Raw genomic sequence first — 56,057 nt, forward strand, 5'->3', positions numbered from 1 at the left:
TCTTCTTGGCGGTAGGCGATAGGTGGTGGACCTTCTCCAAGACGAGGAATGGCGGCGGGGTGGCCGCACGTGGGATGGGCTGCAAGCCCTGAATCGGCCATGATCATGGGATGGACATGGGGAACCCGCAGGAGGTCAGGGACGAGTTCGAGGCGATGATGGTTGACGCCGAGCTGGCGACGCCAGGTCAGTTGCCTCAGCACAAGAAGGTCGGCAAGTTCGCGGCCAACGCCCGGCGGCTCAGGCTGGGAGAGATCACTCCGCAGGAGTTCGAGCGGATTATGCGGAAGGACGAGGAGGGCTGACGGCGCCTGGATCTCCTCCGACCACCAGCGCCGCTCCGCGTGGGTGCGGCGCTTCTTGCTGCGCAACGACCTCGGCGGGCTCGCGCTCGGACTCCGCGGGGTGAGCAGGTGGCGAGCCTCGGCCAGCTTCTCGGCGGCGAGCCGAGACAAGGTCTTCGTGCTCTTGGTGTTGTGCTTGGTCGACACTGGCAGTACTCCTTGAGCTTGGTGTCCTGATGCGCGCCAGCTGGCGCGCAGCGTTGTCGACCCACCGCCCAGCCCGAGTAGTGCCGGTGCCGAGTTGTCTTGACTGGTCGTTCGCGCCCTGATGGGCGCGCGATCAGATCGCCGGCGGTTCGCAGGTCAGCCGAACGACGGCGCGAGCAGTTCCGGCTGACGCTTCAGCAGGATGTCCCGCTCGATGAAGTTGATCGACTCATGGCGGGCAAGCTTCGCTCCGGCTTCCGCCGTTATCGCGGCCTCTGCTTCGTCCCACACCCGGTCGACCCTGGCTCGCTGTTCTGGCGTGAGTGGATCGCGATACAACCCTGTCCGGCTTACTCCTCGGTTCGCGCCGCTGCAGTTGTCCTGAGAGTTGGTCGGCCACGAAGTGGCCGGCTCGGAGAGTTGTGGTGAGAGTTCCTTGAGAGTTCGTGTGCCAGTAGTGGCACCGAGTCGTGTCGCCACTGGCACCGAGTGGGTCTCCGCTGGCACCGAGTCGCCCCCGCTGCCGGCACCCACTTCGGGTGCCACTGGCATCGAGTTGAGCCGCTCGGCGAGCGTCTGCCCACGTCCGGACGCACATAAGTGTCACTATGGTGTCTCCACCAGTGGCACTTTGGACTAGTTGCTGGCACTTTGCGGGTATACGGTCCGGAACATGAGCCGCATGACAGCCGGCAAGCGTCACGCCCAGGAGCTGGAGGCTCTGGAGCTGAGCAACGCCGGCCACTCCATCGACGTGATCGCTGAGCGCCTGGACATCAGCGCCAGGACCGCCGCGCGACGAGTCCGGGCCGCCCTCCAGCGCATCCCAGCCCAGGAGGCGGACACACTCCGCCGCCAGTCGGAGGCGCGCTTCAACGGCTGGATGCGCCGGGCCAATGTCCTCCTGGCGACGGAGGACCTGTCCATCCAGGACACAGTGAAGGTCTTGGGTCTTCTCCTGTCCCTGGAGCGGGAGCGGGTCCAGCTCTACGGCCTCCGCCTCCCCTCCGCCGTGGTGGTCCAGCATGAGCTGGGTCCCGGGACCCAGGACCTGGGACTCACGACGGTCCCGGGGGTCCACCGATGAGCCCCCTGGCGTTTGGACCCGGACGTGGGACCCACCGGGTCCTGGGGATCAGCGGGACCCAGGACCGCTGTAGGACCCACCGGGTCCCGCTGGGTCCCGGTCGGGTCCAGGAGGTCCCCGGTGAGCGGGCGGCGGTCCTTCGCCTGGCCGCTGATGCCGCTAACCGACTCCGTGAGGACGGTGTGACCCTCCCCCGGCTTCGCCCGGTGACGGAGCGCCAGGCCCGCTGCCCGGAGTGCGTCCAGGAGGCCGCCCTGGCCGCCGTGGCCCGCCTCCGTGGAGAGGATGAGGACTGGTGACCCGCAACGAAGAGGCCGCGAAGGCCGCCGCCCGCCGCCGCCGGCTGATGCTGGGCGTCCCGGAGGAGGCGGACGACTCCAGCGGCCAGGAGAAGGCGAAGGAGCCGGCCGGCGTCCCCGCGCTCAATGAGGCCGTGAAGGCCCTTGGTAACGAACTGTTCCCCACGCCCAGCGCACGCCGCCGGGCCATGCTCGGACTGAAGGAGAGCAACTGATGATCACGGATGAGCGGGTCCGCTACTCCCCGGAGCTGGGCGTCTGGACCGTGAACATGAGCGGCATGACCGCCGTGAGTCCCGCCCAGGCGGAGCGCATCCTGGGCTGGGCCATGTTCCAGGCCAGGGAGGCGGAGGCCGCGCTGGACGGTTGCACGTGCGACCCCGGGGACCAGTTCTGGGACGGCCCGAACCGCCGGGTCCCCACGTCGCCGCACGCCCACTTCGTGGCCCAGACCCGGGGGGCGGACAGCCGGCTCATGGTCATCGGCCACGGTGGCCAGATTCAGGCGGCTCCCATGACCGGCCAGGAGGTCCAGGGCCGGACCTGTCCGCTCCGCAACCAGGCTGGGGAGCGCCGGGCGGCGGAGCTGGTGGAGCGCGGCGGCCTGGAGGAGCTGTGGGGGCTCACCGTGGCCTTCCCCGCCGGAGCCGGCCCGCTCCAGCCGCTGGGCGCTGGCGAACCAGCGCCTGAGGTCTGGGAGGCGGAGCCGGTCCGCTTCAGCGCCGCTGGCCTCCACGTGAGCGTCCCGGGTCGTCACGTCCACCCCGCCGTCCAGCCCTCCCTGGCCGCGTACCGGGACCTGTCGCTGAAGGCGGCGGAGCTGGACCAGGCCGCCCGGGAGGCCCGGGACCGGGCCCAGAATGCTCCGCGTGACCTCCGCCGGGAGGCCGCCCAGGCCGCCATCTCCGGGCGGACGACGGACGCCGCGAAGGCCGCACAGTCCATCCGGGACCTGGAGCTGGAGGCGGAGGCCGCGAAGGCGGTAGCGGACGGCACGGAGGACGCCCTGGAGGCCACCCGGGCCGCTGTGCTGAAGGCGGTGGAGGGCAACCGGGCGGAGTGGCTGGCGTACCTCAGCGGCCAGGGCCGGGCCGCGCTGGGCCGCCTGGACGCCGCCCTGGCCACGCTGGACGCCGCGCTGGGTGACCTGGTGGCGGTGGACACCATGCGGGCCAACGTGGAGAAGCCGCTCCACGCGCGTCAGGTCTTCGCCCAGGGCTCCGCGCTCTCCGGCCAGGTGAACGCTTCGCGGGCCACCACGCGGGAGGCCCGGGAGAAGGTGGCGGAGACGTTGGCCCCGCTGTCCCGCTACGCCACGAAGCCGGAGGCGAAGGCGGCCAGGAAGGTGAAGGCCGCCGCCTGAGCCCCCGTACGGACCACGGCCCGCCCCCATGCCTCCGGGGGCGGGCCGTTCCGTGTCTGGTCTCCTGGCGCTCAGCTCTCCGGCGGCGGAGGTTCGTCCGCTCCCCTGGCCTTCCAGGGCTGGTGCTCCGTGATCCAGCGCTCCACGTCCTCCACCAGCCAGACGGTCCCGCCGGCCAGGTGATCGAAGGGCTCCGGGAAGTCGGGCCGGGTGGTGAGCTGGACTACCCGGACGCGCGACACGCCCAGGCGCTCCTGTAGCTCCGCGCTCCCATACAACCTCCGCTGCCAGGCCATCCCCTGAGCATCACTACGGCACCCCCTTGCGGACCTGAAAGCCCTCGTGGGATCACCCGTAGGCGCTGTTCAACATCAGTTATGATGCGTAGCCAGTCCACTTCCATACTTGACAGGGGGTAGGCAAATCCGGTCCCCTGGACGGGCAACACACCGGGTAGCGGTCCGGGTACGCGAGCGGGGCTCCGTGCCCGGACCTGCCGTTTCAGGAGGTGGAGCTGTGCCCATGGATGACGGTCCCGTGACCCCGGCCCTGGTCCTCTGGACCGCTAAGCGGGTCATCACCCAGCACCGGGAGCCGGCCCAGGACTCCCGCGCTACTGGCCGTTGCGCTCAGTGCCGGGACGCCGGATGCGACATGCTGAGCTGGGCTGTCGGCGTGGTGAAGGCTCACCGCCTGGCCGCCAATGCTCAGGCGGAATCGGGCTCCTGATACCCCAGCTCCGCCAGCAGTTCCCGCGACCGGAGCACTTCAATGCCCAGCCCCAGTGCCCGGGAGCGGAGGGAACCGCCCTTCTCTTCATTGGTCACCAGCGCGCACCCCTCCACCATGCACGTGTGGGCGATCAGGGCGTCATTGGCGTGGGTCAGGTCGCTCCTACCCGCCCTAAGCGCGTCGATGGAGGCAACATCGTTGCTGAGCCGTGCGCGATCCAGCGCGGATGCCCCGAGGATGAAGCCTCCCGTTGGCGTGTCCTGGACTAGCTGAAGGACCCTCTGGAGCTTCCCCCGGCGCTCCTCATCAGGAGTGGCCGCCAGCTCCTCCTCCAGGATGTGCGTCCCCAGTAGCTTCAACTCCCCGGACTCCACCGCCCGCTTCACCACTTCGAAGGCTCCGGGCAAATCCACCAGGGGATCAACGCCGTTGCAGTCCAGCACGACCCGTCTCATGGCCGGAGAGGCTACTAGCCCAGTCCGTCATTGCTCCGCCGCGCACTGACGGATGCCATTGCGCGACGGGGAAACTCAGCGCCAGATAATCTCGATCCCGTCCGTGCTGGACCCCGGTCCGCGCCGGCCCCGGTCCACCCGGATCTCCATGAGCAGGCGGACAACGGTCCGGCGCGCGTCCGGGCTGAGTGCGTCCCACGCCTTCTCCACGTCCGCCGCGCTCACCAGTTCCCCGAGCACGGATGCGCGGTCCGGCGGTGGGGCGGCGGCGGCCTCCAGCGCGGCCAGCTCGGGGCGGAGCTGGCCCGTGATCGTGGCGAGCTGGCGGGCCGTGATGACCCCGGCCGCGAAGCTGGCCGCAGCGTCGTCGAGCCGCTGCCGTACCTGCTCCGCCGCCTGAGCGGCCCGTTCCCGCTCTCCCCCGTCATCGTCCGGGGTGAGCAGGGCGGCGGCATCCGGTCGGCTCAGGCGCGCGATCACCACCGCCTCCACGTACTCCTCCAGCCGGTCCCGTCGCCGGCTCACCGTCATCAGATTGAAGCCAGCGAGGCGGTGGTGCAGGTTCGCCTCCCGCCGAGCGGAGGGAAGGTGGAACAGGACCGGCTACGCCCAGGTGCTCATCGCGTAGGGGCGTTCGTACTTGGCGATCTTCTCGGTAAGGACGTCCAGGCGTTCGCCGCTGGTGCCGTACTCGAGGAAGAACGGCACCGCCCGGCCGCGCTCGGTCCACATCCCGGCGCCGTCCGGGCGGGGCAGTCCGGCGGGTCCGTGGACCATCATCTGCGGGTTGCCGCCTTTGCGGTAGAGGACGCCGGGTTCGTGGTAGGCAGCTGCCAGCGGATCAACTTGCCGCCCGGGTAAGTGCGGGCGTGGGCGGCGAGGTCGATGAAGACCTGGTTGCCGGCGAGCAGGTGCGGGAGGTCCGGTCGGCGGGTGAGGGACTGTTTGCGGCGGCGAGCTTGGTCCCGGCGTGGTCGGCCGAGTCCGCGTTGGACGCGGACGTGGTCGTAGCCGAGCTGGTCCAGGACGTAGTGGTAGGGGTAGGAGCCTCCGTCGGCTTTGTTGGGCCGGAACCGGTCCACCGCCCGCAGCAGCGTGAGGCGGCGCAGGCGGCGTTGGGTGGAGTCCAGGGACGGGAACAGGGCGGCGGCGATCTGGTCGGTGGTGAACACGCCGTGGTCGTAGAGCCAGCCGAGGAGCCGGTCGTCGCGGGCGGTGATGCTGGCCTGAGGCCGCAGCAGCGGATCCGAGGTCTGTGTGGGTTTACGCATGGGCAGCCCCAGGGGGGAGACCCCAGAGCTGAGGGTCTGTCTGGAGCCGATCAGAGTCGTTGTGAGGGGGGTTGACCTGGGCTGCGAGCGAGGACGGAGGGTCAGGTTGGGGGTCAGGATCAAGGCGGACGGTCGAACGGGGATCGGCGCTGACTCCTACACTGCCGCGCACACCGGGCCCGGCGTGACGACACGGTGAGAGTGTGTGTGAGGCGGGCCGGTGACGGAAGCGGCGACGCGGCTGAGATTCGTCATGTGGGGTGATCACTGTTGTTGCTCCAAGGTCAGAGGTGTGGGTGTGCGGCGGGTGCACCGGCCGCTGTCGCGGACGGGAGCGCGTGGACAGGTCCGGTCAGGTTCTGTCAGCTCGCGGGCCTGCTGACAGGCGCGCAAGCTGGTCTGACAGTGGCGGCTCGCTCTGACAGAAGCCGCAGGTTGGGGTTCTGTCACGCGGCCTCCCCCGGTGACAGGTTCGGTGCGGGTGAGGTGGTCTCGGCGCGCAGGACGCGTACGAGCGCCGAGGCGGTGGCGTTGGACAACTGGTGTCCGTCCGCGCGTAGCTGTCGGGCGAGGGCCTTGCGGGACATCGGCGTTCCCTCGACGGTGAGGGTGCGGGCGGCGGTCCGGGCGGCCGGGACCAGCGCGGTGACCTCCGGACCGCCGTCATCGGCCGACGGCTGGCCGTCCGGGCGGTCCGGGACCACCTCAGATCGGTCTGCGGCGGCGGGGACCGCGGTCGTGCGGTCCCGGACGGCGGCAGTAATGGTGGCGAGCGGCTGGCGGTTGTCCGGGACCGACGCGTCGACGGTCAGTGGCGGTCCGGGCTCCGTCCGCACGGGCCGGACGGTCGACGGGGGTGGGGCGGGGTCGGCGCGGCCGAGGGCGATCTTCACCATCGCCAGAAACCGAGCGCTGGCAGGGCGGCGGCGATCCAGCCGATCAGCGACGCCTCGGCCTCGACGACTTGCGCCGCCAGCGACAGCAGCACCGCCGCGACCAGCATCGTGGCGGGGATCGCGACGTTCTTGCGCAGGCACCGGTTGCGGCGCAACTTCAGGCCAGCGGCGATCGAGGTCAACTCCAACACGATCGCGTCGGCCCAGGCCAGCCAGCCCGGCTGACCGTGCGCCGCGGCGACGGCATGTACGTGTGTGAAGGACGCCACGCCGGCCGTGGCCCGGCGCTCCCTGTACTTCATGCCCGAGGGTGCACAGGGGGTGGAGGTCCCTGCGGTTCACCACTCCGGACGCCACCGACGACCGACTGCACGAGGTTCGTACCGGGACGTCGCCGGCCGGTCAGCCGGACCCCGGTGAGGGTCGGCGGATGACCGTACTCACCCTCAACCACCTCAGCGCGGGGCACCGTCGGGCTCACCCCCGAGGAGGTGGACGCGCATCGACGTGAAGGCCGACGGCGGCGTCGAGCGGGCCGCTCGGAACACCCGGTGATCAAGCCCTCGTGGCGCTGCCGGACCTGCCGGATCGCCTGGCCCTGCTCGGCCGCGAAGCTGCGTCTCCTCGGCGAGTACCGTCATGACCGCCCGGCGCTGCTGATTCACCTGGCGTCCCTTCAGGAGGAAGCCGCGGGTGACCTCACGGCGCTGAACCCGAGCAACCCGCCGACGAACCTCACTGACCGCTTCGTCGACTGGCTCGCGTCCGCTGAATCCACTGTTAGCAGAGTTGTCACGCCAGCTGGCGGTCAGCGGTGGCGGCGCGTCCGCTCGCCGAGCGCGCCCGCCGTCACGACAAACCGCTCTCAGTCGAGCGACCGATTGTATTCGTGGAAACCGACGGCCTTTCCGTCCCGAACCATGATGTGAATGCAATGCCGGGCCGCGTAGGGCTCGTTGAAAGCGACACCCCGAGCCCAGTCCTCGATGACGACGCGATCCTCGGCGACGGTCTTGTGAATGACCTCGACCCTGTCGAATCGACTGGTGCCGGGGGTGAAGGCACTGAAGAATGCGACCAGTTTCTCCCGCCCTTCGGGCCCGGTGAAGTGGCCGGTCTGCGGCGCCGGCAGAATCAGGTCCACCTCCGCGCCGAAAAGGTCGAAGAAGCTCTTCCACGACCCGGTCTGGAACCCCTGGATCAGGGCGTCATACGCCTGGTCGCCGATCACCCGGACGTCGTCGTTCATCGTCTGTTCCTTCCGAGTAAATTCCGCACTGGGACATTCTGCTCGACGAGTGCCTGCCCACGGGCGCCGTTGGCTACGGCAAGGCGACTGCTACCTGGTGGTCGGCGGGCGGGATCACCCGCTCGCCCGGGTCCCGGGGATACCCGCCGTGCGCTCGGAGAAGGTCTGGGCGTCGGCGGGCAGCTCGGCTACGTCGGTATGGGCCATGACGCCACCGTGGTCAGCGGGCCTCCGGGTCCAGGCCCAGCACGGCCCGTCCCCCGTCCACCGGCAGCGTGACCCCGTTGATGAAGCTCGCCGCTGGCGACAGCAGGTACGCGACCGCCTCCGCCACCTCGTCGACCGTCCCGATCCGGCCCACCGGGTGCAGCCGGGTCAGCTCGGCGTCGATCCACTCGGCCTGGGTGGGCTCCCGGGCGGCCAGGAAGTCGCCGTGCCGCTCGGTGGCGATCGAGCCGAGCGCGACGGCGTTGGCGCGGATGCCGTGCCGCCCGTACTCGACGGCCAGCGCGCGGGTCAGCCCCTCCACGGCGGCCTTCGCTGTCGAGTACGGCAGGGCGCCCGAAACCGGCCGGCGGGCCTGGTGCGACGAGACGTTCACGATGGCGCCACCCGCGCCGGCGGCCAGGAACCGGCGCACGGCCACGGCGGCGCCCACCACGGCCGGGCGCAGGTTCTGCCCGATCAGGTCGAGCACCGCGTCGGCGGATGCCGAGTGCAGTGCCGCGTCCCGGAACACCGCGGCGTTGTTGACCCAGCCGGTCAGCGGCCCGGAACGCTCCGCCAGGTCGGCGGCGTGCTGGGCCACTTGTTCGTCGCCGGCGTCGCCGATGACCGCGACGAGCCGGTCGGCGGCCGGGTGACCGGCCAGCCAGTCGACCGCGTCGGCGTCACGCTCCACGACGACGGCGGTGGCGCCGGTCGCCACGAGTCGTTGCACCACGGCCCGGCCGACGCCACGGCCGCCGCCGGTCACCACGCACGACGTGGACACCGGCTCAGTCGCCCGGTCTGCGGTGGACGACGACGCAGGCCAACCCCGGGCCGGCGTGCGCGGCGACCACGGCGCCGGCCTCGGAGACGTACGTGTCGTGGAGCCGGTCGCCGAGCCGCTCAGTGAGCGCGGCGAGCAGCGCCTCGGCCCGCTGTGGCGCGGCCAGGTGGTGCACCCCGAGGTCCACCTCGTCGTCCCCGGCCGCCTCGACGGCCAGGTCGACCAGCCGGGCCACTCCCCTGCTGGCGGTGCGCACCTTCTCCCGCAGCACGATCGCTCCGTCCGGCATGTGCATGATGGGCTTGACCGACAGGGCGGTGCCGAGCAAGGCCTCGGCGGCGTTGATCCGGCCGCCCCGGCGGAGGAACTCCAGCGTGTCGACGTAGAACCAGACGGTGGTCCGGGCGACGGCGGCGAGGGCCGCGTCGCGTACACCGGACAGGTCGGCGCCGGCTTCGGCGGCGGTGGCGGCCGCGATGGCCGGGAAGCCGAGCCCCATGCCGGCCGAGCGGCTGTCCACGACCTCGACCCGGCCGTCCAGGTCGGCGGCGGCGAGCCGGGCCGCTTCGACCGTGCCGGACAGGCCGGCGGAGAGGTGCACCGAGACGACACCGTCGGCGCCGGCGTCGAGGAGCCGGCGGTACGTCTGGGCGAACTGCTCGGGCGCCGGCCGGGAGGTGCTGGCCGTGACCCGCCGGCCGCTCAGCGCCAGGGTGGCGTCGGCGGGCTGGGTCTCCACCCCCTCCAGTCCCTCCGCGCCGTTGAGCACGACGGTCAGCGGCACGACGGTCAGTCGGTGCGTCTGCACCAGGTCGGGTGGAAGGTAGGCGGTGGAGTCGGTGACGACCGCGACGGGCATGCCCGGCACGCTAGTCGATCGGGGCGTTGAACGCCGAGGCGCCGGCGCGCGCCGGGCAGTGGGGCCGGCCGGGACGGGGCGGTGTTCAGACCGCGTCGACGACGGCCGGGACGGTGATCAGGCCGACGTTGTGGGCCCGCAGCTGCCAACCCCGGACGTCGTCGTGTCGCAGCTCGGTCCAGTGGCAGTTGGCCAGCGAGCCGATGCTGCGCAGCACGCCGGCGTCCCAGCCGAGCAGGTGACCGACGCCCTGCCGGGAGCCGCCACCGTGGGTGGCGATCACCACGGTGCCGCCGGGTGCCGCGTCGGCGGCCTCCTGCAACGCGGCGGCGACCCGCTGGCCCAGGTCGTGCAGGGGCTCAAGGTCCGCGCCCGGGGCCGGGTCGCCGGCCCGCCAGCGGGCGTACTCGACGGGGAAACGCTCGGCGACCTCGGTGAGGTGCAGGCCCTGCCACTGCCCGAAGTGCCGCTCGCGCAGCCGGGCGTCGGTGCGGACCGGCAGGCCGGTCAGCGCGGCCAGCGCGGCGGCGGTCTCCGCGGCGCGGCTCAGGTCGCTGGACACGATGGCGTCCGGACGCAGCGACGCGAGCAGCGGGGCGGCGTCGCGGGCCTGGTCGCGGCCAAGCTCGTTGAGGGGTACGTCGGTCTGCCCCTGGACGCGGTTGGCGGCGTTCCAGTCGGTGTTGCCGTGCCGCCAGATGATCAGCCGGGTCATTCGGCCGTGGCGGACCCGCTGGCGTCGGCCTCGACCAGGTCGCGGTCGACGAACGGGATCGTGGGGCAGTCCTTCCAGAGCCGGTCGAGCGCGTAGAACTCGCGCTCCTCGGTGTGCTGGACGTGCACCACGATGTCGACGTAGTCGAGCAGCACCCAGCGGCCACCACGCTCACCCTCGCGCCGCACCGGCTTGGCCTTCTCCGGCAGCTCCAGCAGGCGCTCCTCGATGGCGTCGACGATGGCAAGCACCTGACGCTCGTTGGGGGCGGCGGCGAGCACGAACGCGTCGGTGATGGCGAGCTGGTCGCCGACGTCGATGATGGTGATGTCCTGCGCCTTCTTGTCGGCGGCGGCCTGGGCGGCGGCGATTGCCAGCTCGTGAGCGCGTTCGGAAACTGTCACCGTTCTCCTTCGATCAACCGTGCGATCCTCCAAGCGTCTCATACCCGGCGGCGCCCCGACTTGTCAGTTCTGGTCGATTAGCCGCATGAATGGGGGTGAATCGGGCGTGGTCAGCGCTGATACAGGTGCCGTTTGGCGATGTACTGCACCACACCGTCGGGCACCAGGTACCAGACCGGCTCACCCCGGGCCACCCGGTCACGGCAGTCGGTCGACGAGATGGCCATCGCCGGCACCTGGATCAGGCTGACGGTGTCCGCGGGTAGGTGCTTGTCGGTGAGCTGGAAGCCGGGCCGGGTCACCCCGATGAAGTGGGCCAGCTCGAAGATCTCATCCAGATCCTTCCACGACAGGATGCGTTGCAGCGCGTCCGCGCCGGTGATGAAGAACAGCTGCACCTTGGGGCCGTACTCGGCCTGGAGGTCGCGCAGCGTGTCGACGGTGTAGGTCGGCCCGCTCCGGTCGATGTCGACCCGGCTGACCTGGAACCGGGGGTTGGAGGCGGTGGCGATGACCGTCATCAGGTACCGGTCCTCGGCGGGGCTGACCGGCTCGTCGGCCTTCTGCCACGGCTGCCCGGTGGGGACGAAGACCACCTCGTCCAGGCCGAAGCGGTCGGCCACCTCGCTCGCCGCGACAAGGTGCCCGTGGTGGATCGGGTCGAAGGTGCCACCCATGATCCCGATCCGCCGGATGTCTTCCTCCACCCCGTGATCGTAGGCCGGGCGCCGCGGCGGACCGCCCCGGCCCGGCGGCCGGTGACGCTCGCGTCCGGCCATGCCGCGATCGGCGCGGCGCTGCCCCAGATCTGGGGCAGCTCTACAGGCGGCCGGACCCCCATCCGGGACCGACCGCGGCATCTGGGGGTCGCGGTACAAGCACTTGCAGGCATATACTCGCCGGCAAGTAATCGGGTACGAGCAAGAGGACGGGAGTCGTCGTGCCGAAGCGACGCAAGGTCGGCAACCTGTTGGCGCTGGCCGTGCTGTCCGCCCTGGTCCAGCGGCCGATGCACCCGTACGAGATCGCCACCGCACTTCGCGCCTGGGGCAAGGACCAGGACATGGAGTTCAAGTGGGGGTCGTTCTACACGGTGATCCGCAACATGGACAAACACGACATGATCGAGGCCGTGGAGAGCGTCCGCGACGGGCGGCGGCCGGAACGCACCGTCTACCGGATCACCGACGTGGGGCGGGCGGAGCTGGTCGACTGGGCCCGCGAGCTGGTCTCCACCCCGATGCCGGAGCATCCCCGCTTCCGGGCCGGCCTGTCCGTGCTCGCCGCGCTGCATCCCGACGAGGCCACCGACCTGCTGCGGCAGCGGCTCGACCTGCTGGACGACGCGATCCGCCAGGACCGCGCAACGCTCGACGCGCACCTGCGGGAGATCCCGCGGCTGTTTCTGGTGGAGTCGGAGTACGACCTGGCCATGCGGGCCGCCGAGGCGACCTGGCTACGAGCCCTGCTCGCCGAGCTGACCTCGGGCGACTACCCAGGGCTGGACACCTGGCGGGCCTTCCACGAGACCGGCGAGATGCCGGCGGAGCTGACCGCGCTGGCGGAGAGGACCAGCACCCCGGCCCCTGACACCCCCGACTGACGGACGGCTCCGGCGGGGTGCGCCAACACCCCGCCGGAGCCCTTACCTCGAACCGACACCTGGGAAGGCGCCCGGCCCGAAGCGGCAACCACGAGGATAACCGCGCTCCCTCCCAGGTCGGTTCGCACGCGCACGCACCGACGACACCCAGGGAGAGAGCATGACCACGGTACGAACCGCGATCGTCATCGGCGGCGGCATCGCCGGTCCGGTGACAGCGCTCGCACTGCGCCGCGCCGGCATCACCGCCACCGTCCACGAGGCGTACCCCGCCACCGCCAGCGGGGTCGGCGGCATCGGCGGCACCCTCGCGCTCGCGCCCAACGGGGTGGCGGCCCTGCGCACGGTGGGCGCGGACGAGGCGGTGACGGCGATCGCCACCCCGATCGAGCGCACCGCGATGGCCGTCGGACGCCGCCACATCGACCTGCCCACGCTGGCCGGGGTGCCACCGCTGCGGGTGGTGCACCGGGCCGAGCTGCACCGGGTGCTGCACGACCGGGCGGTCGCCGAGGGCGTCCCGTTCGCGTACGGCAAGCGGTTGGTCGCCGCCGAGCAGACGGAGAGCGGCGTGACCGCCCGCTTCGAGGACGGCAGCAGCGCCACCGCCGACGTCCTGGTCGGCGCCGACGGCATCCGCTCGACGGTCCGCGGTCTCATCGACCCGGCCGCGCCCGGTCCGCGGTTCACCGGGCTGCTCGGCTTCGAGGCGGTGGCCCGGCACGAGGTGGACGTCGAGCCGGGCACGATGACCTTCGCGTTCGGGCGACGCGGCTACTACCTCTACTGGCCGGAGCCCGGCGGCGGCACCCGCTGGGGTGCCAACCTGCCGCACCAGCGGCCGTTGAGCCTGGTCGAGGCCCGCGCGGTGCCGGCGGCGCAGTGGCTGGACACGCTGCGTACCAGCTACGGCGACGACGATCCGGGCCGGGAGCTGATGGCGACCAGCAGCGCCGACGAGCTCCAGGTCGTCGGCTCGTTGCAGATCATGCCGCCCGTGCCGCACTGGCACCGGGGGCGGATGGTGCTCGTCGGCGACGCGGCGCACGCGCCGTCGAACAGCTCCGGTCAGGGCGCGTCGCTGGCGATCGAGAGCGCGGTGCAGCTCGCCCGCTGCCTGCGTGACCTGCCGGACGTGGGGTCGGCGTTCACGGCGTTCGAACGGCTGCGGCGCGCGAGGGTGGAGAAGGTCGCCGCCAGAGCGGCGCGAATCAACCAGGCCAAGGCGCCGGGGCCGGTCGCCCGGACGCTGATGCCGCTGCTGATGCCACTGCTGACGCGCACCGCGATGGACCCGGAGAAGACGGTCGCCGACGAGCAGCGCTACGTCATCGACTGGGACGCCCCGGTCACGACGGAGCCGGCGCTGCGCTGAGCCGGGCGCGGGGTGGCCCGCCAGCCACCCCGCGCCTGCCGGTCTCAGGCCGCCGCGGCGGCCACCGCCGTCCGGGCGACCAGCGCGCGGCGCAGGTCGTCGTCGGCGTCGGTGATCACCCGACGCAGTCCGGGGGTCAGGTCGTCGCGGGCCAGCAGTGCCGCGGCCGCCTCCCGGGTCGGCTGTGCCACGGCGTAGCGGGGGAACGCCAGAGCGGCCACCCGGTCGGCCGTCCAGGGGGTGCGCCGGCGCGCGGCCGCTGGCATGTCCGCGAAGTACCGCTCGACGTACGCCGCGGTCAGCTCGCTCTGCTCGGGTTGCCAGAATCCCTCGGCGGTCGCCTCCAGCAGCCGGTTGGACAGCTCGGTGTCCCGCACGATGATCTCCCACGCCGCCTGCTTGGCGGCCGGGTCGGGCAGGGCGGCGCGGCAGCGGGCGGCCCGCTCGGCGCCGGTGGCGCTGGGGTCGGCGGCCGCCTCGGCGGCGATCTCCGCCTCGCCGGCCGCGCCCAGCACCACCAGCCGACGCAGCACCGCCCAGCGCAGCTCGGCGTCGACCTTCAGGCCGGCCGGCACGTCGCGCCCGGCGAGCCAGCCGGTGAGCAGGTCGGCGTCGGTGGTCGCGGCGATCCAGCCCCGCGCGGCGGCCAGCTGCAACGACTCCCCCGCCGGCGCGCCGTCGAGCAACTGCCGGCACGCCCCGGCGATCCGGGCCAGCGCGGCGGACCGGGTCAGCGGGTCGAGGTAGCGGTCGACCAGTGACCGGCTGAGGGTGAGCACGTCCTCCGCGATGGTCACCTCGGTCTCGGCCGGCAGCGCGGCGACCATCAGGTCGACCAGGCCCGTCACGGGCCGCTCGCCGTCGGTCGCCGCGTCCAGCGCCTCGCTCCACAGCACCGCCCGCGCCAGTGGGTCGGCCAGCCCGGGCAGCACCAGCGGTACGGCCTCCGCCGACGCCGGGTCGAGGCGCACCTTGGCGAACGTGAGGTCGCCGTCGTTGGGCAGCAGCAGCCGGGCCGCCGGGGCGCCGGTCAGCTCGCCGAGCACGGTCCGCCCGCCGTCGGTGGCCGGGTCGAGGTCCACCTCGTCGCGCACCACCGTGCCGTCCGCCGAGTAGCGGCCCACGCCGACCCGGTGCGGGCGCAGCACCGGGTGCGACTCGGGCGCGGTCTGCACCACGGCCACCTCGGTGTAGCGGCCGTCGGCGTCGACGGCGACCTCGACGCGCAGCGTGTTGACCTGCGCCTGGCGCAGCCACAGCTCAGCCCAGCCGGACAGGTCCCGGCCGCTGGCGGCGGAGAGGCTGGCCAGCAGGTCGGCGAGGGTGGCGTTGCCGAAGCGGTGCACGGCGAAGTGCGCGTTCAGGCCGGCGAGGAACGCCTCGTCACCGAGCCACGCGACCAACTGCCGCAGCACGCTGGCGCCCTTGGCGTACGAGATGCCGTCGAAGTTGAGCAGGCCCTCGTCGGCGTCGGCCACCTCCTTCGGGGCGACCGGGTGGGTGGAGGGGCGCTGGTCGGCGGCGTAACCCCAGGCCTTGCGGCGCATGGCGAAGGTGGTCCACGCCTGGTCGAAGCGGGTCGCCTCGGCGGTGACCCGGGTGCCCAGGTACTCGGCGAAGGACTCGTTCAGCCACAGGTCGTCCCACCAGCGCATGGTGACCAGGTCGCCGAACCACATGTGCGCCATCTCGTGCGCGATGGTGGTGGCCCGCTGCTCCCGCTGGGTGTCGGTGACCGCCGAGCGGAACACGTAGTCGTCGCGGAAGGTGACGATGCCCGGGTTTTCCATGGCGCCGGCGTTGAACTCGGGCACGAACGCCTGGTCGTACTTGCCGAACGGGTAGCGCTCGGTGAAGAGCTGGTGGAACCGGTCCAGGCACTGCCGGGTGATGGTGAAGAGCTCGTCGGCGTCGGCGTCCAGGTGCTCGGCGAGCGACCGGCGGCAGTAGATGCCCAGCGGCACGCCGTCGTGCTCAGCCCGCCGCACGTGGTACGGCCCGGCGATCAGCGAGAAGAAGTAGGTGGCCAGCGGCGCGGTCGGGGCGAACTCCCAGCGGCCGGGCGCGGGGTTGGCGGTCACCTCGGCGTTGCTGGCCACCGTCCACTCTGGCGGGGCGGTGACCGTGAGGGTGAATGACGCCTTGAGGTCGGGCTGGTCGAAGGCGGCGAAGATGCGCTGCACGTTGTCGAGGAAGGTCACCGCGTAGAGGTAGGTCTCGCCGTCGGCCGGGTCGACGAAGCGGTGCATGCCCTCCCCGGTGTTGGAGTACGCCATCTCCGCCTCGACGACCAGGGTGTTCGCCGCCTCCAGGTCGGTCAGCGGGAGCCGGTTGTCGGTCAACGCCTCGGGGTCGACGTCACGGTCGTTGAGGCGTACCGCCAGCAATGTGGCGGGTTTGACCTCGGCGAAGGTCGCGGCGCCGGGGGTCGCCCGGAACCGGATCTCGACGCGGGAGCGGAACAGGTCGCCGCCACCGGTCAGGTCGAGGTCCACCTGATAGGACTCGACAGTAATCGCCGCGCCACGCGCGGTCGCCTCTACACGGGTCAGGCTCGGCATCCGCTTATCCTGCCCGATGGGGATCCGCACGCGGTCACCACACGACCCTCGGCACCGGAGGAAAGAACCATGGCGCAGCACCCCAAGGGCGACTTCGACCTCTCTCGGGCGGTCTGGCAGCGGGCCGACGGGGACACGTCCGACAGCGCCGTCGAGGTCGCCTTCGTCGACGACCTGATCGGGATGCGCAACTCCGCCGAACCGGAGGGGCCGGTGCTGGTCTTCACCCAGGCCGAGTGGGACGCGTTCGTCGCCGGCGCGCAGGACGGCGAGTTCGACCTGGACTGACCGCCCACGCCAGCGCCGTGCCGGTGCCGGAGCGGCGATGCGGGGGTGTACCGATGCCCGCGACACCCCCACATCGCCGACTCGTGGCCGGCCGCCGGCGAGCCGTCAGCCATCGCAGGGACCGTCGCCGTCGCCCCAGCCGAGGCCGCCGGGGCCTGGGGCGTGGTGAAAGCCGGGATGCTCGGCCACGTCGACGCAGCGCTCGCCGTCCGGGCCGAACGCCCCGCAGAACAGCCGCTCGGCGCGATGCCAGGCATCGGCCGGCGACAGGGCCGCCGCGCCGATCGCCAGCTCCGGGCGGAGCAGGCTCAGCGCCTCCGCGTACGCCACCGCCAGCTCGCGGGCGTCGGCCATGCCGGCCGCCGTGAAGCCCAGGTGCACCGTGAAAAACCGGTGCGGCCGGGTGGGCCGCCGGGGCGGACCGATCAGCGCCCCCGGGTCCCGACCACGGCCCGCGCCGAGGCCCCGACCGCCCGCCGCTGCCGCCAGTGCGGCGATCTGTTGTCCCGCATTCCGCCCTCCCCCGTGATCCCTTGTCCCGGCCCGGCCGCAACACCGGCCCCAACCGCCCCGACCCTCGTCGCGCCGGCCACTCACCCGAAACTCAACCAGGTTCCCGCGCCGGTGGGAGGGGCCAGCGGACGCCGATCCGGTGGCCGCGCCGCACCCACCGGCCGGCGCGCGACCGATGCCGGCGGTGCTGATTCAGGAGCTCCGACCCGGGTAGACGCACCCGGCCGAGCAGACCGGCCGGCACCCGCACGTGAGGAGACCCGATGGCGACCATGCCGGCCGACCGCAGCCCGGACAGCACGCTCGCGTTCCTCCGCGCCGGCTACCGGTTCATCGGCGAGCGCTGCGACCGGTACGGCAGCGACGTCTTCCAGACCCGGATCCTGCTGGCCCCGACCATCTGCCTGCGCGGCCGGCCGGCCGCGACGCTGTTCTACGACGCCGAGCGCTTCCAGCGGCGGGAGGCGATGCCGCTGCGGGTCCAGCGGACCCTGATCGGCCGGGGCGGCGTACAGGGGCTGGACGGGCCGGAGCACCGGGACCGCAAGGCGATGCTCATGTCGATCATGACGCCGGCCGCCATCCGGCAGCTCGGCCAGCTCTTCGACGACGAGTGGCAGGCCCGGATTCCGGCCTGGGAGGGCGCCGCGCCGGTGACGCTCTACGACGAGCTGGGCCGGCTGCTGACCCGGGTGGTCTGCGCCTGGGCCGGGGTACCACTGGCCGCGTCACAGGTCGACCGCCGTAGCGTCGAGCTGCACGCCATGATCGAAGCTCCGGCGATGGTCGGCCCCCGGCACTGGCGGGGCCTGCTCGCCCGCCGCCGGGCCGAACGCTGGATCGCCGACCTCATCGAGCGGACGCGGACCGGCATTTCCCCGGCTCCCGCCGGCAGCGCGCTGCAGGTGATCGCCGAGCACCGGGACGCGCGGGGCCGGCTGCTCCCCCGGCGGATCGCCGCGGTCGAGCTGCTCAACGTGCTGCGGCCGACGGTCGCCGTGGACCGGTTCATCGTCTTCGCCGCGCTCGCCCTGCACGACCATCCCGCCTGGCGGCAACGGGTCCGCGACGACGACGAGGCCACCGAGCAGTTCGTCCAGGAGGTACGCCGGTACTACCCGTTCTTTCCGGCCGCCGCGGCCCAGGTCCGGCGCTCCTTCGACTGGCAGGGCCACCACTTCCCGCGAGGGCGGCGGGTGCTCCTCGACCTGTACGGCACCAACCATCACCCCGCGCTCTGGTCCGAGCCGGAGCTGTTCCGCCCGCAGCGGTTCGCCGGCCGTCCCGTGGACGCGTTCCAACTGATCCCGCAGGGCGGTGGCGACCACTGGACCGGGCACCGCTGCGCCGGCGAGTGGATCACCATCGACCTGATGAAACGGGCGGTCACCAACCTGACCAGCGTCATGCGCTACGAGGTCCCGCCGCAGGACCTGGCCCTGGACCTGCGCCGGATGCCCGCACTACCCCCCAGCGGCCTCACCCTCACCAACATCCGCCGCACCGCCTGACTCACCGCCCCGCCGACCGTGCTGATGATCGGCGGGGCGGGGTGCGGTCAGGGGTCAAGGGTGCAGGACGCTGCGGAGGCAGCCGTCCTGCTTCTTCTCGAACAGCTCGTAGCCGAGCGCGCCCTGCTCCAGCGGGAGCGGATGGGTGGCCAGGTAGCCGGGGTCGATCTCACCGGCGGCGATCCGGTCGAGCAGCATCGGGATGTAGCGCTGCGCGTGCATCTGCCCCATCCGCAGCACCAGGGCCTTGTTCATCGCCGCGCCGAGCGGGAACTTGTCGATCAGACCGGCGTACACGCCGACGATGCTCACCGTGCCGCCCTTGCGGCAGGCCATGATCGCCTGGCGGACCGACGTGGGTCGATCGGTCTGCAACCGCGCCGACTGCTTCACCCGGTCGTATGCGTAGGTCGGCCCGACGTCGTGCGACTCCATGCCCACCGCCTCGATGCAGGCGTCCGGCCCGCGCCCGGCGGTCATCTCGCGCAGCGCCTCCAGCACGTCGGTGTCCGCGTAGTTGATCGTCTCGACGCCGACCCGGTCGGCCGCCGTGGCCAACCGGTCGGGAAATCGGTCGATCATGATGACCCGCTCGGCGCCGAGGAGTTGCGCCGACCGGGCCGCCATCTGACCGACCCCGCCGGCACCCCAGACGGCGACCACCTCGCCGCCGGTCAGCCCGCAGAAGTCCGCGGCCATCCAGCCGGTGGGCATCGCGTCGGAGGCGAACACCACCGAGTCGTCCGGCACCCCGTCGGGCACCGCGAACGCGCCGACGTCGCCGAACGGCACCCGGATGTACTCGGCGTGCGAGCCGGCGTAGCCGCCCGCCGCGTGCGAGTAGCCCAGGATGCCGGCCGGCGAGTGCCCCCACAGCTTCTCGGTGAACACCGGCTGCGGGTTGGAGTTGTCGCACAGCGAGTACTGCTCGGTCCGGCAGTACCAGCAGCCACCGCAGGCGACCACCGAACCGACCACCACCCGGTCGCCGACCCGGTGCCGCCGTACGCCCGGCCCGGTCTCCACCACCTCGCCCATGAACTCGTGGCCGAGGATGTCGCCCTCCCGCATCGCCGGCAGGTACCCGTTGATCAGATGGAGGTCCGAGCCGCAGACGCTGCTGGCCCGGACCCGGACGAGGATGTCCCCCTCGGCGCGGATCTGGGGCTCCGGCACGTCCCGGACCGCCAGCTTGCCGACGCCTTCCCAACAGAGCGCCCTCACGCCCGTCCTCCCGTCATCAGCTTCTCCCGCATCCGGTCGGTCGCCTTCTCCTGGGCCGGGCTCCGGCCGGACGGTTCGCTCCGGGTGTCGATCACCTGGCCGCACTCGATCAGCGACTTCACCCGGCGCAGCGCGTCCCGCAGAGCCAGGTCCGGATCGTGGCCGCCGGCCAGGCCGACCACCCGGCGCAACCGACTGGAGCGGTAGCGCAGCTCGGCACGAATCTCGGTGCCCCGACCCTGCGGGGCATCGGTCAGCTCGATCCGCCCCTCCTGCGGCACCGGGTCGTCCTCGACCCGCCAGCGCAGCGTGCCCGGCCCGTCCACGGTGATCTCCGCCCGCCATCCGGTGTCACCGCCGCCCGGATCACGGGTGACACACCGCCAGCGCCGATCGTCGAGCTGTTCCAGGGTGGCCCACTCGGCCAGCGCCCGGTCCAGCCGCTCCCGGTCGGTCCAGAACCCGATCACCGCGTCCCGGGGCCGGTCCACGGTCACCCCGCGGCGCACCACGTACCAGCCGTGCTCCCGTTCGGGCTGGTGCCGGTGTCGACGGCGGGCCACCGCCCGCCCGACGCCGACCGCGGTCGCCGCGGTGACGCCGAGCAGGGCCCACGTCGTTCCCTTGCTGGTCATCTCGCCTCCTCCACCCGGGCGTCCGGGGACGGACAGCCCATACCGGCAGCGCTACCCGGACTCGGTCCGTCGAAACGACGTACCGGTTTGACCGGCCCGATCGCGGGCACGTGCTGCGGGCGGCCGTGCACCCGGCGGCCGTTCACCACCTGTCCGGGAGGCACCGTTGCCCTTCGACACCGGCGAACACGGCCGGCCCGTGCACCGAGGCGGCCACCTGCCGCCGCACCGCCGGCCGGTGGAGGCGTGAGCGCGCCGACCCGCCGGGCCGGCGGACCCGACGACCCGCACCTCGGCGAGGCCCCGCGCACCCCGCGCGCCGCAGGTGACCCCGGCCGCGGCCGGGACGGTACGACGCCACCCCCACTGCCGATGGCGTACGTGCTGCCGCTGCGCTGGACCGTCGACACCGACCTGGCCGAGCTGACCGACTACCTGCGCTGGCTGGGCGGCCGCGTCGAGGTGATCGTGGTCGACGGCTCCCCACCGGACGTCCTCGCCCGGCACGCCGCGGCGTGGCGCGGGCTGATCCGCCGGCACCTCCCACCCGACCCCACCCTGCGTGGGCTGAACGGCAAGGTGACCGGGGTGCTCACCGGCGTCCGCGCGGCCGGCCACGAACACGTGGTGATCGCCGACGACGACGTCCGGTACGACGAGGCCGGGCTCCGCGCGGTGCACCAGCTGCTCGGCCGGGTGGATCTGGTCCGGCCGCAGAACTACTTCGCACCGCTGCCCTGGCACGCCTGGTGGGACACCGGTCGGACGCTGCTCAACAGGGCGCTCGGGGCGGACTACCCGGGCACCCTGGCGGTGCGCCGCAGCGCCTTCCTCGGCATGGACGGGTACGACCCGGACGTGCTCTTCGAGAACCTGGAACTGATCCGCACCGTGCGGGCGTACGGCGGCACCGAGGCCGCGCCGGCCTGGCTCTACGTACGCCGACTGCCGCCGGACGCCGCGCACTTCCGCGGCCAACGGGTCCGCCAGGCGTACGACGATCTGGCCCAGCCGGCCCGCCTGCTGACCTCACTCGCGGTCCTGCCCGCGCTGGCGACGGCGGTCGCGGCCCGCCGGCCCGGGCTGCTGCTCGGCGCGGCGGCCGGCACCGTCGCCCTGGCCGAGCTGGGCCGCCGCCGCGCCGGAGGCGACACGGTCTTCCCGCCGAGCACCGCGCTGGCGGCCCCGCTCTGGCTGCTGGAACGCGGCGTGTGCGGTTGGCTCGCGGTCGGTCAGCGGTTCCTGCTCGGAGGAGTCCGCTACGGCGACACCCGCCTGCGTCGGGCCGCCCACTCGACCCGCACGCTGCGGTCCCACTGTCAACGCGACAGCTCGCGGACACCGAGGTGGCCGCGAGCTGTCGGGGATGGTGCGCGGGGTGCGGTCAGGGGCTGACCTGCTGGCGGGACTGCTGGGTCTGGTCTTTGACGTCCTGCGCGGCCGACTTCGTGTCGTCCTTGACGGCGTCCACGGCGCCCTGGGCGGTGGACTTCACCGACTCGGCGGCGTGCTGGGCCGGTTCGCGCAGCTCGTCCTTCAGGTCGCTGGCCACCTCGCTCAGCTTCTCCTTCACCACCCCGCTGTGCTCGCTGGCCTTCTCCCTGATCTGGGTCGCGGCCTGCTGTTCCCGGCGGCTGGCCGGGATCAGCGACGAGGCGAGCCAGCCGACGCCGAACGCGATCAGGCCGGCCGCCAGCGGGTTGCCCTCGGACTTCTGCCGGATCACCCGCGGCGCGCTGTGGGCGGCGTCGCTGACGGTGGAGGCCGCCGAGTGCGCGGCGTCGCTGACGCTGGAGGCCGCCGACGAGGCGCGGTCGCCCACCGAGTGGGCGGCGTGGCCGGTGCCGTGGCCGAGGTCAGACGCGGTTCCCATGACCTTGTCCCTCACATTCTGCAGCGCGGAACGCGCCCGCTGCTTACGGTCGTCGACGATCCGACTCGGGCTGACCTTGTACGCCAGCGCGTCCACGTCGGAGCTCAGGCTGTTGCGGGTGGCTTCGATCTCCCGGCGGATCTGGTCGGGATCGGTGCTCATCGGGTGACTCCCTCCGGGTGGGGCTTGAGCGCGTCGGGGATCCGCTGCACGCTGTCGTTGGTCTGCTTGAGGCCGCGTACGTGCTGGGCGTTCTTCTTGGCCATGGAGTAGAGGACCGCGCCGATCACGGCCCAGATGACGGCCACGATCAACGCGGCCCAGCCGGCGTCCATGACGTTGGACAGCCCGGCCCAGAGGGCCAGCGACAGGAAGAGCGCCACCATGTAGCCGCCGAAGCCGGCGCCGCCGAAGAGCCCGGCGGCCTTGCCGGCCTTCCTGCCCTCCTGGCGGATCTCGGCCTTGGCCAGCTCGACCTCCTGGCGCATCAGCGTCGACAGGTCACTGGTGACCTGGCGCATCAGCTCACCCAGCGAGCTGCCCTTCACCTCCGCCGCGGTGTGCGGGGCACCCGCGTCGGGGTGGTAACCGGAGTCCAGTCCGGACCCCTGCGTCGGCATGGTCATGCCGTCGCCTCCCTTCGGATGACTCGGTGGCTCACGGGCGGGTGTTGCCGCTGGACGGCACGCCCGGCAGCGGGTCGGTCTGGCTCACCGGCGGCAGCGGCTGGCCGGTGCCGGTCGGCTCGACGTACCCGCCGGAGGTCGGCTCGGCGTACGTGCCGGGCGTCGGGTCGAGGTAGCCACCCGTCGGCACGGGGTCCGGCACCGCGCGGGGCGCCGGCGGCGGCGTCGGAATCACCGCGGTCTGGTCCGGGTCGTACGCCCCGGCGCCGCGGTAGCTCGGGGAACCACTGCCGGAGTCGTCGCCGGCGGCGGAGATGCTGCGGGTCAGGCGGCCGGCCAGCACGCCGAGCACCGCCGCGCCGACCAGGAAGGTGCCCGGGTTGCGCCGCGCGTAGTCGCGTACCTCGGTGATCAGGTCGCCGGGCTCGCGCTCCTCGAGCCAGCCGGCCACGCCGTGCACCCGGTCGGCGGCCTGACGGGCCAGCTCACTCACCGGGCCGGCCTGGCCACCCTGCTCGGCCATCGAGCGCATCTCGTCGGCGAGCGAACGCAGCCCGCCGGCCGCGCGGCGCTGCTGCTCGCCGGTCTGGCTGGCGAGCTGGCTGCGCGCCACGCCGTAGAGGTTGCGGGCCTGCCGGGCCGCCTCACGGCCAACCTCGGTGCCCTGCTCCTTGGCGGTCTGCGCGACCGCGCCACCGGCGTGCGCGGCCTCCGATCCGACCTGGCGGGCTTGCTCGCGGACGCCTCCGCCGTTGGTCGACTCCTGCCCGTACGTGGAAGACGTGGGTGACAGATCGTAAGTCATGATTTCCCTTCCGCTCGGAAAGTCGTCGCGGTTGTGCTGGGGGGATGCGACCGCGCTACCGCGGCCGCTGACGATTCACCTACCCTCCGTTTCCCCTTCCATGCCTCTTCGTGCATTTCTCTGCGCGGTCGGTGGGATCGACTTCAAAATGGAGGATCGTCGGGCTGCGTCACGTCGCCGCCGCGGACAGCGAGGTTCGCGGGGCCGGCAGATCCACGGAGGGGGCAGCGATGGCACGAGGCGCGCGAGGCGGCCGACCGACCGGCCCTCGGCCCCGGGTGCAGGTGGCCGCGCTGATCGTGGCCGGGGTCTTCCTGCTGATCGGCATCCTCGGCTTCATCCCCGGCGTCACCACCGACTACGGCGAGCTGCGGTTCGCCGGGCACCACTCGGGCGCCCGGCTGCTCGGGCTGTTCCAGATCTCGATCCTGCACAACGCGCTGCACCTGCTGTACGGGTTGGCCGGCCTGGTGCTGGCCCGTAGCGTCGGCGGGTCCCGGCTCTTCCTGGCCGGCGGGGGTGCCAGCTACCTGGCCCTCTGGCTGTACGGCCTGGCGGTCGAGGCCATCGACGAGGAGGGCGGGGTGAACATCCTGCCGGTCAACGCCGCCGACAACTGGCTGCACCTGGCACTCGGCTTCGGCATGCTCGCGCTCGGGCTGCTGCTCTCCAACCAGGCTGGCACCGGCGGACGCCTCGACACTCCGCTCGAGCGGCCCTGACCTGGCGCACCAGCGGTTTGGCGGTCATCCCGGCGTGGGTATGCCAGGGGCGATTCGCGAAAGAGGTGTGACATGCCCCGTTGGCTGCGCGACAACGCGCTGACCGTCGCCATGCTCGGCGCGTTCCTGGTCTTCCTGGTGTTGCAGAGCGTCTTCGGGTGGCAGACCCACAACGAGGAGCTGACCGAGTTCGGCGTGGCGCCGCTGAGCTGGCCGGCCTACCTGACCAGTGGGCACTTCGCGGAGGCGGTCTTCGAGAACTGGGAGTCGGAGTTCCTCCAGATGGGCGGCTACGTGCTGCTCACCGCGCACCTGGTGCAGCGGGGTTCGGCCGAGTCGAAGCCGGTGGAGCAGACCGACCGGCCGGAGGACGACGAGCGCCGGGCCACCCCGCAGTCGCCCTGGCCGGTACGCGTCGGCGGCCTGCCGCTGGTCGTCTACCGCAACAGCCTCTCCATCGCGCTGCTGCTGATCTTCCTGGGCTCGTTCGTCGGCCACCTTCTCGGTGGCACCGCCGCGTACAACCAGGAGCAGGCGTTGCAGAGCGGGGCGCCGCCGATCGGGGTGTGGGACTTCCTGGGCACCAGCGACTTCTGGTTCCAGTCCATGCAGAACTGGCAGAGCGAGTTCCTCGCGGTCGGCGCCCTGATCGTGCTGAGCATCGTCCTGCGTCAGCACGCCTCGCCGGAGTCGAAGCCGGTCACCGTCGCGCACGCCAGCACCGGCGCCTGAGCGCCGGCACCGCCGTGCGCGGTGGCGAGGGCCGTCAGGCCGCGACCGGCAGCCGCTTGGCGAAACAGACGCTGTACGGGTTGTGCACGTACTCGCCATAGACCGGGATCGGGTCGTAGCCGCACGCGGTGTACAGCCCGATCGCGGCCGGCAGGTAGGTGCCGGTCTCCAGGCAGACCACCGAGTGCCCCTGCCGGAACGCCAGCTCCTCCAGCGCGGCCAGCAACTGGCGGGCGATGCCCCGACCCCGGTACGCCGGCCGGACGTACATCCGCTTGACCTCGCCGGTGGCGGCGTCGATCGACTGGAGCCCACCGCAGGCGACCGCCCGGCCGTTCACCACCACCGCGAGGTAGCGGATGTCGTCATGGGTGACGGTGACCTGCCCGTCCAACCCGCCGTCGGCCTCGCGCAGCTCACGCTGCTGCGCGATGACCAGGGCGGCGATCTCCGGATCGGTGGCGGGCCGAGACTCGATCAGCATCACCCCACGTTAGGCGGGGTGGATTTCGCGGAGGTTTCCGGCAATCAACCCGATCACGGAGCGCGACGGGCTATTCGGCGTCGTCCTCGTCGCCGATGTCGACGATGTCGTCGGACGCGTCGGCACCCACCTCGTCCCCGGAGCGCACCCGGCGAGCCTTGCGGGCGGCGAGCCGTTCCGCCGCACGCGCCCGGTTCGACCTCGCCTCCAGCCGGACGTCGGTGCCCCGGTTGCCGGGCGTGAACTCCACGCCGGCGTAGAGCGTCGGCTGCCAGTCGAACTCGCGCTCACCGATCCGGACCAGGTCGCCGGGCTGCGCGCCGGCCTTGGCCAGCTTGTCCTCCACCCCGAGCCGGGCCAGCCGGTCGGCCAGGTAGCCGACCGCCTCGTCGTTGTCGAAGTTGGTCTGCTTGACCCACCGCTCCGGCCGGACGCCCCGGACGGTGAACGAGCCGTCGGTCTCGGCCGTGATGGTGAAGCCCTCGTCGTCCACGGCCGTCGGCCGGATCACGATCCGCGTCGGCTCGGCCGGCGGCGCGGCCTTGCGCTGCGCGTCGACCAGCTCGGCCATCGCGTAGGTGAGCTCCTTGAGCCCCTCCCGGGTGGCCGCGGAGACCTCGAACACCCGGTAGCCGCGCTCCTCCAGGTCGGGGCGCACGATCTCGGCGAGGTCGCGGCCGTCCGGCACGTCGACCTTGTTCACGGCCACCAGCCGCGGCCGGTCGGCCAGACCGCCGTACTCGTTCAGCTCGGCCTCGATGGTCTCGATGTCGGCGACCGGGTCGCGGCCCGGCTCCAGCGTCGCCGAGTCGATGACGTGCACCAGCACGGCGCAGCGCTCGATGTGCCGCAGGAACTCCAGACCCAGCCCCTTGCCGGTGGCCGCGCCGGGGATCAGGCCCGGCACGTCGGCGACGGTGAAGGTGTGGTTGTCCACCCGGACCACGCCGAGGTTGGGCACCAGGGTGGTGAACGGGTAGTCGGCGATCTTGGGCTTGGCGGCGGAGATCACCGAGATCAGCGACGACTTGCCGGCCGACGGGAAGCCCACCAGGCCCACGTCGGCGACGCTCTTGAGCTCCAGCACCACGTCCAGCTGGTCGCCGGGCTCACCCAGCTCGGCGAAGCCGGGAGCCTTGCGCTTGGCGTTGGCCAGCGAGGCGTTACCCCGCCCGCCACGCCCGCCGCGGGCCACCTCGAAGGTGGTGCCGGCGCCGACCATGTCGGCCAGCACGGTGCCGTCGAGGGTCTGCACCACGGTGCCGTTGGGTACCTTGAGCACCAGGTCGTGACCGTTGGCCCCGTCCCGGTTCGACCCCGCGCCACCCTTGCCGCTGTCGGCCTTGACGTGCGGGCGGAAGTGGAAGTCGAGCAGCGTGGTCACCTGCGGGTCGACCACCAGGGACACGCTGCCGCCGTGCCCGCCGTTGCCGCCGTCCGGCCCACCGAAGGGCTTGAACTTCTCGCGGTGGATCGAGGCACAACCGTGCCCGCCATCGCCGGCCTGCAGATGCAGAACGACCCGGTCAACGAACGTCGCCACGACGTCAATCCTTCCAGCGAGGTCCGACCCCGCACTGCGAAAAAAGCGAAGCGGGCCGGGACCCGGAGGTCCGCGGCCCGCAAAGCCCGAAAGCTACTGCTGCGGAACGATGCTGACGGTCTTGCGACCGCGCTTGGTGCCGAACAGGACCGCACCGGCGGACAGCGCGAACAGCGTGTCGTCGCCGCCACGGCCGACCAGGTCACCGGGGTGGAACTTGGTGCCACGCTGCCGGATGAGGATCTCACCGGCGCTGACAACCTGACCACCGAAGCGCTTCACGCCGAGTCGCTGGGCCGCGGAGTCACGGCCGTTACGCGAGCTGGACGCACCCTTTTTGTGAGCCATTGGAGGACGACCTACTTCCCGCTGGAGATGCCGGTCACCTTGACCTGGGTCAGCGGCTGGCGGTGACCCTGGCGCTTGTGGTAGCCGGTCTTGTTCTTGAACTTGTGGATCTTGATCTTCGGGCCCTTGGTGTGCGCGGCAATCTCGCCGGACACCGCGACCTCGGCAAGCTTCGCCGCGTCGGTCACCAGGTCGTCACCGTCGACGAGGAGCACCGCGGTGAGCTTCACCGCGTCACCGGGAGCACCGGTGAGCTTCTCGACCTCGATCACGTCGCCCTCGGCGACCTTGTACTGCTTGCCGCCGGTCTTGACGATCGCGTACATCGGAGGCGGACTCCCTGTCGTTGAGGCTGCTGGCGGTCGTCCCCGCGGCGGCTCGCCGGGTAGCAGTGCACGGCGGCGCGGGCACACGGGAACTCGGCACACCAAAAGTGCGCCGCAGGCAAGAGTACGCCATCGCAGGCCCGTACCCCAAACCGGCCCGCCCTGGTCAGCGCGCGCAGAGCTGGTCGAGGCGCTGCTGGAGCCGGTCCAGCTCGGTCTCGTCGATCGACTCGACGTCGGCGCCGAGCGCGGCGACCTCGGTGCCGATGTCGGTGAGCAACGTCTTGAGCTGCGGGTCGGTGGCCGGGGCCGACTGCTCCCGCAGCGCGGTCCGCCAGCCGGTCAACGCGGCCTCTGCCTGCTTGCGGGCGGCCTCGGCGGTGGTGCTGTCCCCGGCGCCCACCGCGGCGATCATCCGGCCCAGCTCCGCCACGTACGTCTGGAGCGCGGTGGCGCCGGCCCGCTGCGCGGCGGCGCAGACCTGCGCGGTGTTGCCGCCCGCCGCGCCACCACCCACCGGCGTGCCGGCCGGCCCCGTCGGCGTACCGGTCGACCCGCCCGGGGCGCCCCCGGGCCCGGCGGCCGGGCCGGAACCCCCGCTGGTCGCGCCGGCCGGGCCCGGTCCCTCGCCGCCGGGTCGGTCGGTGGAGCAACCCGCCCCGGCGGAGAGCGCGGCGACCAGCGCGGTGACGGCGAGCAGACGACGCATGTTCTTCTCCTGACCGGGGGTGGCCGATCGCGGACCGGGGGTGGCCGGACCGGCGAGGTCCCTCCCCCGTCACTTTGCCGGGGAAGGGACCTCGTCAAACACCGTGCCGGTCAGGTGGTCAGGGGCGGGTCCGTCGGCGGGCGCCGGCCCTGCGGGAACGGCGCCGGCCCGCGCCGCCCTCGGTGCTCTCCTCGTCGGCGTCGCCGTCGGCGAGAGCGTCCGGGTCGTCCGCGGCGGCCAGCCGGGCCGACTCGCCCTGCTGGCTGTCGGAGACCGCCGGCGCGGCGGCGGTGTCCGCCTCGTAGCGGGACAGGTCGTAACCCATCGTGTCCACGTAGTCGGCGTCCGGTTCGGTGCTGGTGTCGCTCTCGACGACCTCGACCACCGCCTTCTCGGCCGAGGCGCTCTTGCGCGCCCGACGGCGGGACGACGCGCTGCCCTGCTCGGCGGGCGGGGCGGCGGCGACCGACGAGGCGACCGCCTTGACCTTCTCCGCCGCCCCGTTGGAGCGTGCCTTCTCCGGCACCGGCTCGGTGTGGATGATGACGCCCCGACCCTTGCAGCACTCGCAGGTCTCGCTGAACGCCTCGAGCAGGCCCGCGCCGATCCGCTTACGGGTCATCTGCACCAGGCCGAGCGAGGTGATCTCGGTGACCTGGTGCTTGGTCCGGTCCCGGCCCAGGCACTCGGTGAGCCGGCGCAGCACCAGCTCACGGTTCGACTCCAGCACCATGTCGATGAAGTCGATCACCACGATGCCGCCGATGTCGCGCAGCCGGAGCTGGCGGACGATCTCCTCCGCCGCTTCCAGGTTGTTACGGGTGACCGTCTCCTCCAGGTTGCCCCCGGAGCCGGTGTACTTGCCGGTGTTGACGTCGACGACCGTCATGGCCTCGGTACGGTCGATCACCAGCGAGCCACCGGAGGGCAGGAAGACCTTGCGGTCCAGGCCCTTGATGATCTGCTCGTCGATCCGGTACTCGGAGAACACGTCACTCGTGCCGACGTGCCTGCGCACCCGGTCGACCAGGTCCGGGGACACGTGCGACAGGTACGACTCGACCATGTCGTACGACTGCTCGCCTTCGATCACCAGCTCGCGGAAGTCCTCGTTGAAGAGGTCCCGGACCACCCGGATGACCAGGTCGGGCTCCTCGTAGAGGAGCACCGGCGCACCGCCCTCGGCGGCCTTGGCCTGGATGTCCTCCCACTGGGCCTGGAGGCGCTTGACGTCGCGGGCCAGCTCGTCCTCGCTGGCGCCCTCGGCGGCCGTCCGGACGATCACGCCCGCGCCGTCCGGAACGAGCTTCTTGAGCACGTCGCGGAGCCGCTTGCGCTCGGTGTCCGGCAGCTTCCGGCTGATCCCGGAGGCGTTGCCGTTGGGCACGTAGACCAGGTGCCGGCCGGAGAGCGCGATGTGGCTGGTCAGCCGGGCGCCCTTGTGCCCGATCGGGTCCTTGGTGACCTGGACCAGCACCGAGTCGCCGGAGCGCAGCGCCTGCTCGATCGAGCGGGCGCGCCCCTCCAGGCCGGAGGTGTCCCAGTTGACCTCGCCGGCGTACAGCACCGCGTTGCGGCCCCGGCCGACGTCCACGAACGCCGCCTCCATGCTGGGCAGCACGTTCTGCACCTTGCCCAGGTACACGTTGCCGGCCATGGTGCCGGAGGAGTTGCGGGTCACGTAGTGCTCGACCAGCACGCCGTCCTCCAGGACGGCGATCTGCGTACGGTCACCGCGCTGACGCACGGCCATCACCCGGTCGACCGCCTCCCGGCGGGCCAGGAACTCCGACTCGCTGAGGATCGGCGGCCGGGTACGCCGCTGCTCCCGGCCGTCCCGGCGGCGCTGGCGCTTGGCCTCCAGCCGGGTCGAACCGGACACGCCTTGCACCTCGTCGACGGTCCGGCGCGGCTCGCGGATCTTGACCACGGTCGGCACGCCGTCGTCGGCGGCACCCTCCGTGTCGCCGGCACCCCGGCGGCGGCGACGCCGGCGGCGGCGGGTCAGCCCGTCCCCGCCCTCGGACTCCTCGTCCTCGTCGCCCTCGGCCTCAGCCTCGGCCTCGGCGGTCTCTTCCTCCTCGGCCTGCGCGGCCTCGTCGGACTCCTCGTCCTCGGCGTCGTCGGCACCGCCCTTGCCCCGGCCACGGCCACGGCGACCACGCCGGCGGCGGCGGCGCGCGGCGGCGCTGTCCTCGTCCTCATCCGCCTCGGCGGCCTCCTCGGCCTCCTCGGTCGGCTCCTCCTCGGCCTCGATCGCCTCGACCGGCTCCACCGGCTCGGCCTCGCGGCGACCGCGCCGCCGCCGGCGGGACGGCTCGGCGGCCTCCTCCGCAGCCGGCTCCTCGGCGAACGGAGTGGGCTCCACCGGCCGGGTCACCGGCACGGCGTCGGGCTGTGGAGCCATGAACAGCACGGTGGGCGCGGAGAGCGCCGCCCGCCGGCGGCGGGTGCGCGGCTGCTCCGGCTCGATGGTCTCGGCCGGCTCGATCGGCTCGTTGGCCAGACCGGCCACGGCCACGCCCGGCGGCACCTCGCCGGAGCGCTCCTGCGCGCCGCTGGTCCGGGCCGGTTCGGCGGCGGTCCCGCCCGCGGCGAGGTCCGCCTCGTTCAGTTCGGCTTCCGCCTCGCGCAGGTCGGACTCGGCCGGCGTCTCGGCGACCGGCTCCTCGACAGCGGCGGGCTCCTCGACGGCGGGGGGCTCCTCGACGGCGGCCGGCGTGGCCTTCTTGCGCCGGGTACGGGTCACCTTGACCGGGGGGACCACCTCGGGAGAGGCCTCCTCGGCGGAGGCCGCGACGAGCGGCTCCTCGGCGGTCTTCTCCACGGGGGTGGCCTTGCGGCGGCGCCGGGGGGCCTTCGGAGGGGTGTCCAGGTCGCCGGAGACCGGGGCGAAGACCTCCGCCTGCGGCGGCTCGTCGCCGCCGGCACCGCCGGTGGGCGCCTCGACCGGGGCTTCGGTCTGCTCCGGTTGGTCGAGCGGGGCGGCCCGACGGCGGGTCGCCCGGGTACGCCGCACGGGCGCGGCGGGCTCGGCGCTCTCCGCGCCGGCCGATTCCAGCGCGGCCGATCCGGCAGCGGTGGTGGGGTTCGCGACGGCGGCGCCGTCGGCGGTGGTGGTGCTCTGGTCAGCGGTTTCGCCGGCCGGCTGTGAACCGGTCCGTTCGCCGCCCTCGGGCTCGTTCTCGAGCATGGACGTTCTCCAGTTCTGGCTGCCCCGGGCGCGGGTGAGCGCTGCCACGCAGGGTCGCCGCAAAAGTGTTTCCGCCGGGCGCGCGTGGTGCGCGACCGCCGAAGTCTGCCTGCCAGAGCACTGACCGTCGGTCAGTGCCCAACGATGGCTGCCCCGTCGCGGTCCGCATCCAACGGATCCACGATCGCACCCTGCGCGGTCAGCGTGCCCTGAGCCAGCCGGGTCACCCTCGGCGAGACCGGCGGCTCCAGGTCGGCCACCACGCGGAGGCCGGAAAGGACGTCATCGGGCCGTACGGACGGGGTGACCTGCCGCACGACCAGTTCGAGTATCGCACACGGTACGGCCGGCGCCCCGGAAGGCGTCGGCGTCGACGCGAGGACATCGATCGATATCACGGCCGCGCGGGCGTCGAAGGTACGTCGGCCCTGCTTGGTCATCCGCTCGACCAGCACCTCGTCGGCGGCGGTGAAGGCGTCCACGGCGGCGCGCAGCACGGCGGGGTCGACCTCGGGCATCTCGATGTGCCAGTGCGACGCCTCGATCCGGTCCGGCAGGCTGCCCCCGTTGGCGATCACGGCGTCCAGCACGTCCAGCCCGGGCGAGAGCGCGGCGTCCAGCGCGGCCCGCAGCGCCTCCGGGTCGACCGGCGCCTGGAGGCCGATCTCCAGGTACTCCGCCTCGCTGGCCACCCCGGTGGGTGCGGCACTGGCGTAGGAGATCTTCGGGTGCGGGGTGAAGCCCTGGGAGAAGGCGATCGGCACGCCGGCCCGGCGCAATGCCCGCTCGAAGGCCCGGGCGAAGTCCCGGTGCGAGGTGAACCGCAGCGGCCCGCGCTTGGCGTACCGGATGCGGACGCGCTGGACGACCGGCGCCTGCCCACCCTCCGGCTGTGGTTTCTTACTGATCGTCTCGCTCCTCGGAACTCAGCACCCGTTGATCATGAAGTTATTGTCGGCGACACGCCGTACGGCCGGCAACAACTTCATGATCAACGCGGGCGACCGGGTGGGGCCGGATGGGGCCGGGTCAGGCGGTGGGGGTTTTGAGGCCCTTGATGGGGGTGAGCGGCAGGAGCTTCTTGCCGGTGGGGCCGATCTGGATCTCGGTGTCCATCGAGGGGCAGACGCCGCAGTCGAAGCACGGGGTCCACCGGCAGTCGTCCTGCTCGAACTCGCTGAGCGAATCCTGCCAGTCCTGCCAGAGCCAGTCCTTGTCCAGGCCCGAGTCCAGGTGGTCCCAGGGCAGGACCTCCAGCTCGTCGCGCTGCCGGGTGGTGTACCAGTCGAGGTCCACCCCGAACGCCGGCAGCGTCTCGGCCGCCGCGTCCACCCAGCGCTGGTACGAGAAGTGCTCGCTCCAACCGTCGAACCGGCCGCCGTTCTCCCACACCCTGCGGATCACCGAGCCGACCCGGCGGTCACCCCGGGAGAGCAGCCCCTCGATCAGCGACGGCTCACCGTCGTGGTAGCGGTAGCCGATCGCCCGGCCCAGCGAGCGGTCCGAGTTGATCGCCTGCTTAAGAATCTTGAGCCGGTGGTCGATGACCTCCGGGCGCTCCATCGGAGCCCACTGGAACGGGGTGTGCGGCTTGGGCACGAACCCGCCGATGGAGACCGTGCAGCGGATGTCCTTGGAGCCGGTGGCGGCCCGACCGGCCTTGATCACCTCGTGCGCCATGTCCGCGATCTCCAGGACGTCGGCGTCGGTCTCGGTGGGCAGGCCGCACATGAAGTAGAGCTTCACCTGCCGCCAGCCGTTGGTGTACGCGGTCACGACGGTGCGGATCAGGTCTTCCTTCGACACCATCTTGTTGATGACCTTGCGGATCCGCTCCGACCCGCCCTCGGGGGCGAACGTCAGGCCGGTACGCCGCCCGTTGCGGGACAGCTCCTGCGCGAGGTCGATGTTGAACGCGTCCACCCGGGTCGACGGCAGCGACAGCGAGACGTTGGTGCCCTCGTACTGCTCGGCCAGGCCGGAGCACATGTCACCGATCTCGGAGTGGTCGGCCGAGGAGAGCGACAGCAGGCCCACCTCGGAGAAGCCGGAGAACTCCAGCCCCTCGCGCACCATCTGCCCGACCGTGGTGATCGACCGCTCGCGCACCGGCCGGGTGATCATGCCCGCCTGGCAGAACCGGCAACCCCGGGTGCAGCCCCGGAAGATCTCCACCGCGTACCGCTCGTGCACCGTCTCGGCCAGCGGGACGAGGGGCTTCTTCGGGTACGGCCAGGCGTCCAGGTCCATCGTCGTGCGCTTGTGCACCCGGAACGGCACGTCCGCCCGGTTCGGCACGACCCGCTGGATCCGCCCGTCCGGGAGGTAGTCCACGTCGTAGAAGCGCGGCACGTAGACGCTCTCGGTGCGGGCCAACCGCAGCAGCAGCTCGTCGCGGCCACCCGGGGAACCCTCCGCCTTCCACTCCCGGACGATCGCGGTGATCTCCAGGACCGCCTCCTCGCCGTCGCCGAGCACGGCGGCGTCGATGAAGTCGGCGATCGGCTCCGGGTTGAACGCGGCGTGCCCACCGGCCACGATCACCGGGTCGGCGTCCGTGCGGTCGGCGGCCAGCATCGGAATGCCGGCCAGGTCGATCGCGGTGAGCAGGTTGGTGTAGCCCAGCTCGGTGGAGAAGGAGATGCCGAACACGTCGAAGTCGCGCACCGGCCGGTGCGCGTCGACGGTGAACTGCGGCACGCCGTGCGTGCGCATCAGGTTCTCCAGGTCCGGCCAGACCGCGTACGTCCGCTCGGCGAGGGTGTCGGGCAGCTCGTTGAGCACCTCGTAGAGGATCTGCACGCCCTGGTTGGGCAGGCCCACCTCGTACGCGTCGGGATACATCAGTGCCCAGCGCACGGTCGCCGCGTCCCAGTCCTTGACCACCGCACCCAGCTCACCACCCACGTACTGGATGGGCTTGGAGACCTGCGGGAGCAGCGGCTCCAGCCGAGGCCAGACGGAATTGGTCGCGGCCGCGCGCGGCGTCGTGGACGGGGCACTCATGATGCCCAAGGGTACGCGCCCACCCGGCGGTGACCGCGCGCACGCCGCCGATGGCGGTGAGCGCCGCCCCGCCGCGCCGCCCGGTCGGCGACGGTGGCGGCGCGGTACTAACCTCGGACCGGCGCGAGAGGAGATTGCCGCGATGCCGGAGCCCCAGCCGGGAGCAGGCCGTCCGGCCGACGGGAGCACCCCGGGCACGGAGCCGGACCGCGATCCGGCGGTCGCCGACGAGCCGACCTCCCGACCCGTACCGCCGAACCAGCCGGACCCCTCGGACGAGCCGGAAGCACCGCGCCGCCCGCAACCACCGGACCAGCCGGAGCCGCCGACCGACCAGGCAGGCGGTTCCGACGTGGCCGGTGACGCGGACGGCCCCGGTCGGGCGGACGAACCGCGCCCGACCGACCGAACCGCACCCACCGGCGCGGCCGAATCCCCTACCGACACGGCGGTCGACCTGCCGGCCACCGCGGTCGATTCGCCCGCCACCGCGGCCGACTCCCCCGCCACGGCGGCCGGATCCGCTGCCACCGCCGCGGTCCCCGCGCCCCGATGGAGTGGATCCGCGCCGGTGCCGCCCCCTCTTCCGCGCAGGCGGACCTGGGGCGAGTCGGCCGAGCCGACCCCGCCGCCGCCCCTGCCCGACGAGCCGCCGGAGCACCGGACCCCGGTCGACCCGTGGGCCGGCGTGGACACCAGCGGCTGGGACCTGCCGCACGCCGAGCTGCCCCCGCTGCCGCCGACACTGCCCTACCCGGCGCCGCCGGCGACCCGGCAGTGGTCCGGTCCGCCCGCTCCCCCGGTGGGCCCGCACCCGGTGTCGTCACCCGCCGTCCCACCACCGCCCCCGCCGCCGGCGGCCCGGCCCGCCCTGCCGGCCCGACCCACGGCACCGGCCCGGCCGGTGTCACCGCCCGCGCCGCCGAAGCAGCGCCGGGGCCGGCGATCCGCCGCGCCACCACCGGTGACGCCGCCCCCGGGCTGGCAGGCGCCCAAGGGGTACGTGCCGGTCCCGGTCCGCCGGCGACGCCGCTGGCCGTGGCTGCTGCTGCTCACCCTGGCCTGCTGCTGCGGCTGCCCGGCCTACTACGGGTTCCCGATCTCGGCGCAGTACCCCGCCCGGGCGGCGCTGCCCGAGCAGGTGGCCGACCTGAGCCTGCGCCAGGACGACGGCAGCGCCGAGACCGCCCAACAGTTGGAGAAGGAGGTACGCCAGGAGCACTGGCTGGCCGAGGACACCTTCGCCGGCGTCTACGCCACCGCGGACGGCAAGCGGGTGACCGTCTTCGGCGGCACCGGCATCCGGCTGACCCCCGAGGCGGACGCGGACGCGGAGATCAGCCGACTCACCGAGCGCTACGCGCTGGATGCCGCCGAGACGGTGAAGACCGGCGTGCGGGGCCGGCACGAACGCTGTGCGGTCGGCCGGTCCGCCGCCACCGACGTGGTGGTCTGCACCTCCGTCGACCACGGCAGCATCGCCACCGGGGTGTTCACCCGACTCTCCGTCTCCGACAGCGCGGCCCTGCTGGACACCCTGCGCGGCCAGATCGTCCAGCCCAAGCAGGGCTGAGGAAGGGCCCGTCAGGCGTTGCGGGTCGGATCCGGGTGGGCGCGCGGCGGAGCGTAGCGGGGCACGTACTCCTGGCCGGTGAGCTTCTGGATCTCGCTCATCAGCTCGTCGGTCATCTGCCGCAGCGAGGTGCGGTCGGCCGGCCGGCCGGTGAAGTCCAGCGGCTTGCCGAACCGGACGGTGATCTTGGCGGTGCCGGGGCGGGGCACCCGGGCGCCGATCGGCTGGGCCTTGTCCGTGCCGATCATGCCGACCGGAATGATCGGCACACCGGCGGAGATCGCCAGCCGGGCCGCGCCGGTCCGCCCCCGGTAGAGCCTGCCGTCCGGGGAGCGCGTGCCCTCCGGGTAGACCACCACCAGATCGCCGCCCTTGAGTGCCGGGATGGCCGCGTCGAACGCGGACAGCGCCGCCCGCCCGCCGGCCCGCTCGACCGGGATCGCGCCCAGGCCGGTGAGGACGAACTTGGAGATCGCGCCCTTCACCCCGGTGCCCTTGAAGTACTCCGACTTCGCCCAGAACGCCAGGTGCCGGGGCACCACCGTGCCGAGGAACAGCTCGTCGGCCACCGAGAGATGGTTGCCGGCGAAGACCGCACCGCCGGTGTCCGGCACGTGTTCCAGCCCCTCCACGGTCGGGCGGAACGCCAACCGCAGCGTGGGCGCCACGGTGAGCTTGCCGATGGTGTAGAGCAGGGGCACTGGTCCTCCGGCAGATCAGGTGCGAACAGGCGGTGTCACGGTAGCGGACGCCGCCACACTTCCCCGACGGAGGTGGCGAGGCGCCCGCGCCCCGGCGATGCTGCGGTTAGGAAGGGGCCCTGCCTCTACATCAGAAGTTGAGAAGGGCCCCTTCCTCACACACGGGTGGTCATACCCGGCGGACGACGACCGTCACCCGGTCACCCTCACCGACCTCGCCGGCGAAGCCGTCGAGGCCCTCGGCGAAGTCGACCGAATCGGCCAGCACCTCCCCGGCGACGAAGTCGATGTACGCGGCCACCGCCGCGCGCACCTCCTCGGAAGCCGACACCGACACCACAATCCGGTCCGAGACGTCGAGGTCGGCGTCCCGGCGCGCCTGCTGCACCACCCGGACCACGTCGCGGGCCAGCCCCTCGGCGGCCAACTCCGGGGTGACCTCGGTGTCCAGCACGACCACGCCCTCACCGCCGGGCAGCGGCGCGGAGTGCTCGGCGTCGGCGGCGACCAGGCGCAGCTCGTACTCGCCCTCGGCCAGGGTGACACCGGCGGCCACCGGTGCGCCGTCGATTAGCTCCCAGTCGCCCGCCTTGACCGCCTTGATCACCTGCTGGACCTGCTTGCCGACCCGCGGCCCGAGCGCCCGGGGCACCACGGTCAGCACCTGCTGGCAGTACTCGGACAGCTCCGCGCTGAACTCCACCGCCTTCACGTTGACCTCGTCGGCGACCAGGTCGGCGAACGGACGCAGCTGATCCGCCGCCGGCGAGGCCACGGTCAGCTTCGACAGCGGCAGCCGCACCCGCAGCCCCTTCGCCTTTCGCAGCGACAACGCCGCCGAGGCGACCGCCCGGGTGGCGTCCATCGCGGCGACCAGCTCGTGGTCGGCCGGGAACTCGGTCGCCTCCGGCCAGTCGGTCAGGTGCACCGAGCGCTCCCCGGTCAGCCCGCGCCAGATCTCCTCCGCGGTCAGCGGCGCCAGCGGCGCCACCACCCGGCAGAGCGTCTCCAGCACCGTCCACAGGGTGTCGAAGGCGTTCGCGTCGCCGGACCAGAACCGGTCCCGGGACCGACGCACGTACCAGTTGGTCAGCGCGTCCAGGTAGGACCGGACGGTGGCGCAGGCGCCGGAGATGTCGTACGCCTCCATCTGCGCCTGGACCGTCGACACCAACTCGTTCGTCTTCGCCAGCACGTACCGGTCGAGCAGATGCGTCGAGTCGGTGCGGCGCCGCGCCTGATACCCGTCCGCGTTGGCGTAGAGCGAGAAGAAGTACCAGACGTTCCACAGCGGCAGCAGCACCTGCCGGACGGCATCCCGGATGAGCGTCTCGGTGACCGCCATGTCGCCGCCGCGCAGCACCGGCGAGGACATCAGCATCCAGCGCATCGCGTCCGAGCCGTACGCGTCGAAGACGTGGTAGACGTCCGGGTAGTTGCGCAGGCTCTTGGACATCTTGCGCCCGTCCGAGCCGAGCAGGATGCCGTGGCTGAGGCAGTTGCGGAACGCCGGCCGGTCGAACAGCGCGGTGGCCAGCACGTGCATGGTGTAGAACCAGCCGCGGGTCTGCCCGATGTACTCGACGATGAAGTCACCCGGGTAGTGGTGCTCGAACCAGTCGGCGTTCTCGAACGGGTAGTGCACCTGGGCGAACGGCATCGAGCCGGACTCGAACCAGCAGTCCAGCACCTCCGGCACCCGGCGCATCATCGACGTGCCGGTCGGGTCGTCCGGGTTGGGGCGGACCAGCTCGTCCACCGCCGGCCGGTGCAGGTCGCTCAGGCGTACGCCGAAGTCCCGCTCGATGTCGGCCAGCGAGCCGTAGACGTCCAGTCGCGGGTAGTTCGGGTCGTCGGACTTCCAGACCGGGATCGGCGAGCCCCAGAACCGGTTCCGGCTGATCGACCAGTCCCGGGCGTTGGCCAGCCACTTGCCGAACGAGCCGTCCTTGATGTGCCCCGGCGTCCAGTTGATCTGCTGGTTCAGCTCGACCATCCGGTCCCGGAAACGGGTCACCGCCACGAACCACGACGACACCGCCTTGTAGACCAACGGGGTCTCGCAGCGCCAGCAGTGCGGGTACGAGTGGGTGTAGGTGTCCTGCTTGAGCACCACCCCCCGCTCCTTGAGCTCCCGGATCACCGGCTTGTTGACGTCGAAGACCTGCTCGCCCTGGTACGGCGGGACCAGCGCGGTGAACCGGGTGTGGTCGTCGACCGTGACGATGGTGGGGATGCCGGCGGCGTTGCAGACGTTCTGGTCGTCCTCACCGAACGCCGGGGCGAGGTGCACGATCCCGGTGCCGTCCTCGGTGGTGACGAACTCCGCGCCGAGCACCTGGTAGGCGTTGTCCCCGGCCTGCTCGACGAGGAAGTCGTACAGCGGGGTGTAGCGGCGCCCGACCAGGTCACGGCCGTACACCGTGCCGACCTGCTCGTACCCCTCCAGCTCCTTGCCGTACGCGGCCAGCCGCGCCGCACCGATCACGAAGCGGTCCCCGTCGCGCTCCAGCACCGCGTACTCGATGTCCGGGCCGACGGCGAGCGCCAGGTTGGACGGCAGGGTCCACGGCGTGGTGGTCCAGACGCCCAGCTTGACCGGCCCGCGCACCAGCTCCGGCGCGGACTCGTCGGGGGTCAGCCCGAACCACACGGACAGGGTGGGGTCGTGCCGGTCCCGGTAGACGTCGTCCATCCGGGTCTCGGTGTTCGACAGTGGCGTCTCGCACCGCCAGCAGTACGCCAGCACCCGGAAGCCCTCGTAGATCAGACCCTTGTCGTGCAGGGTCTTGAAGGCCCACATGACGCTTTCCATGTAGTCCAGGTCGAGGGTCTTGTAGTCGTTGGCGAAGTCGACCCAGCGGGCCTGCCGGTTGATGTACCGCTCCCAGTCCTGGGTGAACTCCAGCACCGAGGTGCGGCAGGCCTCGTTGAACCGGGCCACGCCCAGGTCGATGATCTCCGCCTTGCTGGTGATGCCGAGCTGCTTCTCGGCCACCACCTCGGCGGGCAGGCCGTGGCAGTCCCAACCGAAGCGCCGCTCGACGTGCCGACCGCGCATGGTCTGGTAGCGCGGCACCACGTCCTTGACGTAGCCGGTGAAGAGGTGGCCGTAGTGCGGCAGGCCGTTGGCGAACGGCGGGCCGTCGTAGAAGACGTACTCGTTCTTGCCGTCGTCCCCGGCCGGGCGGGCCTCCACCGACGCCTCGAAGGTCTTGTCAGCCGTCCAGTGCTCCAGCACCCGGCGCTCGACCGCGGGCAGGTCCGGGCTCGCCGAGACACCGGCGGCGGTCGGTTCGTGCAACGGATAGGCCATCGGGGGTCGCTCTCCTCGCAGCTCACTCATCGGTGGGTCTGCGAGGACGAACCTTCCGGGGTACGCCTCGACGACGCTCCCCGGGTGGCCCGCGGTACCACCCCGCTTGGCGGTCAGGATCGACCGCCCGCTCATTGGCCGGCTGTGACGGGCCGGACCCGTCCGGTTCTACTGGGCCGGTTGCCCGGCTGTTCTTCCGGAGGCTCACCGGTGATGGCCGGGTCATCGCCTTACGGTGCTCAACGATACTCGACCCGCCCACCGCCCCGCCGCCGAGTAATGACGGGGCGTCCCGCCACCGGGCTAGGCTCACCGGGTGATCCGGATCGAGCTGGACGAGCCGACGCTGACCCGCACCCGGATCGCGACCAGCCCGCTCTGGGAGGCCAAGTGCAGCCTCTACCTGCTCGACCGGTACCCGGACGAGGCGCCCTGGCCCTACACGGGCTGGGCGCGGCACGCCCATCGGGTGCTCGCCGAGCTGCCCGAGGCCGCCCCTGCCCGGCTCTACTCGAAGACCGGCTCCTGGTACCCGGATTTCCTGGGTCCGGTGCCACCCACCGCGAGCCCGACCATCGCCGAGGAGTTGGCCGTGCTCCGGGCCACACCGGCCTCGGTGATCGCCGAGCAGATCCCCCGCTACCACCGTCCAGACGACCTGCCGGGTTGGTTGCGTCCGTTCGTCACTGACCGGCAGGCGGCCCTGGACCGGCTCGCCGACGGCCTCCAGGCGTACTGGGACGCGGCGATCGCGCCGTGGTGGCCGGCGATGCGGGCGGCGCTGGACGAGGAGGTGCTGCACCGGGCACGGGCGCTCGCCGCGCACGGCCCGGACGCGCTGCTGGCCGACCTGCACGAGCGGGTGCGCTGGGAAAGGCCGACGCTGACTCTGGTCAAGCCGTCCGAGGGGCAGTTCACCGCGGTCGACCAGCGGCTGCTGCTGATCCCGTTGATCTTCTCTCGAGGAGCGCTCACCTTCTCCACCGATCACCCCGAGATCCTCGCGGTCTCGTACCAGGCCCGGGGCTCGGTGCTGCTGGCCGATCGGCCGGCCGCCGAGAAGCCCGCGGCGGATCCGGCCACCGACCGGCTGGCGGTCCTGGTCGGTCGGGGGCGCGCCCAGGTGCTGCGGGCGCTGACCCGACCGGCCACCACCGCCGGCCTCGCCGCCACCCTCGGGCTGGCGCCGAGCACCGTCTCGGAGCAGCTCTCCGCGTTGCTCACCGCGGGCGTGGTGCACCGTCGCCGGGTCGGCCGGCGGGTGCTGTACGGCCTGGAACCGGCCGGCGTGGCCCTGGTGCAGCTGATCGGCGACGAGCCGGCGACCGCCTCGGCCTGAACATTCGGCCCGTTCCGAATTCGTTTCCCACCCGCCCCGGCCACTCCTAGCCTCCGGGCATGAGCGAACACACGATCGAGGCGGTCGGGCTGCGCCGCACGTACCGCAGCCGGACCGGATGGTTACGACCACAGCGCCGGGAGGTGGAGGCGGTCCGCGGCGTCGACCTGACGGTCGGCAACGGGGAGCTGTTCGGCCTGCTCGGGCCGAACGGCGCTGGCAAGACCACGACCATCAAGCTGCTGAACACGCTGCTCATCCCGACCGCCGGGGAGGCCCGGATCTGCGGCTTCGACGTGGTCCGGCAGACCCGGGAGGTACGCCGGCGGATCGGGTACGTCTTCGGCGGTGACCGGGGGCTCTACGACCGGCTCTCCGCGCGGGACAACCTGCGCTACTTCGCGGAGCTGTACGGCGTGCCCGGGCGGGAGCAGAAGCGGCGGATCGCCGAGCTGCTCGACCTGGTCCGGCTGACCGGTCGGGAGAACGACCGGGTGGAGGGTTACTCCCGGGGCATGCGGCAGCGGCTGCACATCGCCCGGGGCCTGCTGCACCGGCCGCGGGTGCTCTTCCTCGACGAGCCGTCGATCGGGGTGGACCCGGTGGCGGCCCGGGAGCTGCGGCAGACCGTGGCCGACCTCGCCGCCACCGGCACCACCGTGCTGCTCACCACCCACTACATGGCCGAGGCGGACGAGCTGTGCGGCCGGATCGCGGTGATCGCGAACGGCACCATCCAGGCCCTCGGCACTCCTGCCGAGCTGCGGCACCACGCCGACGGCCGGCAGGTGCTGGAAGTGGAGGCGTACGGGGTGGGTGACGGCCAGCTCGCCGTGATCCACGCTCTGCCGGGCGTGCGCGAGGCGAGCGTGGTCGTCACCGGTGCGGCGCAGGTGCTGACCGTGCAGTCCGACGCGGGGGTGGACGTGCAGGCGGACGTGCTGCGCGCGCTGGACGGGGTGCGGCTGGGCCGGGTCACCGCCCGGCAGCCCACCCTGGAGGACGCGTACGTGGCGACCGTGAACCGGGTCGACGCGCAGTCTCGCCGGGTCGAGGCGGTGGCCGCGTGAGGACGTTGCGGATGATCGCGGTCGGGGCGCTGCTGCACGCCAAGCAGCTCAGCCGGTCGCCGTTCGAGATCGCCACCGCGCTGATCGTGCCGGTGGTGCAGGCGACCCTGGCCGTCTACCTGTTTCGGGCCGGCGGCGAGCCGGGTCGGCTGCTGGAGGCCGCGGTCGGGGCGGGGCTGATGGGTGTCTGGTCGTCGGTGCTGTTCGGTTCGGGTGGCGCGATCCAGAACCAACGCTGGCAGGGCACCCTGGAGATGATCATGTTGGCGCCCCGGCCACCGGCGCTGGTGGTGCTGCCGATCACGCTGGCCACCGCGCTCACCGGCACGTACGCGATGCTCGCCACGCTGGCCTGGGGCCGGCTGCTGTACGGCATCCCGCTGACCTTCGCCCACCCGCTGGCGTTCGCGGTGGCGGTACCCGGCTGCATCATCGGGCTCGGCATGTTCGGGCTGCTGCTCGCCTCCACGTTCGTGCTGCTGCGCAACGCCAACGCGCTGACCAACACGCTGGAGTACCCGATCTGGCTGGTGTCCGGGATGCTCGTGCCGATCACCGCGCTGCCCGGCTGGACCGGTCCGATCGCCGCTGTGCTGCCCACCACGTGGGGAGCGCGCGCGGTCCGCGAGGCGGCCACCGGCAGCGGGCCGGTCTGGCCGTCGCTCGGCATCTGCCTGGTGATCAGCCTGGCCTGCCTGGCGCTCGGCGCGATCATGATGACCCACGTCGAGCGGCGGGCCCGCGCGGCGGCCACCCTCGCCCTGGCCTGAGGAGGCGACGATGACCGCTCTGCTCCGCCTGATCGGCACCGGTGGCGTGATCGCCTACCGGGCCCTGTTCAACTGGACCACCCCGGCGATGTTCGTCGGCACGCTGCTCGTCGGCCCCCTGTTCCAGCTGCTGTTCTTCGCCTACCTGGGCCGGCAGCTCGGTGTCGCCGACGACGGCTTCTACATCACCGGCAACGCGGTGCTGGTGGCCTCGCTGGCGTGCGTGTTCGGCGGCACCATGGCGGTGTCGAACGAGCGGCGCTTCGGCACGCTCGGGCACGTGCTGCTGTCGCCGCGCAGCCGCACCGCGGTCTTCCTCGGCCGGGTCCTGCCGTACGCCGCCAACGGGCTGCTGATCGCGGTGACCACCATGACCGCCGCGTCGCTGCTGCTCGGCCTCCGGGTACCGGTCGACGCGCTGCCGGGGCTGCTGCTGGCCCTGGCGGTCGCGGCGCTGGCCTGCGGCTTCTTCGGCCTGACCCTGGGTGCGATCGGGCTGCGGTTCCGCGACGTCTGGCTGGTCTCCAACGTCTCGGTGGCGCTGCTTCTCCTGCTCACCGGGGTCAACGTCCCCGCCGCCGGGCTGCCGGCCTGGATGCGCGTCACCGGCGAGCTGCTGCCGATCACCCACGCCGCCGAGGCGGCCCGCCGGTTGGTCGCCGGCGAAGGATTCCAGGCAGCCGCACCCCAGCTCGCCGCCGAACTGGCCATCGCCGTCGGCTACGCGGTCCTCGCCGCCACCCTGCTCAAGCTCTTCGAAGCCGAGTCCCGCCGTCGGGCCTCCCTCGACACCCTCTGACCCGGGGTCGTCCTTCCTAGCTACTGTTGATCATGAGGTTGACGGGTGAGTGGATCGCCGATCCGCCCGCCTACCTCATGATCAACGGCGGTCGGGGCAGGACGGGATCGGGTGGACCGGCAGGACGCCGGCACTTCCCGTCGACGAGGGCACCTCCTCGGCGCGCCGGGGGGCCGCCTTGACGTGGCCCTCCGGGCCTGACCAGAATTCGCCGGGTGACCGCGATCAGTTACGCCGAATACCGCGCGATGCGACGATTCCCCGCCCTCGACGGGCTCCGCGCGATTGCGGCGGTGATCGTCGTCGCCTTCCACTTCGGGGGGCCGCGGTGGACCTGGCTCTCCGGCTGGGTGGGCGTCCAACTGTTCTTCGTGCTGTCCGGTTTCCTGATCACCACGCTGCTGCTCCGCGAGGAGGAGGGGCGTGGCCGCGTCTCGCTGCGGTCCTTCTACATTCGCCGCTTCTTCCGGATCCTGCCGGTCTACTTCGTGGTGCTCGCCGCGACGTACGCCCTCGCGCACCTCAACGGCGGCGGCGCGAAGGTGCGCGAGTCGATGCCGCACTACCTGCTCATGGTCAACGAGTTCGCGCCGAACTCGGCGGTCTTCCTGCACTCGTGGACCATCGCCATCGAGTGGAAGTTCTACCTGGTCTGGCCGCTGCTCGCGTTCGTGTTCGTCACCGCCGCCGTCGTCCGCCGGATCGCGGTGACGCTTCTGGCCATCGCGGGCCTGGTCGCGATGATCCCGTTCGCGACCGCCTGGCCCTACTGGCCGATCCACTACGTGTCGATCCTGGTTGGCTGCCTGCTGGCGGTCGTCATGCACCACCCACGGGGGTACGCGCTCATCCGGCCGTTGACCCGTCCCGTGGTGTCCTTCGCGGTGGTGGTCGGGTTCGTCGCCGTCCACCTGTCGCTGCCGTACTGGCCGCCGGCCGCGGACGGCCACTCGGAGATGATGATCGGCGTCTACGCGGTGGCGGTGGCGATTCTGCTTCCGGCCATGCTCGCACCCGGGCTGCCGACGAAGCTGCTCTCCTGGCGGCCGCTGGTGTTCGTGGGCGAACGCTCCTACTCGCTCTACCTGGTGCAGTACATCGCCATGGCGATGGTGGTCGGGCTGGTGCCGTCGTACGGCGTGCACGGGACCCGGCTGTTCGTCGCCACCACCGTGGTGGGCCTGCTCGCCGCCGACCTGCTGTTCCGGTGGGTTGAGCAGCCGATGATCGCGGTGGGACGCCGCCTCTCCGGGAGGGGCCGGGGAGTCCCGCCCACGCCGGCCGGCGCCCCGGCGCCCCGGTCGGCCGCGTCCTCCGAGCCGGCCGACTCCGCCGAGCGGACCGTGCCCGGCGTTCCGGTCCCCGCGCACGGGGCGTCCGCCGTTCCGGAGCCCACCCCGGTCCCGGTCATCGACGGCGCCGCGCGGGTCTGACCTCCCGCTCCGCCCGGCCGCGCCACCGGCGACCTTCGGCATGACCGGAGTCACAGCCACGGCTGTCACGGCATGCCCCGGCCCATCCGTCGTACGGGTGTCGAAACCGATCAGGGGAGGTAGTCGTGCAGCGGATGAATCCCGGCGAGGTGGCGCCGAAGGCGTACCAGGCCGTCATGGGGATGGAGAAGTACGCTCAGTCGAACGTCGACCACACCGTGCTGGAACTGGTCAAGCTGCGGGCGTCGATGATCAACGGGTGCGCGTACTGCGTGGACATGCACAGCCGGGACGCGCTCGCGAACGGCGAGTCGAGCCGGCGACTGTTCGCGGTGGCCGCCTGGCGGGAGTCGACGTTCTTCGACGAGCGGGAGCGGGCCGCGCTGGACCTCACCGACGCCGTCACCCGGCTCGGCGAGCACGGGGTGCCGGATGACGTGTGGGACACCGCCGCGAAGGTCTGGTCGGAGAAGGAACTGGCCGACCTCGTCTTCGCGATCGCCACAATCAACGTGTGGAATCGGATCGCGGTGACCATGCGGCTGGAGCCCCCGGCGCAGGTGTGACGACCGAGGCGGCAGAGGCGGCCGGTGCGCTCCAGGCGCACCGGCCGATGCTGCTCGGGCTCGCCTACCGCCTGCTCGGCAGCCGGCACGACGCCGAGGACGTGCTCCAGGAGGCGTACCTGCGCTGGCTCGGCGTGGACCGGTCGGCGGTGGAGGAGCCGCGGAAGTACCTGTCCCGCGTGGTCACCCACCTGGCCCTGGACCGGCTGCGGGCCCGGCAGGCGGCGCGTGAGACGTACGTCGGGACGTGGCTGCCCGAGCCGGTCCCGACCGCACCCTCGCCGTTCGGGCCGCTGGACCGCGCGGAGCTACGCGACTCGCTCTCCACCGCGCTGCTGCACGTGCTGGAGCGGCTCACCCCACCGGAGCGCGCGGTGTACGTCCTGCACACCGCCTTCGACCTGCCGTACGCGGAAATCGCGGAGATCCTGGACCGGACCCCGGAGCACTGCCGACAGCTGCACCACCGCGCGACGGCCCGGGTACGACAGGAGCAGCGCCGCTTCACCGCCAGCCGGGCCGAACGGGAACGGCTGCTGGACGCGTTCCTGGCCGCCGCCCGCGATGGCGACCTGGCGACGCTCACCGGCCTGGTCGCGGCGGACGCCACGGCGTGGAACGACGGCGGCGGTCGGGCACGGGCCGCCCGCAACCCCGTCACCGGCGCAGACCGGATCGCCCGGTTCTTCGCCGGGATCTACGGCCGGGGCCGCCAGTGGACGACGCGCCGGGTGGAGCTGAACGGGGAACCAGCAGCCCTGATGACCCGTGCGGACGGCAGCCGGTACACGTTGACCGTCAGCGCGGCCGACGGTCGGATCACCGGCGTCTACGTGGTGGGCAACCCGGAGAAGCTGCCGCCGGTCGACTGACCCCGGCGACGACGCGTCAGCCCAGCTCCGGGAACCAGAGCGCGATCTCGCGCTTGGCGCTGTCCGGCGAGTCGGACGCGTGGACCAGATTCTCCCGGTTGGACAGCGACAGGTCGCCCCGGATGGTGCCGGCGGCCGCCTTGCGCCCGTCGGTCGCGCCGACCAGCCCGCGAACCACGTCGATGACCTGGTCGCCGGAGAGCACCAGGGCGACCAGCGGACCGCCGGTCATGAAGTCCTTCAGCGGCGGGTAGAAAGCCTTGTCGACGTGCTCGGCGTAGTGCTCGTCGGCGAGCGCGGCGTCCATCGTCCGGTGCACCATCGCGTCGATCCGCAGCCCCTTGCGCTCGAAGCGGGAGAGGACCTCGCCGACCAGGCCGCGGCGGACCGCGTCGGGCTTGATCAGAACGAGGCTGCGCTCATCCGGGCTGTTGCTGGACACGCTGGGTTCCTCCTGTACGCGCTGAACGCTCGGGATCGGTACGGTCAGCCTAGCGACCCGGTCCCGGCGCCGGCGCGGCGGCCGGTCTTTCCTCCGGTGGCCGATCCGGCCTAGCCTGGCCCTGACCCCGGGAGGTCCACTGTGGCGAATGGCGGGAACCGACCCATCGCGCCGGTACGCAAGTTGATCGGCACGGTGCTGGGCACCGTGGCCACGTTCGTCGTCCTCTTCGGGCTGGGCATGACCAGCTGGGCCATCGTGGCGCTCGGGGTCGCACTGCTGGTGCTGGCGATCGCACTGGCCACCGTGCGCGGCGGTGGGCGCACCTGGGTCGTCGGCGTCGGGCACGTGCACAGCGCCTCCGAACCGCCCACCCAGTACGCGTTCGGCCGCTGTGAGCTGCAACTGGTGATCGACGCCCCCGGTCTGCCGCCCCGGTCCAAGAAGATCATCGAGCCGCGGGTGCCGGTCGCCAAGTGGCCGTCGCTGGGCCAGACCCTGCCGATCCGGGTCGCGCTGGACGATCAGCGGCACGTCAAGGTCCTCTGGGACGAGGTGCCCACCCACGCCGAGACCGCTACGGCCGTCGCCGACCTGCCGCCCGAGTTCGCCGACGCCGAAGCCCTCGACGAGGTGCTGATCCAGCAGGACGCCCCGCCGTGGGCCGACCGCGCGCCAGACGACGACTTCCGCGACCCGCTCGGCGACCCGTTCCGCGACCCACCCGGCCCCGACCCGCTCCGTGACGACCTGGACGTCGCGCCCCCCGAGGAACGCGAGCCGGTGGTGGTGCACCAGAGCCCCGGCGGCCCGGTGGTGCTGGAGGGCGTCGTCGTCGAGCAGCCGGCCGGCGGCCAGTCGGCCGGCAGCGGGCTCCCCCGGCGGGCCACCCCCGCGCCGCGTCCGCCCGCTGAGGAGCGCTTCGACCAGCCGGAGGACGACCGGCCCGCCCCACCCGCCGAGGACCCCTTCGACCCGCCCACCGCACAGCGCTTCGACCCACCTCCCGCGCAGCGATCCGCTCCGGGTATGACGGATCCGCTGGACCCGCTCGACCTGCCGCTGGACGATCCCACCCCGCCCGGCACCGCGCGCGAGACCGTCACCGCCGAGGAACTGGACGAGGCGATCTTCGGGTACGACACGGAGGCCGCCGCCGATCCGGCCGCCCCGATCAGCGGCGTGGGCCTCACGCTGCTGGTCACCGACCTGTCCCGGTCGCTGGACTTCTACCGCGATGTGCTCGGCTTCAGCGAGGTCGACCAGGGCACCGGCAACGCGGTGCTCGCCTCCGGCACGACCCGACTGGTGCTGCGCGAGGTGACCGGGGCGGCGCCGATCAGCCGGCGGCTGGTGCACGTCAACCTCGAGGTGGACGACATCGGGGCGGCGTACGAGCGGCTGCGGGGATCGGGTGTGCGCTTCACCTACGCGCCCCGGGTCGTCAACCGGGGCACCAGGCTGGAGGTATGGGCGGCGGCGTTCCGCGACCCGGACGGCCACGGCATCGCCCTCACCCAGTGGCGCGAACGCGCCGACGCCTGACCGCGGACGCGGTCGTCCGGGTCCGCGTCAGCCGAGGATGACCCGGCGGACGTGCAGCGCGTACGCCCAGACCAGGGCGAAGATGATGCCCAGCGCGAACAGCGACCAGTGCAGCAGGCCAGCCAGCAGAAGCAGACCCTGAAGCACGGTGCCGGCGTGCCAGGCCCACGGGCGGCGCATCACGCCGGCGAGCAGGACGGCGACCACCGCCAGGGCCACCACCGCGGCGATCGCGGCCCCGCCCAGGTCGCCGCCGACCACGCGGATCGGCTGGATGGCCAGCACCAGCACCAGCGCCTCCAGGCTGAGGGTCCCGGCGCCCAGGCCGCGTACCGCCCGCTCCGGGTTGCGCAGCCCGGACCGCCGGGGTTGCCCGACCGCGGGCTCCTCGTCCGGCGACCCGGCCGCGGGCTGGTCGGCCGGCGACGCGGCGGTGGGCTGGTCCGCTGGTGGGTGCTCGGGGGTGCGGCGGTCCCGCTCCGGGCCTGTCATCGCTTCAGCAGCCGACGGGCGTCGGCCACCGTCACCACCGACCCGGTGATCAGCACCCCCACCCCGCTGAGTTCACCGGGGACGTCCTCCTCGGCCAACGCCACCGCCACCTCGATCGCGTCCGGCATCTCCTCGGCCACCTCGACCCGCTCCTCGCCGAAGATCTCGCCGGCCAGCGCGGCGAGTTCGGCCGTCGGCATCGCCCGCGGCGAGCTGTTGCGGGTGACCACCACCAGATCGACCACCGGCTCCAGCAGCTCCAGCAGGCTGGACGCGTCCTTGTCGGCGAGCACGCCGACGACCGCCACCAGCTTGCTGAAGGCGAACTCCTCCTGCAACGCGGTGACGGTGGCGGCCATCCCGTGCGGGTTGTGCGCGCCGTCCAGCAGGACGGTCGGGGCGTTCCGGACCCGCTCCAGCCGACCCGGGGAACTGGCCTCGGCGAAGCCCTCCCGGACCGCCTCGATGTCCAACTGCCGCGTGGTCCCGGCACCCAGGAACGCCTCCACCGCGGCGAGTGCCACCGCGGCGTTCTGCGCCTGGTGCGCGCCGTGCAGAGGGATGAACACGTCGTCGTAGATGCCGCCGAGCCCCTGGAGGGTGAGCACCTGACCGCCGACCGCGATGGCCCGACTCAGCACACCGAACTCGGCGCCTTCGCGGGCGATGGTCGCGCCCACCTCGGCACAGCGTTCCAGGAGGGGGCGGGCCGCCTCCTCCTCCTGCGCCGCCGCGATGACGGTGGCACCCGGGTGGATGATGCCGGCCTTGGCCAGCGCGATGTCCTGGAGCGTGTCGCCGAGCCACTCGGTGTGGTCCAGGCCGATCGGCGTGATCACGCAGACCCCGGCCTGGATGACGTTGGTGGCGTCCTCGGCGCCGCCGAGGCCCACCTCGACGACCGCGATGTCGACCGGCGCGTCGGCGAACGTGGCGAACGCCAGCGCGGTGGTCATGTCGAAGTACGTGAGCGGCTCGTCCGACCGCGCGTCGACCAGCTCGGCCAGCGGCCGGACCTCCCGGTACACCGCGGCGAACCGCTCCTCGCTGACCGGCTCGCCGTCCAGGGCGATCCGCTCCCGGACGGTCTCCAGGTGCGGGCTGGTGTACCGGCCGGTGTGCAGCCCGAACGCCCGGAGCAGCGAGTCGATCATTCGCGCGGTGGAGGTCTTGCCGTTGGTGCCGGTCAGGTGGATCGCGGGGTACGCCCGCTGAGGGCTGCCGAGCAGATCGAGCAGCGACTCGATCCGGTCCAGCTCGAAGACCATGCGGGTGAAGCCGCGGGCGGCCAGCTCGGCCTCGGCGGCGGCGAAATCGGTACGGTCGGTCACGAGGGAAGCGTCTCCAGAGCAGCGTCGATCCGGACCAGGTCGGCCTCGGCGGTGGCCAGCCGGTCGCGGATCTTCGCGACCACCGGCTCGGGGGCCTTGCCGATGAAGGCCGGGTTGTCGAGCTTCGCCCGGGCCTGCGCGACCTCCTTCTCGGCCGCCGCGCGGTCCTTGGTCAGCCGTGCCCGCTCGGCGGCCACGTCGATCGACCCCCGGGTGTCCAACGCGACACCGACCGCCCCGGGCATGGCCAGCGTGGCGCTGGCCTGGAAGGCATCGCCGGCCGGGTCCAGCCGCACCAGTGAGCGGATCAGCGGCTCGTGGGCCGCGATGCCGGCGCCGCCGAGCCCGTCCAGCCGGGCTGCCACCCGCTGGGTCGGGCGCAGCCCCTGGTCGGAACGGAACCGACGGATCTCGGTGACCACCCGCTGCACGCTGGCCAGCTCCGCCTCGGCGGCGTCGTCGATCAGCGAACGGTCGGCCACCGGCCAGGCGGCGGTCTGCACCGTCTCGCCGCCGGTCAGCGCGAGCCACAGCTCCTCGGTGACGAACGGGATGACCGGGTGCAGCAGCCGCAGCAGCTGGTCCAGCACGTGCCCGAGCACCCGGCGGGTGTTGTCCGCCCGCTCGCCGCCCTCGGCGAGCACCGGCTTGCTCAGCTCGACGTACCAGTCGCAGACGTCGTCCCAGGCGAAGTGGTAGAGCAGGTCACACACCTTGGCGAACTCGTACGCCTCGAACTGCTCGTCGACCTCGGCGGTGACGTGCGCGAGCCGGGACAGGATCCACCGGTCGACGGTGGAGAGCTGCTCGGCGGCGGGCAGGTCACCCGTGGTGTGCGCCCCGTTCATCAGCGCGAACCGGGTGGCGTTCCAGAGCTTGTTGCAGAAGTTGCGCGAGCCCTGGCACCAGTCCTCGCTGACCGGCACGTCCTGACCGGGGTTGCCGCCCCGGGCCAGGGTGAACCGGGTGGCGTCGGCTCCGTACCGGTCGATCCAGTCCAGCGGGTCGACCACGTTGCCGAACGACTTCGACATCTTCTTGCCGAACTGGTCGCGCACCATGCCGTGCAGGGCGACCACGTCGAAGGGCGGCCGGCCGTCCATCGCGTAGAGGCCGAACATCATCATCCGGGCGACCCAGAAGAACAGGATGTCGTACCCGGTGACCAGCACGCTGGTCGGGTAGAACTTCGCCAGCTCCGGGGTCTGCTCCGGCCAGCCGAGCGTGGAGAACGGCCACAGGCCGCTGGAGAACCAGGTGTCGAGGACATCCTCGTCCTGGTGCCAGCCCTCGCCGGTCGGCGGCGCCTCGTCGGGGCCGACGCAGACGATCTCGCCCGCCGGGCCGTACCAGACCGGGATGCGGTGCCCCCACCAGAGCTGGCGGGAGATGCACCAGTCATGCATGTTGTCGACCCAGGCGAAGTAGCGCTTGGCCAACTCGGCCGGCTCGATCCGGACCCGGCCGTCGCGCACCGCGTCACCAGCCGCCTGGGCCAGCGGAGCGGTGTTGACGAACCACTGCAACGACAGCCGCGGCTCGACCGTCGTACGGCAGCGCGAGCAGTGCCCGACCGCGTGCACGTACGGCCGCTTCTCCGCGACGATCCGCCCCTGCTCCCGCAGGGCGGCGACGATCGCCGGTCGCGCCTCGAGCCGGTCCAGCCCCTCGAACGGCCCGGGCACGGTGATCACACCGCGCTCGTCCATCACGGTCAGCGCGGGCAGGTCGTGCCGCTGGCCGATCTCGAAGTCGTTCGGGTCGTGCGCCGGGGTCACCTTCACCATGCCGGTGCCGAACGACGGGTCGACGTGCGCGTCGGCGACGATCGGAATGCGGCGCCCGGTCAGCGGCAGCTCGACCTCGGTGCCGATGAGGTGCTGGTACCGCTCGTCGTCCGGGTGCACCGCCACGGCGGTGTCGCCCAGCATCGTTTCGGCCCGGGTGGTGGCCACCACGACCTCGTCGCTGTACCGGATGGAGATCAGCTCACCGTCGTCGTCGGTGTGCTCGACCTCGATGTCGGAGAGCGCGGTCAGGCAGCGCGGGCACCAGTTGATGATCCGGTTGGCCCGGTAGATGAGGCCGTCGTCGTACAGCTTCTTGAAGATCGTCTGGACGGCCCGGGACAGGCCCTCGTCCATGGTGAAGCGCTCACGGTCCCAGTCGACGGAGTCGCCGAGGCGGCGCATCTGGCCGAGGATGGCACCGCCGGACTCGGCCTTCCACTGCCAGACCCGCTCGACGAACTTCTCCCGGCCCAGGTCGTGCCGGGATAGCCCCTGGGCGGCGAGTTGCCGCTCCACGACGTTCTGGGTGGCGATGCCGGCGTGGTCCATCCCGGGCAGCCACAGCGCCTCGAAGCCCTGCATCCGCTTCCGCCGCACCAGGGCGTCCTGCACGGTGTGGTCCAGGGCGTGGCCCATGTGCAGCGAGCCGGTGACGTTCGGCGGCGGGATGACGATGGTGAACGGGGGCTTGTCACTGTCGGCGGAGGCCCGGAAGTGCCCGGCGGCTACCCACTGCTCGTACCGTCGCTGCTCTACCTCGGCGGGCTGGTACTGGCCGGCCAGGGTGGGGGCGTCGGGGCGTCGGGCATCGAGTCTGTCGGTCACCCGTGAAAGTCTACGGAGGGCTTCGGCGGACCCGACGTGCGCCACCTGCCATTCGCGTACGGTGTCGGCTATGTCCGACGCACATCTCACTGCGCGCCCGCTCGACGACGGTCGCGAGCCGGTGGAGCTGACCGAGGAGCCGATCCAGCTGAGCACCCGGGACCCCGGAGGCGAGCCCGACGAGCCGCGTGGTGGGTGGTCCCGGCGGCGCCGGATCGGCTGGGCGGTCGCGCTGGTCGTCGGCCTGGCCGGTGCGGGCGTGCTGGGCGCCGGCGGCTGGCGGGTGGTGCAGCAGAAGGACACCCGGCTGACCTCGCCGGACCAGGTGGCTGGCCTGACCCGGGACGACAGCGAACGCGCGAAGAGCACGGCGGACTACCTGCGCAGCGGCCTGGCGGCCGACATCGAGCTGGACCGCAGCTTCGGCACGGTCTACCGCGATCCGGCCGACGACAAGCGGTCGGTGCTGATCTTCGGGGGCACCACCCTGCTCTGGCAGCCGGAGCGGGACCTGGACAGCCTCTTCGGCCTGATGTCCGACGAGACCGGCAAGGTGACCGGCCTGCGCGAGGTGTCCGCGGGCGAGCTGGGCGGCGTGATGAAGTGCGGCAACACCAGCGGCGAGGGCGGCGACTTCGCCGTGTGCGGCTGGGCGGACCACGGCAGCGTGGTGATGGCGATGTTCCCGGGGCGGTCGGTCACCGACGCCGGAGGGCTGCTGCGCAACCTGCGCGCCGGCATGCAGACCCGGGACTGACCCTGGGCCGGCGTCCATCCGGGCCTGGTCTTGGGTATGGAAATGCGTCAGGGCCACCCCAGAAATGGGGTGGCCCTGACGAATGTTTGTCCGGCGGCGTCCTACTCTCCCACACCCTCACGAGTGCAGTACCATCGGCGCTGGAGGGCTTAGCTTCCGGGTTCGGAATGTGACCGGGCGTTTCCCCTCCGCCATGACCGCCGTAACTCTATCGACATGTCAAACAACACCACACAGTGTGGTCTGTTGTTCGTTTATCGAGAGTTGCACAGTGGACGCGTAGCAGCTTAGTAGTCAAGTCCTCGGCCTATTAGTACCGGTCAACTGAACCCGTTACCGGGCTTACATTTCCGGCCTATCAACCCAGTCGTCTAGCTGGGGGCCTTACCCCACAAAGTGGGTGGGATACCTCATCTTGAAGCAGGCTTCCCGCTTAGATGCTTTCAGCGGTTATCCCTTCCGAACGTAGCTAACCAGCCGTGCCCCTGGCGGGACAACTGGCACACCAGAGGTTCGTCCGTCCCGGTCCTCTCGTACTAGGGACAGCCCTTCTCAAGTATCCTACGCGCACGGCGGATAGGGACCGAACTGTCTCACGACGTTCTAAACCCAGCTCGCGTACCGCTTTAATGGGCGAACAGCCCAACCCTTGGGACCTGCTACAGCCCCAGGATGCGACGAGCCGACATCGAGGTGCCAAACCATCCCGTCGATATGGACTCTTGGGGAAGATCAGCCTGTTATCCCCGGGGTACCTTTTATCCGTTGAGCGACACCGCTTCCACTCGCAAGTGCCGGATCACTAGTCCCGACTTTCGTCCCTGCTCGACCTGTCAGTCTCACAGTCAAGCTCCCTTGTGTACTTGCACTCAACACCTGATTGCCAACCAGGCTGAGGGAACCTTTGGGCGCCTCCGTTACCTTTTAGGAGGCAACCGCCCCAGTTAAACTACCCACCAGACACTGTCCCTGAACCGGATAACGGTCCGAAGTTAGATACCCAAATCAACCAGAGTGGTATTTCAAGATTGCCTCCACCCATACTGGCGTATGGACTTCACCGGCTCCCACCTATCCTACACAAGCTAATTCGAGTACCAATGTCAAGCTATAGTAAAGGTCCCGGGGTCTTTCCGTCCTGCCGCGCGTAACGAGCATCTTTACTCGTACTGCAATTTCGCCGGGCCTGTGGTTGAGACAGTGGGGAAGTCGTTACGCCATTCGTGCAGGTCGGAACTTACCCGACAAGGAATTTCGCTACCTTAGGATGGTTATAGTTACCACCGCCGTTTACTGGCGCTTAAGTTCTCCGCTTCGCCCCGAAGAGCTAACAGGTCCCCTTAACGTTCCAGCACCGGGCAGGCGTCAGTCCATATACATCGAATTACTTCTTCGCATGGACCTGTGTTTTTAGTAAACAGTCGCTTCCCCCTGCTCTCTGCGGCCATACAACGCTCCACCCGCATGGGGCTTCACGTCTCCGGCCCCCCTTCTCCCTAAGTTACGGGGGCAATTTGCCGAGTTCCTTAACCACAGTTCGCCCG

Annotated in this window: 54 protein-coding genes, 2 rRNA genes and 1 pseudogene (1 of these 57 cut by a window edge); 21 read left to right on the top strand and 36 right to left on the bottom strand. The window is 71.9% G+C overall.

Annotation, left to right across the window (positions count from 1 at the left end):
- The first annotated feature begins 110 nt into the window (after positions 1-110).
- A complete protein-coding gene (locus BUS84_RS16750; protein ID WP_074313686.1) occupies positions 111-305 on the top strand; it encodes a hypothetical protein in 195 nt (64 codons plus the stop codon).
- A 342-nt stretch (positions 306-647) separates the two neighbouring features.
- On the opposite strand, the gene BUS84_RS40705 is transcribed toward BUS84_RS16750, so the two are convergent.
- Positions 648-782, bottom strand: a complete 135-nt coding sequence (locus BUS84_RS40705) for a hypothetical protein (protein WP_280175137.1) — start codon at positions 780-782, stop codon at positions 648-650.
- A gap of 382 nt (positions 783-1,164) precedes the next feature.
- Here BUS84_RS40705 and BUS84_RS16755 point away from each other — a divergent pair, with 382 nt between their 5' ends.
- The 3 genes from BUS84_RS16755 to BUS84_RS16770 all read left to right on the top strand — a co-directional run bounded on the left by BUS84_RS16755 (position 1,165) and on the right by BUS84_RS16770 (position 3,240).
- Positions 1,165-1,578 carry a helix-turn-helix domain-containing protein gene (locus tag BUS84_RS16755; RefSeq protein WP_143728444.1) on the top strand — a complete coding sequence of 138 codons (414 nt, stop codon included), beginning with the start codon at positions 1,165-1,167 and terminating at the stop codon, positions 1,576-1,578.
- A gap of 295 nt (positions 1,579-1,873) precedes the next feature.
- Entirely contained in the window at positions 1,874-2,092 is a 219-nt protein-coding gene (locus BUS84_RS37575) for a hypothetical protein (RefSeq protein ID WP_074313692.1), read from the top strand.
- Positions 2,092-3,240, top strand: coding sequence for a hypothetical protein (locus BUS84_RS16770; RefSeq protein WP_074313693.1), 1,149 nt, complete (start codon positions 2,092-2,094; stop codon positions 3,238-3,240). Before BUS84_RS37575 ends, BUS84_RS16770 begins: the two co-directional genes overlap by 1 nt.
- 71 nt (positions 3,241-3,311) lie before the next feature.
- Here the strand turns inward: BUS84_RS16770 and BUS84_RS16775 are convergent, their stop codons facing one another.
- From BUS84_RS16775 to nadD, 12 genes and pseudogenes are all read right to left on the bottom strand, one after another.
- Entirely contained in the window at positions 3,312-3,482 is a 171-nt protein-coding gene (locus BUS84_RS16775) for a DNA-binding protein (RefSeq protein ID WP_342198234.1), read from the bottom strand.
- Positions 3,483-3,947: 465 nt separating this feature from the next.
- Positions 3,948-4,427 (bottom strand): hypothetical protein, encoded by a 480-nt coding sequence (locus BUS84_RS16780; protein WP_074313697.1) that lies wholly within the window; start codon positions 4,425-4,427, stop codon positions 3,948-3,950.
- 75 nt (positions 4,428-4,502) lie between these two features.
- Positions 4,503-4,952 carry a hypothetical protein gene (locus BUS84_RS16785; protein ID WP_143728445.1) on the bottom strand — a complete coding sequence of 150 codons (450 nt, stop codon included), beginning with the start codon at positions 4,950-4,952 and terminating at the stop codon, positions 4,503-4,505.
- A gap of 78 nt (positions 4,953-5,030) precedes the next feature.
- Positions 5,031-5,207 carry a replication-relaxation family protein gene (locus tag BUS84_RS40710; RefSeq protein ID WP_143728446.1) on the bottom strand — a complete coding sequence of 59 codons (177 nt, stop codon included), beginning with the start codon at positions 5,205-5,207 and terminating at the stop codon, positions 5,031-5,033.
- Positions 5,204-5,698, bottom strand: coding sequence for a replication-relaxation family protein (locus tag BUS84_RS16795; protein WP_074313700.1), 495 nt, complete (start codon positions 5,696-5,698; stop codon positions 5,204-5,206). Before BUS84_RS16795 ends, BUS84_RS40710 begins: the two co-directional genes overlap by 4 nt.
- A gap of 446 nt (positions 5,699-6,144) precedes the next feature.
- Positions 6,145-6,896: pseudogene (locus BUS84_RS41270) on the bottom strand (DUF2637 domain-containing protein).
- A 563-nt stretch (positions 6,897-7,459) separates the two neighbouring features.
- The gene (locus BUS84_RS16805) at positions 7,460-7,843 is read right to left on the bottom strand and encodes a nuclear transport factor 2 family protein (RefSeq protein ID WP_074313702.1); all 384 of its coding nucleotides are present in this window, start codon (positions 7,841-7,843) and stop codon (positions 7,460-7,462) included.
- Positions 7,844-8,063: 220 nt separating this feature from the next.
- Positions 8,064-8,837: an SDR family NAD(P)-dependent oxidoreductase gene (locus tag BUS84_RS16810; protein WP_074313705.1), complete on the bottom strand. Its 774-nt coding sequence runs from the start codon at positions 8,835-8,837 to the stop codon at positions 8,064-8,066.
- 4 nt (positions 8,838-8,841) lie between these two features.
- Positions 8,842-9,696 carry a DegV family protein gene (locus BUS84_RS16815; RefSeq protein WP_074313707.1) on the bottom strand — a complete coding sequence of 285 codons (855 nt, stop codon included), beginning with the start codon at positions 9,694-9,696 and terminating at the stop codon, positions 8,842-8,844.
- Between the two features lie 85 nt (positions 9,697-9,781).
- Complete coding sequence (locus BUS84_RS16820) at positions 9,782-10,411, bottom strand: histidine phosphatase family protein (RefSeq protein WP_074313709.1); 630 nt, start codon at positions 10,409-10,411, stop codon at positions 9,782-9,784.
- A complete protein-coding gene (gene rsfS / locus BUS84_RS16825; protein WP_074313711.1) occupies positions 10,408-10,815 on the bottom strand; it encodes a ribosome silencing factor in 408 nt (135 codons plus the stop codon). The genes BUS84_RS16820 and rsfS overlap by 4 nt, the downstream gene beginning before the upstream one ends.
- Positions 10,816-10,925: 110 nt before the next feature.
- Positions 10,926-11,522 (bottom strand): nicotinate-nucleotide adenylyltransferase, encoded by a 597-nt coding sequence (gene nadD / locus BUS84_RS16830; RefSeq protein ID WP_074318863.1) that lies wholly within the window; start codon positions 11,520-11,522, stop codon positions 10,926-10,928.
- 233 nt (positions 11,523-11,755) lie between these two features.
- Between nadD and BUS84_RS16835 the strand changes: the two genes are divergently transcribed.
- Together BUS84_RS16835 and BUS84_RS16840 are read left to right on the top strand one after the other, a co-directional pair.
- Complete coding sequence (locus BUS84_RS16835; RefSeq protein WP_074313713.1) at positions 11,756-12,418, top strand: PadR family transcriptional regulator; 663 nt, start codon at positions 11,756-11,758, stop codon at positions 12,416-12,418.
- Positions 12,419-12,578: 160 nt separating this feature from the next.
- Complete coding sequence (locus BUS84_RS16840) at positions 12,579-13,793, top strand: FAD-dependent monooxygenase (RefSeq protein ID WP_074313714.1); 1,215 nt, start codon at positions 12,579-12,581, stop codon at positions 13,791-13,793.
- Positions 13,794-13,837: 44 nt separating this feature from the next.
- On the opposite strand, the gene pepN is transcribed toward BUS84_RS16840, so the two are convergent.
- The gene (gene pepN / locus BUS84_RS16845; protein WP_074313716.1) at positions 13,838-16,354 is read right to left on the bottom strand and encodes an aminopeptidase N; all 2,517 of its coding nucleotides are present in this window, start codon (positions 16,352-16,354) and stop codon (positions 13,838-13,840) included.
- A 69-nt stretch (positions 16,355-16,423) separates the two neighbouring features.
- Here pepN and BUS84_RS16850 point away from each other — a divergent pair, with 69 nt between their 5' ends.
- Positions 16,424-16,642 carry a DUF397 domain-containing protein gene (locus BUS84_RS16850; RefSeq protein ID WP_074313717.1) on the top strand — a complete coding sequence of 73 codons (219 nt, stop codon included), beginning with the start codon at positions 16,424-16,426 and terminating at the stop codon, positions 16,640-16,642.
- A gap of 105 nt (positions 16,643-16,747) precedes the next feature.
- Here the strand turns inward: BUS84_RS16850 and BUS84_RS16855 are convergent, their stop codons facing one another.
- Complete coding sequence (locus BUS84_RS16855; RefSeq protein WP_244298612.1) at positions 16,748-17,023, bottom strand: hypothetical protein; 276 nt, start codon at positions 17,021-17,023, stop codon at positions 16,748-16,750.
- A gap of 395 nt (positions 17,024-17,418) precedes the next feature.
- Between BUS84_RS16855 and BUS84_RS16860 the strand changes: the two genes are divergently transcribed.
- Positions 17,419-18,666, top strand: a complete 1,248-nt coding sequence (locus tag BUS84_RS16860; protein WP_074313719.1) for a cytochrome P450 — start codon at positions 17,419-17,421, stop codon at positions 18,664-18,666.
- A gap of 54 nt (positions 18,667-18,720) precedes the next feature.
- Here the strand turns inward: BUS84_RS16860 and BUS84_RS16865 are convergent, their stop codons facing one another.
- Entirely contained in the window at positions 18,721-19,890 is a 1,170-nt protein-coding gene (locus BUS84_RS16865; RefSeq protein WP_074313721.1) for a zinc-dependent alcohol dehydrogenase, read from the bottom strand.
- Positions 19,887-20,525 (bottom strand): SRPBCC family protein, encoded by a 639-nt coding sequence (locus tag BUS84_RS16870; protein ID WP_074313722.1) that lies wholly within the window; start codon positions 20,523-20,525, stop codon positions 19,887-19,889. The genes BUS84_RS16865 and BUS84_RS16870 overlap by 4 nt, the downstream gene beginning before the upstream one ends.
- Before the next feature lie 246 nt (positions 20,526-20,771).
- Between BUS84_RS16870 and BUS84_RS16875 the strand changes: the two genes are divergently transcribed.
- On the top strand, positions 20,772-21,920 hold the full coding sequence (locus BUS84_RS16875) for a glycosyltransferase family 2 protein (RefSeq protein ID WP_244298614.1): 1,149 nt from the start codon (positions 20,772-20,774) through the stop codon (positions 21,918-21,920).
- On the opposite strand, the gene BUS84_RS16880 is transcribed toward BUS84_RS16875, so the two are convergent.
- From BUS84_RS16880 to BUS84_RS16890, 3 genes are read right to left on the bottom strand one after another with little or no spacing between them, the layout of a single operon-like run.
- Complete coding sequence (locus BUS84_RS16880) at positions 21,910-22,560, bottom strand: DUF3618 domain-containing protein (protein ID WP_074313725.1); 651 nt, start codon at positions 22,558-22,560, stop codon at positions 21,910-21,912. The two genes, BUS84_RS16875 and BUS84_RS16880, sit on opposite strands and share 11 nt — an antisense overlap.
- Positions 22,557-23,024 (bottom strand): phage holin family protein, encoded by a 468-nt coding sequence (locus BUS84_RS16885; RefSeq protein ID WP_074313726.1) that lies wholly within the window; start codon positions 23,022-23,024, stop codon positions 22,557-22,559. The genes BUS84_RS16880 and BUS84_RS16885 overlap by 4 nt, the downstream gene beginning before the upstream one ends.
- A gap of 31 nt (positions 23,025-23,055) precedes the next feature.
- Positions 23,056-23,829 carry a hypothetical protein gene (locus BUS84_RS16890; RefSeq protein WP_074313728.1) on the bottom strand — a complete coding sequence of 258 codons (774 nt, stop codon included), beginning with the start codon at positions 23,827-23,829 and terminating at the stop codon, positions 23,056-23,058.
- Positions 23,830-24,059: 230 nt separating this feature from the next.
- Here BUS84_RS16890 and BUS84_RS16895 point away from each other — a divergent pair, with 230 nt between their 5' ends.
- On the top strand, positions 24,060-24,551 hold the full coding sequence (locus tag BUS84_RS16895) for a DUF4383 domain-containing protein (RefSeq protein WP_074313730.1): 492 nt from the start codon (positions 24,060-24,062) through the stop codon (positions 24,549-24,551).
- A gap of 72 nt (positions 24,552-24,623) precedes the next feature.
- Positions 24,624-25,283 (top strand): DUF6766 family protein, encoded by a 660-nt coding sequence (locus tag BUS84_RS16900; RefSeq protein WP_074313732.1) that lies wholly within the window; start codon positions 24,624-24,626, stop codon positions 25,281-25,283.
- Between the two features lie 34 nt (positions 25,284-25,317).
- On the opposite strand, the gene BUS84_RS16905 is transcribed toward BUS84_RS16900, so the two are convergent.
- From BUS84_RS16905 to BUS84_RS16940, 8 genes are all read right to left on the bottom strand, one after another.
- Complete coding sequence (locus BUS84_RS16905; protein ID WP_074318866.1) at positions 25,318-25,767, bottom strand: GNAT family N-acetyltransferase; 450 nt, start codon at positions 25,765-25,767, stop codon at positions 25,318-25,320.
- Between the two features lie 70 nt (positions 25,768-25,837).
- A complete protein-coding gene (gene obgE / locus BUS84_RS16910; protein ID WP_074313734.1) occupies positions 25,838-27,310 on the bottom strand; it encodes a GTPase ObgE in 1,473 nt (490 codons plus the stop codon).
- Between the two features lie 93 nt (positions 27,311-27,403).
- Positions 27,404-27,658: a 50S ribosomal protein L27 gene (rpmA, locus tag BUS84_RS16915; RefSeq protein WP_074313740.1), complete on the bottom strand. Its 255-nt coding sequence runs from the start codon at positions 27,656-27,658 to the stop codon at positions 27,404-27,406.
- A gap of 11 nt (positions 27,659-27,669) precedes the next feature.
- Positions 27,670-27,984: a 50S ribosomal protein L21 gene (rplU, locus tag BUS84_RS16920; RefSeq protein WP_074313742.1), complete on the bottom strand. Its 315-nt coding sequence runs from the start codon at positions 27,982-27,984 to the stop codon at positions 27,670-27,672.
- Between the two features lie 166 nt (positions 27,985-28,150).
- On the bottom strand, positions 28,151-28,693 hold the full coding sequence (locus tag BUS84_RS16925) for a hypothetical protein (protein WP_074313744.1): 543 nt from the start codon (positions 28,691-28,693) through the stop codon (positions 28,151-28,153).
- Between the two features lie 118 nt (positions 28,694-28,811).
- Positions 28,812-31,886: an Rne/Rng family ribonuclease gene (locus BUS84_RS16930; protein ID WP_074313746.1), complete on the bottom strand. Its 3,075-nt coding sequence runs from the start codon at positions 31,884-31,886 to the stop codon at positions 28,812-28,814.
- Between the two features lie 131 nt (positions 31,887-32,017).
- Positions 32,018-32,737, bottom strand: a complete 720-nt coding sequence (locus BUS84_RS16935) for a TIGR03936 family radical SAM-associated protein (RefSeq protein WP_074313748.1) — start codon at positions 32,735-32,737, stop codon at positions 32,018-32,020.
- 178 nt (positions 32,738-32,915) lie between these two features.
- On the bottom strand, positions 32,916-34,892 hold the full coding sequence (locus tag BUS84_RS16940) for a TIGR03960 family B12-binding radical SAM protein (protein WP_074313750.1): 1,977 nt from the start codon (positions 34,890-34,892) through the stop codon (positions 32,916-32,918).
- Positions 34,893-35,034: 142 nt separating this feature from the next.
- Between BUS84_RS16940 and BUS84_RS40020 the strand changes: the two genes are divergently transcribed.
- Positions 35,035-36,465, top strand: coding sequence for a hypothetical protein (locus BUS84_RS40020; protein WP_244298616.1), 1,431 nt, complete (start codon positions 35,035-35,037; stop codon positions 36,463-36,465).
- A gap of 11 nt (positions 36,466-36,476) precedes the next feature.
- Here BUS84_RS40020 and BUS84_RS16950 read toward each other — a convergent pair whose 3' ends face one another.
- Positions 36,477-37,166 (bottom strand): lysophospholipid acyltransferase family protein, encoded by a 690-nt coding sequence (locus BUS84_RS16950; RefSeq protein WP_074313752.1) that lies wholly within the window; start codon positions 37,164-37,166, stop codon positions 36,477-36,479.
- A gap of 169 nt (positions 37,167-37,335) precedes the next feature.
- Positions 37,336-40,482: an isoleucine--tRNA ligase gene (gene ileS, locus BUS84_RS16955; protein ID WP_074313753.1), complete on the bottom strand. Its 3,147-nt coding sequence runs from the start codon at positions 40,480-40,482 to the stop codon at positions 37,336-37,338.
- A gap of 316 nt (positions 40,483-40,798) precedes the next feature.
- On the opposite strand from ileS, the gene BUS84_RS16960 reads away from it, so the two are divergent.
- The 7 genes from BUS84_RS16960 (at position 40,799) to sigJ (ending at position 47,331) form a co-directional block, all read left to right on the top strand.
- The gene (locus BUS84_RS16960; RefSeq protein WP_074313756.1) at positions 40,799-41,821 is read left to right on the top strand and encodes an ArsR family transcriptional regulator; all 1,023 of its coding nucleotides are present in this window, start codon (positions 40,799-40,801) and stop codon (positions 41,819-41,821) included.
- Between the two features lie 59 nt (positions 41,822-41,880).
- Positions 41,881-42,891 carry an ABC transporter ATP-binding protein gene (locus BUS84_RS16965; RefSeq protein ID WP_074313759.1) on the top strand — a complete coding sequence of 337 codons (1,011 nt, stop codon included), beginning with the start codon at positions 41,881-41,883 and terminating at the stop codon, positions 42,889-42,891.
- Between the two features lie 11 nt (positions 42,892-42,902).
- Positions 42,903-43,661: an ABC transporter permease gene (locus BUS84_RS16970; protein ID WP_074313762.1), complete on the top strand. Its 759-nt coding sequence runs from the start codon at positions 42,903-42,905 to the stop codon at positions 43,659-43,661.
- Positions 43,662-43,671: 10 nt separating this feature from the next.
- The gene (locus tag BUS84_RS16975) at positions 43,672-44,460 is read left to right on the top strand and encodes an ABC transporter permease (RefSeq protein WP_074313764.1); all 789 of its coding nucleotides are present in this window, start codon (positions 43,672-43,674) and stop codon (positions 44,458-44,460) included.
- A 215-nt stretch (positions 44,461-44,675) separates the two neighbouring features.
- Positions 44,676-45,893: an acyltransferase family protein gene (locus tag BUS84_RS16980; protein ID WP_074313767.1), complete on the top strand. Its 1,218-nt coding sequence runs from the start codon at positions 44,676-44,678 to the stop codon at positions 45,891-45,893.
- Positions 45,894-46,027: 134 nt separating this feature from the next.
- Positions 46,028-46,459, top strand: a complete 432-nt coding sequence (locus tag BUS84_RS16985) for a carboxymuconolactone decarboxylase family protein (protein WP_208869863.1) — start codon at positions 46,028-46,030, stop codon at positions 46,457-46,459.
- Positions 46,456-47,331, top strand: a complete 876-nt coding sequence (gene sigJ, locus BUS84_RS16990) for an RNA polymerase sigma factor SigJ (RefSeq protein WP_074313771.1) — start codon at positions 46,456-46,458, stop codon at positions 47,329-47,331. The genes BUS84_RS16985 and sigJ overlap by 4 nt, the downstream gene beginning before the upstream one ends.
- Positions 47,332-47,347: 16 nt before the next feature.
- Here sigJ and ndk read toward each other — a convergent pair whose 3' ends face one another.
- Positions 47,348-47,773, bottom strand: a complete 426-nt coding sequence (ndk, locus tag BUS84_RS16995; RefSeq protein ID WP_074313773.1) for a nucleoside-diphosphate kinase — start codon at positions 47,771-47,773, stop codon at positions 47,348-47,350.
- A 141-nt stretch (positions 47,774-47,914) separates the two neighbouring features.
- On the opposite strand from ndk, the gene BUS84_RS17000 reads away from it, so the two are divergent.
- Positions 47,915-49,318, top strand: a complete 1,404-nt coding sequence (locus tag BUS84_RS17000; RefSeq protein ID WP_074313775.1) for a VOC family protein — start codon at positions 47,915-47,917, stop codon at positions 49,316-49,318.
- Positions 49,319-49,345: 27 nt separating this feature from the next.
- Here BUS84_RS17000 and BUS84_RS17005 read toward each other — a convergent pair whose 3' ends face one another.
- Genes BUS84_RS17005 through BUS84_RS17015 form a run of 3 tightly spaced genes read right to left on the bottom strand, consistent with a single transcriptional unit; the run spans position 49,346 to position 53,756 of the window.
- A complete protein-coding gene (locus BUS84_RS17005; RefSeq protein ID WP_084757505.1) occupies positions 49,346-49,810 on the bottom strand; it encodes a DUF4233 domain-containing protein in 465 nt (154 codons plus the stop codon).
- Positions 49,807-51,141 (bottom strand): bifunctional folylpolyglutamate synthase/dihydrofolate synthase, encoded by a 1,335-nt coding sequence (locus BUS84_RS17010; RefSeq protein ID WP_074313777.1) that lies wholly within the window; start codon positions 51,139-51,141, stop codon positions 49,807-49,809. The genes BUS84_RS17005 and BUS84_RS17010 overlap by 4 nt, the downstream gene beginning before the upstream one ends.
- Complete coding sequence (locus tag BUS84_RS17015; RefSeq protein WP_074313779.1) at positions 51,138-53,756, bottom strand: valine--tRNA ligase; 2,619 nt, start codon at positions 53,754-53,756, stop codon at positions 51,138-51,140. Before BUS84_RS17015 ends, BUS84_RS17010 begins: the two co-directional genes overlap by 4 nt.
- Positions 53,757-53,826: 70 nt before the next feature.
- Here BUS84_RS17015 and BUS84_RS17020 point away from each other — a divergent pair, with 70 nt between their 5' ends.
- Entirely contained in the window at positions 53,827-54,513 is a 687-nt protein-coding gene (locus tag BUS84_RS17020; protein WP_074313780.1) for a hypothetical protein, read from the top strand.
- Positions 54,514-54,601: 88 nt separating this feature from the next.
- Here the strand turns inward: BUS84_RS17020 and rrf are convergent.
- Positions 54,602-54,718, bottom strand: a 5S ribosomal RNA gene (gene rrf, locus BUS84_RS17025).
- Positions 54,719-54,803: 85 nt separating this feature from the next.
- Positions 54,804-56,057: ribosomal RNA gene (locus tag BUS84_RS17030) — 23S ribosomal RNA — on the bottom strand; it runs 1,855 nt beyond the window's last position.

It is taken from the genome of Micromonospora cremea (assembly GCF_900143515.1).
Lineage (GTDB): Bacteria > Actinomycetota > Actinomycetes > Mycobacteriales > Micromonosporaceae > Micromonospora > Micromonospora cremea.

Excerpts from the sequence above, each read along its gene's own strand:
- BUS84_RS16750 (WP_074313686.1), top strand. The coding sequence starts at position 111 with ATGGACATGGGGAACCCGCAGGAGGTCAGGGACGAGTTCGAGGCGATG.
- BUS84_RS16755 (WP_143728444.1), top strand. The coding sequence starts at position 1,165 with ATGAGCCGCATGACAGCCGGCAAGCGTCACGCCCAGGAGCTGGAGGCT.
- BUS84_RS16770 (WP_074313693.1), top strand. The coding sequence starts at position 2,092 with ATGATCACGGATGAGCGGGTCCGCTACTCCCCGGAGCTGGGCGTCTGG.
- BUS84_RS16780 (WP_074313697.1), bottom strand. The coding sequence starts at position 4,427 with ATGAGACGGGTCGTGCTGGACTGCAACGGCGTTGATCCCCTGGTGGAT.
- BUS84_RS40710 (WP_143728446.1), bottom strand. The coding sequence starts at position 5,207 with ATGATGGTCCACGGACCCGCCGGACTGCCCCGCCCGGACGGCGCCGGG.
- BUS84_RS16795 (WP_074313700.1), bottom strand. The coding sequence starts at position 5,698 with ATGCGTAAACCCACACAGACCTCGGATCCGCTGCTGCGGCCTCAGGCC.
- BUS84_RS16805 (WP_074313702.1), bottom strand. The coding sequence starts at position 7,843 with ATGAACGACGACGTCCGGGTGATCGGCGACCAGGCGTATGACGCCCTG.
- BUS84_RS16815 (WP_074313707.1), bottom strand. The coding sequence starts at position 9,696 with ATGCCCGTCGCGGTCGTCACCGACTCCACCGCCTACCTTCCACCCGAC.
- BUS84_RS16820 (WP_074313709.1), bottom strand. The coding sequence starts at position 10,411 with ATGACCCGGCTGATCATCTGGCGGCACGGCAACACCGACTGGAACGCC.
- BUS84_RS16840 (WP_074313714.1), top strand. The coding sequence starts at position 12,579 with ATGACCACGGTACGAACCGCGATCGTCATCGGCGGCGGCATCGCCGGT.
- pepN (WP_074313716.1), bottom strand. The coding sequence starts at position 16,354 with ATGCCGAGCCTGACCCGTGTAGAGGCGACCGCGCGTGGCGCGGCGATT.
- BUS84_RS16850 (WP_074313717.1), top strand. The coding sequence starts at position 16,424 with ATGGCGCAGCACCCCAAGGGCGACTTCGACCTCTCTCGGGCGGTCTGG.
- BUS84_RS16860 (WP_074313719.1), top strand. The coding sequence starts at position 17,419 with ATGGCGACCATGCCGGCCGACCGCAGCCCGGACAGCACGCTCGCGTTC.
- BUS84_RS16870 (WP_074313722.1), bottom strand. The coding sequence starts at position 20,525 with ATGACCAGCAAGGGAACGACGTGGGCCCTGCTCGGCGTCACCGCGGCG.
- BUS84_RS16880 (WP_074313725.1), bottom strand. The coding sequence starts at position 22,560 with ATGAGCACCGATCCCGACCAGATCCGCCGGGAGATCGAAGCCACCCGC.
- BUS84_RS16885 (WP_074313726.1), bottom strand. The coding sequence starts at position 23,024 with ATGACCATGCCGACGCAGGGGTCCGGACTGGACTCCGGTTACCACCCC.
- BUS84_RS16890 (WP_074313728.1), bottom strand. The coding sequence starts at position 23,829 with ATGACTTACGATCTGTCACCCACGTCTTCCACGTACGGGCAGGAGTCG.
- BUS84_RS16895 (WP_074313730.1), top strand. The coding sequence starts at position 24,060 with ATGGCACGAGGCGCGCGAGGCGGCCGACCGACCGGCCCTCGGCCCCGG.
- BUS84_RS16900 (WP_074313732.1), top strand. The coding sequence starts at position 24,624 with ATGCCCCGTTGGCTGCGCGACAACGCGCTGACCGTCGCCATGCTCGGC.
- BUS84_RS16905 (WP_074318866.1), bottom strand. The coding sequence starts at position 25,767 with ATGCTGATCGAGTCTCGGCCCGCCACCGATCCGGAGATCGCCGCCCTG.
- rpmA (WP_074313740.1), bottom strand. The coding sequence starts at position 27,658 with ATGGCTCACAAAAAGGGTGCGTCCAGCTCGCGTAACGGCCGTGACTCC.
- rplU (WP_074313742.1), bottom strand. The coding sequence starts at position 27,984 with ATGTACGCGATCGTCAAGACCGGCGGCAAGCAGTACAAGGTCGCCGAG.
- BUS84_RS16925 (WP_074313744.1), bottom strand. The coding sequence starts at position 28,693 with ATGCGTCGTCTGCTCGCCGTCACCGCGCTGGTCGCCGCGCTCTCCGCC.
- BUS84_RS16930 (WP_074313746.1), bottom strand. The coding sequence starts at position 31,886 with ATGCTCGAGAACGAGCCCGAGGGCGGCGAACGGACCGGTTCACAGCCG.
- BUS84_RS16940 (WP_074313750.1), bottom strand. The coding sequence starts at position 34,892 with ATGAGTGCCCCGTCCACGACGCCGCGCGCGGCCGCGACCAATTCCGTC.
- BUS84_RS40020 (WP_244298616.1), top strand. The coding sequence starts at position 35,035 with ATGCCGGAGCCCCAGCCGGGAGCAGGCCGTCCGGCCGACGGGAGCACC.
- ileS (WP_074313753.1), bottom strand. The coding sequence starts at position 40,482 with ATGGCCTATCCGTTGCACGAACCGACCGCCGCCGGTGTCTCGGCGAGC.
- BUS84_RS16965 (WP_074313759.1), top strand. The coding sequence starts at position 41,881 with ATGAGCGAACACACGATCGAGGCGGTCGGGCTGCGCCGCACGTACCGC.
- BUS84_RS16970 (WP_074313762.1), top strand. The coding sequence starts at position 42,903 with ATGATCGCGGTCGGGGCGCTGCTGCACGCCAAGCAGCTCAGCCGGTCG.
- BUS84_RS16975 (WP_074313764.1), top strand. The coding sequence starts at position 43,672 with ATGACCGCTCTGCTCCGCCTGATCGGCACCGGTGGCGTGATCGCCTAC.
- BUS84_RS16985 (WP_208869863.1), top strand. The coding sequence starts at position 46,028 with ATGAATCCCGGCGAGGTGGCGCCGAAGGCGTACCAGGCCGTCATGGGG.
- BUS84_RS17005 (WP_084757505.1), bottom strand. The coding sequence starts at position 49,810 with ATGACAGGCCCGGAGCGGGACCGCCGCACCCCCGAGCACCCACCAGCG.
- BUS84_RS17020 (WP_074313780.1), top strand. The coding sequence starts at position 53,827 with ATGTCCGACGCACATCTCACTGCGCGCCCGCTCGACGACGGTCGCGAG.